Here is a 57433-nt window from a genome sequence, read left to right as displayed (position 1 = left end):
GCGCAGCATCACCAGGGTTTCGGCCCAGGCCTGGCTGCAGAAGCCCAGGTACTCGCTGTCGCCGTTCCAGCCCAGGTGATGGAACTCCAGCACGGTCATCGGCTCGCCTTCGTGCGGCAGGCCGCGCCAGGCGCCGGGGCTGGCCCGGCGTGACAGGTCGAAGCGGATTTCGGTACCGGTCCAGGCCGAGGCCGGGCTTTGTGGCGGGTGGCGGCTGATCACTTCCCAGCGGACGCAGCGCTCGGGGATGATCTCCAGCGGCTTCAGCGCGACGACACCATGGCCGGAACCGGGGTTGTGGCTGATCACGGTGTCGCCGTCGATGACGGATTGCTGGTGCGGTATCCACCAGCGGCTCAGGCCCTCGGCGCTGGCCAGGCCGCTGTAGACGTTGGCCAGCGGGGCATCGATCCAGACTTGCAGGTGGATGCTGGTCATGGCGGCTTCCTGTCGAAGGTTGCCGCCAAGCGTGCCGCAAACCAGGTTGGTTTGCGTGAAGCCCGCGCCAATCAGAATTCCAGGTCCAGCGCGGCGCATAGGTAGTCGACAAACGGGCCGAGTGCGGCCAGGTCCTTGGCCAGGGTCTGGCGCAGGCGCGGGCCGGTCATCACCTCGTCGTCCAGCGAACGCCACAGCACCCAGTTGCGGTGCTTGAGGTCGTCGATGAACTCGAAATCGGCCGGGAAGCCGCGCGGCGGCCGCACCAGCTTTTCGCTGCTCTCGAACTCGTAGCGCTTGCGCGTGGCTGGCGCATGCGCGGCGGCCTTCCAGCTGCCCGGGTTGTCGAGGATGAACTGGCGCAGGCGGCGCTGTACGTCCGGCTCGGGGTGCCAGATGCCAGCACCAACAAAGCTCTCGCCCGGTGCCAGGTGGATGTAATACGACGGCGCCGGCACCTGCTTGCGGCGCTCATGGAACAGACGTGCGCCCTGCCAGGTCTTGTACGGCGCCTTGTCGTGGGAGAAGCGCGAATCACGGTAGATGCGGAACAGCGAGCCACCCACAGTGCGCGGATCGGCCTGGAAATGTGTGCTGACTTCGCTCAGGTCTGGCTGCAGGTCGGTGATCAGGCGCAGGAAGGGCTGGCGTACATGGTCCTCGTACTGCTGCTTGTGCTCGGCAAACCAGGTCTTGTCGTTGTGGCGGGCCAGCCCGCGCAGGAACTTGAAGCTGGCGTCGCTGAAATACTGGGTCATGGTGTGTCCTGCAGGCTGTGGCCCCACTGGTCCAGTGCATCAAGCAGGGCCAGCGAAGCCGGGTTGTCCTTGTGTTCCTCGCGCAATTCGGCAATCTGCGCGACGTATTCCGGCAAGGTCTGCTCGGCCATGCCAGGAATGGTGAAACGTTGCTGACGATATGCGTCCCAACGTGAGTGTGCGGTCGCGTCCAGCGTTTGCGGATGGTTGCGGGCACGGTAGCGGAACAGCAGCTCGGGCAGGCGCGGATCGCGGAAGCGCTGTTCCAGCTCGGCCAATGCTTCCGGCGGTGCAGTGCGCACCTTGCTCAGCAAGCCCTTGTCGCCTTCGGCCAGGAAGCCGTCGTACAGCGATGCATCGGCGTCGATCGGACCGTCATTTACGCGTTCACGCGCGAACACTTGGCGGGCCTTCTCGGCCAGTTGCGGGGCGAGTGCGCGCAGTTTCACGGCCTTGGCTTCAATCACCGCAGGATCGATGGCCAGGCGCTCGAAGTCGGCATCGCGCAGATGATTCCAGGCAACCAGCGCAGGTACCTTGTTGAGGTGTACTTCCTTCAGCGGAATGCGTTGCTGGCCCTCGGGCAGGTCGGCCGCGCGGGTATACAGGCGCGCGGTGATTTCCTCGACCGACAGCTCGAGCAGCGGTTCGATATCACCTTCCAGGTCGAACACGATCACCCGGTTGTTGATGTGCGGATGACGGGCCAGCGGCAGCACCGGTGCGGCGCACAGGCGGCTGGCCGGGTAGCGCATGGAGATGTGCAGCACCGGCTCCATCGCCACCACGTCGAGCAGGCTGCCGACGTAGCGCTTGTCGCGCAGGCGCAGTGCGTAGTCCCACATGCGCGGCTGCGCCTCCCGGAAGCGCCGCGCCATGCCGATGGTGGCGTAGACGTCGGACAGCGCCTCGTGGGCGTCGCCTTCGCGCACGTCATTGGCCAGCGCCAGATGTTCGAGCTTGAACGAGGTGGCGCCGTCTTCGCGCTTGGGCCAGTTGATGCCATCCGGGCGCAGTGCGTGCACAAGCCGCAGCATGTCGAGCAGGTCCCAGCGCGAGTTGCCGCTGCGCCACTCGCGCTCATAGGGATCGTGGAAGTTGCGGAACAGGCCGTAACGCACGAACTCATCATCGAACCGCAGCGTGTTGTAGCCAAGCGTGCAGGTCTGCGGCTTGCTCATCAACTCGTTGATGCGGGCGAAGGCCTCGGCCTCGCTGACACCTTCGGCCAACGCATGCTGCGGGGTTATGCCGGTGATAAGCGTGGCAATCGGCGAGGGCAGCAGGTCGTCGGCCGGCTTGACGTAGAAGCTGACCGGCTCGTCGATGACCTTCAGGTTGGCGTCGGTGCGCACTGCGGCGAACTGGGCGATGCGGGTGCGACGCGGGTCCTGGCCAAAGGTTTCCAGATCGTAGAACAGGAAGCTCTCTGCCATCAGTGTGCTCCTTCCAGTACCGACAGACGGTCGTGGACTACCTGCTCCAACGCGGCCCAGTCGATGTTGTCGAGCGAGTCGTGGCCGACGGTGGCGTCGGCCAGGATGGTCTGCTGCAGGCGGGTACGCTCCAAGGCAACCGCATACGGCGTGTGCAGGAAGGTGACCATCGTGTAATGCGGCACGAAACGGGTTGGCCAGCGCGACTGCAGCGCTTGCTCCAGCTCGCGCTGCAGCAGGTAGCTCGGGTCGGCGACGCGGTCGCGCATTTCCAGGTAGTTGTCCAGGGCCATCTGCTGGATGGCGGCGGCATTGGGTTTGCGCTCGGCTTCAAAAGCGGCGAAGGCTTCTTCGGTGCCGGGATGCTCGGCCAGGCAGCGTGCCAGCACCACGCAGTCTTCGAACGCGCAGTTCATGCCCTGGCCGTGGAACGGCACCATTGCATGCGCAGCGTCGCCGATCAGCACCGCCTTGCCGCGCTGATGCCAGCGCTCCAGGTACAGCGTGCCGAGCAGGCCGGGTGGATGCTGTTCCCAGTCGGCGCGCAGGTCCGGTATCAACGGCAGCGCATCAGCGAAGTCGCGCTGGAACAGGGCTTCCGCTTCGGCACCGTTGCGCACCGTTGCGAAGCTGGGCTCGCCCTCATTGGGCAGGAACAGGGTGACGGTGAAGGTGCCTTCGTCATTGGGCAGGGCGATGCACATGTAGTTGCCGCGTGGCCAGATATGCAGGGCATTGGCTTCGATCTGGAAGCTGCCATCGGCTGCTGGCGGGATCTCCAGTTCCTTGTAGGAGTGATCGAGGAACTCGATGCGCTCGCCCAAGGGCAGCTTGCGGTTCATTGCCGCACGCAGCGCCGAACCTGCGCCATCGGCACCGATCAACGGCGTGTTGAAGTGGATGTCGTGCGGCTGGTCGTCGCGGTCATCGATGAAGCGGGCATAGCCGGCATCGAAGTCCACGGTATGCAGGCGACGGTGGAAATGCACGGTTGCACCGGCTTCTTCGGCCAGCTGCAACAGCGTGGTGTTGAGGTCCTTGCGGTGCACAGACCAGATCACCTCGCTGTCATCGCGGCCGTAGCGCTGCAGATCGGGCGTACCTTCGCGCGGATGCACCATGCGTCCGCGCATCATCACCGCCTTGGCCATCACCTCGTCTTCGACGCCAGCCTGACGCAAGGCATTACGGCCGCGTTCGGCCAGCGCCAGGTTGATCGAGCGACCGGACTCGTAGTCGGCGATGCGCGGGTCGCCACGACGTTCGTAGATGGTGATCTTCCAGCCCTGCCGCGACAGCAGGATGGCGAGCAGGGAGCCGGCCAGGCCGGCGCCGATCAGGGTGAGGCTGCGTGGGGTGGGGGTGTTCAAGTCAAAATAATCCGTTGGTCAGACGCCAGCCCAGGTTTCCACTTCATCGACGAAGCGGTAGACATCGCTGTAGCGGTTGTACAAAGGCGTTGGCGAGATGCGGATGACATCGGGCTCGCGCCAGTCGCCGAGCACGCCCACCGATTGCAGGTACTCGAACAGCGAGCGGCCCTGCGCACGACCACCGGCTACCCGCAGCGACAACTGGCAGCCACGACGCTCGGGTTCGGCCGGGGTGATGATCTGCAGCACATGATCCAGGCGCGCACGCACCATGGTTTCCAGGTAGCCGGTGATCTTCAGCGACTTGGTGCGCAGTGCGTCCATACCCGCCTCGTCATACAGCGCCAGCGATGCTCGCAGTGGAGCCAGCCCTAGCACCGGCGGATTGCTCAGTTGCCAGCCTTCGGCGCCCAGCTCGGGCACGAACTCCGGTGCCATCTGGAAGCGGGTGGCCTGTTCGTGCCCCCACCAGCCGGCGAAGCGCGGCAACGAGGTGTCCTTGGCATGGCGTTCGTGCACGAAGGCACCAGCAACCGCACCCGGACCGGCATTCAAGTACTTGTAGTGGCACCACACCGCGAAATCAGGTGCGACGTCGTGCAGGTTCAACGGCACATTGCCGACCGAGTGGGCGAGATCGAAGCCGATGTTAGCGCCGTGCGCACGAGCGAGGCGGGTGATCGTGTCCAGATCGAAGACCTGGCCGGTGCGGTACTGCACGCCCGGCCACAGTACCAGCGCGACGCGCTTGCCGTGCGCGTTGATGGCCTGCTCGATCGCCTGCATCGAGATGGTGCCGTTGGCTTCGTCTGGCTGTACTTCGATCAGATCGGTGGCCGGATTGAAGCCGTGGAAGCGGATCTGTGCCTCGACCGCATGGCGGTCGGTCGGGAAGGCACCAGCTTCCATCAGGATCGCCGGACGTTCGCTGCTCGGCCGATAGAAGCTGACCATCATCAGGTGCAGGTTCACGCTCAGCGTGTTCATCGCCACCACTTCGTGCGGCAGCGCGCCGACCACGCCTGCCAGCGAATCGCGGACCAGGCGGTGATAGCTCAGCCATTGCGTGGGACCGGTGAAGTGGCCTTCGACGGCGATGCGGCCCCATTGATCCATCACTTCCTGCACCATCGCCTGTGCGCCGCGCGGCTGCAGGCCCAGCGAGTTGCCGACGAAATAGGCTTGATCGGTGCCCTGGTGCTGCGGGATCAGGAACTGACTGCGCAGGTGGCGCAGCGGATCGGCAGCATCAAGTGCGGTGGCGTGAGCGGGTGACAGCGTTTCGTTCATCGGTGCGGACACGTCGAGGATGTACCCGCAGTGTAACCGCGCCCGACCACTCAGGCTTCTGGCGTGACCGGTCTGGGCAGTGGATGCACGGCCCCGCATTGGCTGCAGGTACGGTGTTCGATGGATGCATGGAACCGATCGAAGACCTTGGGTAGATCGGTCTCGATGTTCTTCAGGTGGAAGAACTCTTCGTAAATCCTGTGATTGCATTGCTGGCAGAACCACATGAAGCCATCAAGCTCGTGGTCCAGGCGCTTGCGCTCGACCACCAGGCCGATCGAACCGGGCATGCGCTGCGGCGAATGCGGCACGCGTGGCGGCAGCAGGAAGATCTCGCCGGCCCGGATCGGGATGTCGCGCACCGCGCCATCCTCCTGTATCCGCAGCACCATCTCGCCTTCGAGCTGGAAGAACCATTCCGGGCCCTCATCCCAATGGTAGTCGTTGCGGCTGTTGGGGCCGGCAACCACCATGACGATGAAGTCACCGTTCTCGATCATCTTGTTGCCGACCGGCGGCTTCAGGAGATGGCGGTGTTCTTCGATCCAGCCGAGCAGGTTCAGGGGTAGGGGGAGCATGCGGGGCCTGTTTGGTGAGGGGCTGGGGGTGTTCTGGAGGGGGCTGTTGCGGCTTTGGCTTTGCTCTTGCTCCTGCTATTGCTGTTGCTTTGGCTCTAGCTGTTGCTTTGGCTTTGTTTTGGCTTTGCTCTGGCTTCTGCTCTGTCCCTTCTCCCGCACGCGGGAGAAGGTGCCCGAAGGGCGGATGAGGGCAGGGTTTTGACTTGGCTGGGGCGATAGGCCCTCACCCCCAGCCCCTCTCCCGCAAGCGGGAGAGGGGAGGAAGCCTGCTTCGGCAGGGACTTCCTCTGATCAGTGCCTTTTGCCCTTCCGCGGCACAAACGACAATGCCTTCTCGTACGCCGGCTGCAACTCCTCCGGCGAACCCACATCAATGCCCATCTCGCTGACGCGGCCGTCGCGCAGGCTGTAGACCCAGCCGTGCACCATCAGCTTCTGGCCGCGGGCCCAGGCGTCCTGCACGATGGTCGAGCGGCAGGCGTTGACTACCTGCTCGATCACGTTCAACTCGCACAGGCGCGCGTGGCGCAGCTCCGGGTCGTCGATCTGCGACAGGATGTCGTCGTGCTTCTGCGCGACATCACCGACATGGCGCAGCCAGTTGTCGGCCAGGCCGACGCGCACCTTGTTCAAGGCTGCATGCACGCCGCCGCAGCCGTAATGGCCGACGATCAGGATGTGCTTGATCTTGAGCTGGTCCACCGCGTACTGGATCACGCTCAGGCAGTTCAGGTCGGTGTGCACCACCACGTTGGCGATGTTGCGGTGGACGAAGATCTCGCCTGGCGCCATGCCGATGATCTGGTTGGCCGGTACCCGCGAATCGGAACAGCCGATCCACAGGTACTCGGGACTCTGCTGCTTGGAAAGCTGATGGAAGAATTCGGGATCTTCCTTCTCGATCCGGTCCGCCCATTCACGGTTCTTCTGCAGCAGGTTATGGATGTCTTTCATGGTGAAGCTTCCCTTGCGATCTTGAGGGGGAGGGCGCTGCTGCGCGTTTGCACGGCAGCGTCGCGGGAAACGGGGCGCGGTTCAGGCATCAGGCTGGTCGCCGTGTTCATTGCGATACAGCTGCATCCACTGCGCCAGTTCGCGGGCGTCAGGGGTGTCCAGGGCCTGCAAGGCCTCGATCACCGCCAGCTGGTTTGCCTGCGGGTGGTTCTGGCTCAGTTTCAGTTTGATCTGGATCTGCTGCACGTCCAGGCGGAAGCCTACGATGGCGCGCAGCGATGGAGCGTGATCGTCCAGGCTGGCATCAAACTGCCAATCCTGGCCGACGCTGGCCTCGAAGAAGTTGCTGGTGTCCGATAGCAGCTGTGCCAATGCCACCGTGTCATCGAAGCGGTGCAGTTCGCCGATCAGTTCGGCGGCAGCGTAGTTCCAGGTGGGGACGCGCGCCGCGCTTTCCTTGTCCGGGTACCAACTGGCCGAGACATAGCCCTGCGGGCCGTTGACCAATACCTTGGCGCGGCCGAGCTGGCGGGACTGTTTGTTGGCCTTGGCCCAATGGCCGATCAGTTCGACCTTGTGCCCTTCGCGCCGGTACAACACCGGCACGCGGGTCAGTTCGGGCAGGCCGTCGTCGCCGGTGGTCAGCAGGGTCACGAATGGATCGCGCGCCAGCAGGCGGTCCAGCCAGAGCAGCTCGGTCTCGACGAAGGCGCGCTGGGCGAACACGAAAGGCCGCTTAGACCCGGGTGCCGAGCAGCTGCACCATGCGCTCGCGCAGCGTGTCGTCGTCGCCCTGCGGCGGGCTCACTTCGTGCAGCGAGAAACCACGATGCAACGCGTCTTCTTCGTCCAGGCCGTCAAAGGCCACGAACTCGGCGTCGAACAGTTGTGCACGGGCGGTGTCTTCGCTGTCGTAGCTCAGCGTGTTGCCATCGCTGTCCAGGATTTCAGCAGTGCCGCCTGGACGGACCCGCAGGCGCGCCCAGATCAGGGTGCCGCCGAGCTGTGCCAGCCACCACTGGTCGGGAGTGTTCTCGAAATCAGTCATTTCATTACCTGCGAAAAAAGCCACAACAGCAGTGCCATGCCCAGTCCGCCGAGCATCACCAACAAGGCGATGCGGGCGGGTGTGGCCAACCCGGACAGCGAGCGGTCGGCGATGCCGGTAAAGCCGCGGCCCAGCAGCCAGCGCAGGCACTCTGGTTTGAGAAAGGCGCCGGCACCGAATTCGGTTGCCAGCGCCGGATGCCGGTCGCGGATATGGACCAGCGTCAACGGCCAGAAAATCAGGAAGGCGCTGAGGCCGGCAATGGCCACGCCAACGAAGCAAAGAGCGAAGAACAAGGTCAACGGCACCGCCTCCTGTTACTGGATCAGATGAATCAGTACTCCGCCGAACCCGGTGCGCGCGGGTAGGGGATCGCGTCGCGGATGTTGGACAGGCCGCAGACGTAGACCACCAGGCGCTCGAAGCCCAGGCCGAAACCGGCATGCGGCACCGAACCATAACGACGGAAATCGCGGTACCACTGGTAGTGCTCCGGATCCAGACCGAACTGCGCCATGCGTGCGTCGAGCACGTCCAGGCGCTCTTCGCGCTGGCTGCCGCCGATGATCTCGCCGATGCCCGGGGCCAGCACGTCCATCGCGGCGACGGTCTTGCCGTCGTCGTTCAGGCGCATGTAGAAGGCCTTGAAGTGCTCCGGGTAGTTGGTCACCACGACCGGGCGGCCGACGTGCTCTTCGGTCAACCAGCGTTCGTGCTCGGTCTGCAGGTCCAGGCCCCACTCAACCGGGTAGTCGAACTTCTTGCTGGACTTCTGCAGCAGGCTGATCGCGTCGGTGTACTCGATGCGCTCGAACGGTGCGTTGACGAAGGCTTCCAGGCGGGTGATGGCGTCCTTCTGCACGCGTTCGGCGATAAAGGCCATGTCGTCGGCGCGCTCGTCGAGCACGGCGCGGAACAGGTACTTCAGGAAATCCTCGGCCACGCGTGCGTTTTCGGCCAGGTCGGCGAAGGCGATTTCCGGCTCCACCATCCAGAACTCGGCCAGGTGGCGGGTGGTGTGGCTGTTCTCGGCGCGGAAGGTCGGGCCGAAGGTGTAAACCTTGCTCAGTGCCAGGCAGTAAGCCTCGACGTTGAGCTGGCCGGACACGGTCAGGAAGGTTTCCTTGCCGAAGAAGTCACGGCTGAAGTCGATCTGGCCATCGCTGGTGCGGGGCAGGTTGGCCATGTCCAGCGTGGAGACGCGGAACATCTGGCCGGCACCCTCGGCATCGGAGGTGGTGACGATGGGCGTGCTGATCCAGTAGAAGCCGTTCTCGTGGAAGTAACGGTGCACGGCCTTGGACAGGCAGTCACGGATGCGGGTGACCGCACCGAACAGGTTGGTGCGCGGGCGCAGGTGCGCTACTTCGCGCAGGAACTCCGGCGACATCGGCTTGGGCTGGATCGGGTAGGTCAGCGGGTCTTCGACCCAGCCGACGATTTCGAGGCTCTGCGCCTGGATCTCGAAGCTCTGGCCCTTGCCCTGCGACTTGACCAGGGTGCCGGTGGCGATCACCGAGCAGCTCGGGGTCAGCTTCTTGATGTCCTCGAAATTGGACAGGGCTTCGGTGGCCACGACCTGGATCGGGGCAAAGCCCGAGCCATCGCTGACGTTGACGAAGGCCAGTCCAGCCGAGCCGCGCACCGTGCGGACCCACCCGCGGACTGTGACTTCTCCGCCTTCCGGGAACTTCCCGGCAAGGGCGTGTGCAACGCTGACCACCGTCATGACTTGAATCCTCTGTTGATCGACTCGATCTGTGAATGCGAGATTTTAGCGGTTCAAGACCCGGGCAGGCGAGCATTTATCAGCGCTTGCAGTCCGGCGGACCGCCTCCATCTATAATTGGACCGTAATTCTGCTGGAGTCGCCCCATCATGGCTGTTCATCTGACCCCCATCGCCCATTCCCGCGTGCAGCGCTTTGTCAGCGGCACCCCGGGTGCGCTTGGCCTGCGTTTTGGCGTGACCCGCACCGGTTGTTCGGGCTGGGGCCATGTCACCGACCTGGCCAAGGATGAGCGCGAAGGCGACACCGTATTCGAGCAGGACGGCGTGCGCATCTACGTGGACGCGCAGAGCCTGCCGCTGGTGGATGGCACCGAAATCGACTTCGGCAAGCAGGGCCTGAGCGAGACCTTCACCTTCAAGAATCCCAACGCAGCGGCCGAATGCGGCTGTGGCGAGAGCTTCACTACCGACGACATGCACCGCTAAGAAAATCGGTGGCTGGGCTTTTGTGGGAGCGGCATAAGCCGCGAAGCAGGCCAGGTGTCGGGGCCGGGAAGGTCCGGCGCACGGCGAGCTTTCCCCTGTAGAGCCGAGCCATGCTCGGCTGAAGCATTCCCGGTGCTGCCGGGATTCTGCGTAAGGCCCCTGCCGAGCATGGCTCGGCATTACATTCAGTCGGCTGCCAATTGCGCGGGCGCGTCCTGGCGTCGCTGCAGCATCACCGCAATACCCCACAGCAGCAGACCAACCGCTGCCGTCGCCGCGCCTACATAGCCGGTGGAGGCGTGGCCATAACCTGCGCCAATCGCCATGCCGCCCAGCCACGGCCCGAGCGCGTTTGCCGTATTGAAGGCGGCATGGTTGGAGGCGGCGGCCAGGGTCTGGGCCTCGCCAGCGGCGTCCATCAATCGGGTCTGCAGGGCCACCGCCAACGCGCCCATTGTGCCCACGGCGATGATCGCCGGCACCATTGCCCAGGCCGAGTTCGCGGCCAGCGGGAACAGCATCAGCACCACGATGGACCATGCCAGCAGCACGCCTGCGGCGCGGAACTGCAGCCGGTCGACCAGCTTGCCGCCGGCAACATTGCCGATGATCGCGCCGACGCCGAACAGGCCGACCGCGACCGGCATCCAGCGTTCATTGATGCCAGTGACGTTGACCAAGGTTGGGGCTAGATAGGTGAATACGCAGAACATGCCGGCAAAGCCGATCGCGCCGATGGCCAGTGCCAGCCATACCTGGCTGGTATTGAAGGCGCGCAGTTCACGCATCGGCGAGGTGCGGACCTCGTTCGGATCGGCTGGCAGCTGGCGGGCAACCATCGTCACCGTGGCGAGGGCGAGCAGGCTGACCAGCACGAAGGCGCTGCGCCAGTTGAACTGCTGGCCCAGCCAGGTGGTCAGCGGGTTGCCGAGCAGGATGGCGATGGACAAACCAAGCAGCACCTTGGAGACAGCGGCGCCGCGCTGTTCCGGCGGGCTGATCGAGGCGGCAACCAGCATGGCTACGCCGAAATAGGCGCCGTGCGGCAGGCCGGCGACGAAGCGCGCCAGCAGCATCGTGTGGTAGCTCGGCGCCAGCGCGCTGGCCAGATTGCCAATGGCGTAGAAGCCCATCAGCCACAGCAGCAGGCTGCGGCGGCGCAGGCTGGCGCCGGCAAAGGCCAGCAGCGGCGCGCCGACCACCACGCCGATGGCGTAGGCGCTGATCAGGTGGCCGACCTGGGCTTCGCTGATTGCCAGGCCGCGGCTGATTTCCAGCATCAAGCCCATGCTGGCGAACTCGCTGGTGCCGATGGCGAAGCCGCCCAGTGAGAGTGCGATGAGGATGAAAGTGCGCTGGCGCGGCGTCAGCTGCGCTGCCAGGGAAAGCGTGGAATTCACGTCAGGCGGTCCGGGGAGGGCGTGGAATCGATTACATAGTGTACTGTTGCGACGCAGCATCCGTGGCGGCCGAGGTTTGTCGCGGCGACGGATGCTGTGTTGCACGGGCCGGGGGTAACTTGCCACCAGTTCATTTCCAATGGATAATGCCCGGCTTCCTGCGCTCCAGTGCAGGATCCCTTGCCCCACCGCGAAGCACAGCGGGGGGCTGTCCAGCCCGTCAGGGCTATATCCGAAAGGTATAAAAACATGAGTCGTCATTACGAAGTCGTGTTCCTGGTCCACCCGGATCAGAGCGAACAGGTCCCCGCCATGATCGAGCGCTACAAGGCGCTGGTCGAAGCCGGCAACGGCACCATCCACCGTCTGGAAGATTGGGGCCGCCGCCAGCTGGCTTACCCGATCCAGAACCTGGTGAAGGCTCACTATGTTCTGCTGAACATCGAAGCCGACCAGGCAGTTCTGAACGAACTGACCGAGAGCTTCCGCTTCAACGACGCCGTGCTGCGCAACCTGGTCATCAAGCGTGACGAGGCTGACACCGAGCAGTCGCTGATCATGAAGAGCAAGGACGAGAAGGGTGACAAGCCCGAGCGTGGCGAGCGCCGTCGTCGTGACGACGAAGAAGGTGCATCTTCCAACAATGACGAAGCCGGCGACGACGCCGCTTCTGCTGAATAAGGAGCACTTTCATGTCCAAGTTCTTCCGCCGCCGCAAGTTCTGCAAGTTCACCGCTGAAGGCGTGAAAGAGATCGATTACAAGGATCTCAACACCCTGCGTCAGTACCTGACCGAGAACGGCAAGATCGTTCCGAGCCGCGTGACCGGCACCAAGTCCAAGTACCAGCGCCAGCTGGCCACGGCCGTCAAGCGCGCCCGTTTCCTGGCCCTGATCCCGTACACGGACAACCACGACGTCTAATCCGATTTTTCGGAAGAGCCTGCACGCGCTGCGGGTTCTCGACAGGAAATCCGGCCTTGGCCGGATTTTCCGTACCCACCGTCCTATTCGGACAGCAAGCGTTGCGGTGCCATTGGCGCCGCTAACGAATAACGGAGCTACACCATGAAGCTGATTCTTATCCAGAAAGTGACCAACCTCGGCGGCCTGGGCGACCTGGTTGACGTGAAGCCGGGCTACGGCCGTAACTTCCTCGTGCCGCAGGGCAAGGCCGTTCCGGCCACCGCGACCAACATCGCCGAGTTCGAAGCCAAGCGCGCTGAGTACGAAGCCAAGGCTCTGGCCTCGCACAACGGTGCTGAAGCCCGCGCTGCCAAGTTCGAAGGCGCCAGCGTCACCATCGCTGCGCACGCTTCAACCGAAGGCAAGCTGTACGGTTCGGTTGGCCCGCGTGATATCGCTGAAGCCTTCACCGCTGCCGGCCTGGAGCTGAACAAGAGCGAAGTGATCATGGGCGAAGGCGCTTTCCGCAACGTTGGCGAGTTCGACGTTATCGTCAAGCTGCACGCCGACGTGGAAGCCACCGTCAAGGTCATCGTCGAATCCGACGCTTGATTCTGCCGGACTGGTTGTAAAGAACGGGCGCCGCAAGGCGCCCGTTTCTTTTGGTCGCTTGGTTGGTCTGACCACCGGCGGCCATGGGTATAGCTATACTCGGTTGCCAGTGCCGCGCTTTTCCAGTTGAATTCTCCGGAATATCAATGGCTTGAGTGCGGGAAGGGAACCTCCGGAACCTCATTCCGGGTGTCGGCAGTTGCTGCCGATGTCCGCCAACAGCCCGATTCCATGCGTCTATCCACGATCAAGCTCTCCGGTTTCAAGTCGTTCGTCGATCCCACGACGTTGCACCTGCCGACCAATATGACCGGCGTTGTCGGTCCGAACGGCTGTGGCAAGTCCAACATCATCGATGCGGTGCGCTGGGTGATGGGCGAGAGCTCGGCCAGCCGCCTGCGCGGCGATTCGCTGACCGATGTGATCTTCTCCGGCTCGGCTGGCCGCAAGCCGGTGTCGCAGGCGACGGTGGAGCTGATCTTCGATAACTCCGATCACACGATTTCCGGCGAATACGCCTCGTTCAACGAAATCTCGGTCAAGCGCACGGTCAGCCGTGATGGCAGCAGCAACTATTACTTGAACGGCACCAAGTGCCGCCGCCGCGATATCACCGATCTGTTCCTGGGCACCGGGCTTGGCCCGCGCAGCTACTCGATCATCGAGCAGGGCATGATCAGCCAGATCATCGAGGCGCGCCCGGAAGACCTGCGCGTGTACCTGGAAGAAGCCGCCGGCATCTCCAAGTACAAGGAGCGCCGCAAGGAAACCGAAACCCGCATCCGCCACACCCGCGAGAATCTGGATCGGCTCAACGACCTGCGCGAGGAAATCGGCAAGCAGCTCGAACACCTCAAGCGCCAGGCGCGGCAGGCCGAGCAGTACCAGGCGTTGCAGGAAGAGCGCCGGGTCAAGGATGCGGAATGGAAGGCGCTGGAATACCGCGGCCTCGATGGCCGTCTGGGCGGCCTGCGCGAAGCCCTGTCGCGCGAAGAAACCAAGCTGCAGCAGTTGATCGCCGAACAACGCGAAGCGGAAAGCCGTATTGAAACCGGCCGTGTGCGCCGCGAAGAGGCCGCAGAGAATTTGAACAAGGCACAGGCCGATGTGTACCAGGTGGGCAGCACCCTGGCCCGGCTTGAGCAGCAGATTCACCACCAGCGGGAACTGGCGCAGCGCCTGCACAAGGCGCACGACGAAACCCGTCAGGCGCTGTCCGAACTTGGCCAGCACATCAGCGGCGACGAGGCCAAGCTGCTGGTGTTGCGTGAGTCGGTGGAGAATGCCGAGCCGCAGCTGGAACAGCTGCAGGAAGACAACGAGATCCGCCAGGAAGTACTGCGCGAGGCCGAGGCCAAGCTGGCCGACTGGCAGCAGCGTTGGGAAGCGCATAACCGCAACACCTCCGAAGCAACCCGCTCCGGTGAGGTCGAGCGCACCCGCGTGGACTACCTGGACAAGCAGGTCCTCGAGGCCGACCGTCGCCGCGAAGCATTGCAGGCAGAACGCGCCGGCCTGGATCTGGATGCGCTGGCAGAAGCCTTCGAGCAGCTGCAATTGGAACATGAGACCCAGAAGACCGCGCTGGAGACGCTGAACGAGCAGGTCGAGCTGCGCAAGGAGTCGGTGACGGCATTGCAGGAACAGCAGCGCACCGGTCAGTCCGAATTGGCCGATGTGCGCAAGCAGGCGCAGTCGGCACGCGGCAGATTGTCGTCGCTGGAGACGCTGCAGCAGGCGGCGCTGGGTCAGGAAGAGGGTGCGGCGGCAGCATGGCTGAAGGCGCGTGGCCTGGATACGGCCGCACGCGTTGGCGAGCGCATCAGTGTTGAGGGCGGCTGGGAGAACGCGGTTGAAAGCGCGCTTGGGCAGCTGATCGAAGGCGTGTTGGTGGATGCGCCGGAAGCCTTGGTTGATGCGCTGGCTGAGCTGGGCGAAGGTCGCATCGCACTGGTTGCTGATGCAGGCGGCAAGGCTGACTTCGCGCCGACCTCGCTTGCGGCAAAAGTGCAGGGGCCGCTCGCCATCCGTCGTCTGCTGGCGCATCTGCATGGCGCTGACGACCTGGCGCAGGCGCAGCAGTTGCAACGCACGCTTGGCGACAGCGAATCGGTGATCACCCGCAGCGGTGAGCGACTGGGCCAGGGCTGGGTGCGCATGTCGCGTTCCGGCGCGGCCGAGCAGGGCGCGCTGTTGCGTGAGCGCGAGATCGTCACCTTGCGCGAGCAGATCGAATCCCTGCAGGAACGTGAGGCTGCATTGGAACAGCAGCTGGCTGGTCTGCGTGAGCAATTGCTGGCCGCCGAGCAGCAGCGCGAAGACGTGCAGCGCTCGTTGTATCAAGCGCATCGCGCCGGCTCTGAACTGGCGGGGCAGCTGCAGAGCCAGCAGGGCAAGCTGGAATCCACCCGCACGCGCATTGAACGTATCGAGGCTGAGCTGGCGCAGCTGCTGGAAACGCTGGATGTCAGTCGTGAGCAGGCGAGCGAAGCGCGCCTGCGACTGGATGAGGCGGTGTCCAGCATGGGCGACCTGGAGTCGGCCCGGCATGCGCTGGAAAGCGAGCGCAGGCAGATGAGTGATGCCCGTGATCAGGCCCGTGATGCTGCACGCAATGTGCGCGACAGCATGCATGCGCTGGCCTTGACGCTGGAGTCGCAGCGCACCCAGATCAGTTCGCTCAGCCATGCACTGGAACGCATGGGCACCCAGCGCGGTCAGCTGGATTCACGTCTTGGCGAATTGCACTCGCAGCTGGACGAGGGCGATACACCGGTCCATACGCTCGAGGCCGAGCACCAGAACGCATTGGCTGAGCGCGTACGAGTTGATCGCGTGCTGGCCGAAGCGCGCACATTGCTCGATGGTATCGATCACGAGCTGCGCGGCCTGGAACAGACCCGCCACCAGCGCGACGAGCAGTCACTTGCCCAGCGCGAGCGCATCTCGCAGCGCAAGCTCGATCAGCAGGCCTTGGTGCTTAGCGCCGAGCAGCTGTCGGCCGCGGTGGAGAAGGCCGGCTTCGTGCTGCAGGACGTGATCACTACCTTGCCCGAAGATGCGCGCCTGTCGGACTGGGAATCGACCGTGCACCAGATCGATGGCCGCATGCGTCGCCTGGAACCGGTCAACCTGGCGGCGATTCACGAGTACGGCGAGGCCTCACAGCGCTCGGAATACCTGGAGGCGCAGAACGTCGATCTGAATACCGCGCTGGAAACGTTGGAAGACGTCATCCGCAAGATCGACCGCGAAACCCGCGGTCGTTTCAAGGACACCTTCGACCGGGTCAATTCGGGTGTGCAGGCTTTGTACCCGCGCCTGTTCGGCGGTGGCCATGCCTACCTGGAGCTGACCGGCGAAGACCTGCTCGACACCGGCGTGACCATCATGGCGCGGCCGCCGGGCAAGCGCGTGTCCAATATCTCGCTGCTGTCCGGCGGTGAGAAGGCGATGACCGCGGTGGCGCTGGTGTTTGCGATCTTCCAGCTCAACCCGGCCCCGTTCTGCCTGCTGGACGAGGTGGATGCGCCGCTGGATGAGGCCAACGTCGGTCGTCTGGCCAATATGGTCAAGGAAATGAGCGAGAAGGTGCAGTTCCTGTTCGTCAGCCATAACAAGGCGACGATGGAGGCGGCGCACCAGTTGTCGGGTGTCACCATGCGTGAGCCGGGTGTCAGCCGACTGGTCAGTGTTGATCTGGAAGAGGCTGCCCGATTGGCGGGCGCGGCCTGACGTGCCATCCTTTAACCACCTGAACGATTAATCCGGAGACTGCAGCGCATGTCTGACACGGCACTGTTGCGTATCGGCATTCTGGTTGCCGGCGTTTTGCTGGTAGCGGCCATTTTCTTTTTCAGCCGGCCCAAGCGCCTGGCCCAAGGCAAGCGCAAGGAGCCTGCCAGCGGTGAGCAACCGCGGCGCGAGCCGGTGCTGGGCGGTGCCGATGGCGCTGCTGGTACCGAGGTGGGCGAGGGTGGTGCCGAAGGCGACGGCGTGAGCCAGCCCGAGCTCGGCCTGCCTGACGTGGACGAAGGCAACCTGAGTGAGCTCGGCAAGCGGCCAACCCAGGATTTCGACAAGATCGTCTCGCTGTACGTGGCCGCCCGCTCCGGGCAGGTGCTGCGTGGCGAGGACATCGTGGTGGCGGCGGAGAAGACCGGTCTGGTCTTTGGCTACATGAATGTATTCCACCGTCTTGTGGAAGGACACTCGGAGCGCGGCCCGATCTTCTCGATGGCCAGCATCATGAAGCCGGGCAGTTTCGACATGGCCAACATCCGCGAGATGGAAACCCCGGCCATTGCGTTCTTCCTGACCTTGCCGGCGCCGATGACCGCGCTCGACGCCTGGGAAAAGATGCTGCCGACCGTGCAGCGCATGGGTGAGCTGCTGGATGGCGTGGTGCTGGATGACAGCCGCAATGCGCTGGGTCGCCAGCGCATCGCGCATATCCGCGATGATCTGCGTGCATATGACCGCCAGCATCAGGCGCCGCCGCTGACGAAGTCGCCGCGTTGGTAAAGCCTTAAGAGCTACCCCTCCCCAACCCTCCCCTTCGCTACGCGAAAGGGAGGGGGCAGAGCTTGGCTCCCTCCCTTTGCCGCAGGCAAGGGGAGGGCCAGGGTGGGGTGCTGTTCGCAGCAAGCATCAATCACAAGCACCCCGCTTTTACCGCGCCAACACTCCGCGCGGGTAAAATCGCCGCATGAATCAAAATACCGCCGCCACCCAGCGCATCAGCGAACTCCGCCGTCAGCTGGCCGACGCCTCGCGCGCCTATCACGAGCACGACGAGCAGATCATTCCGGACGCCGACTACGACCGGTTGATGCGCGAGCTGGAAGCGCTCGAAGCTGCACATCCGGAATTGGACAGCGCCGACTCGCCCAGCCATCAGGTCGGTGGCAAGCCGTCATCGCGCTTCCCGGAAGTCGTGCATGCGGTGCCGATGCTGTCACTGGGCAACGCCTTCACCGATGCCGAAGTGCACGACTTCGTGCGCCGCATCGATGAGCGCCTGCATCGCCGTGAGTTGTTCTTCTCCGCAGAGCCCAAGCTTGATGGACTGGCCATCAACCTGCGTTACGAGAACGGCGTGTTCGTGCAGGGTGCGACCCGCGGCGATGGTGCTACCGGCGAAGACGTCAGCGCCAACCTGCGCCAGATCAAGGTCATCCCGCAGCGACTTGACGGCCAAGGCTGGCCTGAAGTGCTGGAAGTGCGTGGCGAGGTCTACATGCCGCGTGCCGATTTCGAACGCTACAACGAGCAGGCGCGCCTGCATGGCGGCAAAGTGCTGGCCAATCCGCGCAATGGCGCGGCCGGCTCGCTGCGCCAGCTTGATCCGAAGATCAGCGCGCAGCGGCCGCTGAGTTTCTACGCCTATGGTCTCGGTGAAGTGTCCGGTGGCGAGCTGCCCGGGACGCATTCGGCAACCCTGGCGCAGCTGGCACAATGGGGTTTCCCGGTCAGCGACCTGTGCAAGGTGGTGCAGGGTGCCGAAGGTCTGTTGGCGTACTACCGCGACATCGGTGAGCGCCGCGACAGCCTGGCCTATGACATCGATGGCGTGGTCTACAAGCTTGACGACCGCGAAGGCCAGCAGGAAATGGGCTTCGTCGCACGCGCACCGCGCTGGGCGATAGCGCATAAATTCCCGGCCCAGGAACAGACCACCACGGTCGAGGCCATCGAAATCCAGATTGGCCGTACCGGCGCAGCAACGCCGGTTGCGCGACTGAAGCCGGTGCATGTGGCAGGCGTCGTGGTAACCAACGCCACCCTGCACAACGCCGACCAGATCGCGCGCCTGGACGTGCGGGTTGGTGACGCGGTCATCGTGCGACGTGCCGGCGACGTGATCCCGGAAGTGGTCAGCGTCATTCTCGATCGCCGCCCCGAAGGCACGACGCCGTGGCAGATGCCACGCGCCTGCCCGGTGTGTGGGTCGGAAATCGTGCGCGAGGAAGGCGAGGCGGCATGGCGCTGCTCGGGCGAGCTGAGCTGCCCGGCACAGCGCAAGGAAGCCATTGCCCACTTCGCCTCGCGCAAGGCGATGGACATCGATGGCCTGGGTGACAAGTACATCGAGGTGTTGGTGGATGCCGGCATCGTGCGCGGCGTCGCCGACCTGTATGCACTCAACCGCGATCAGCTGCTGGTATTGAAGCTGGCGCTGGATGCCGATTCGCCGGAAGCACTCGCCTCGCAGCTTGGCCAGCACCTGCAGCCGGAAGGCAGTGGCGACACGCTCAATCGCATCCTCAAACTGGATGCGGGTGATGCCTCCTGGCGTGCACAGGCGTTGTCGGTGCCGGCCAGCTTTGAGTGGAACACCAGGAAGATCGCCACCAAGTGGGCTGATAACCTGATCGCCGCGATTGCAGCCAGTCGCAACACCACGCTGGAGCGTCTGCTGTTTGCGCTGGGCATCGAACACGTGGGTGAAAGCACCGCCAAGGCCTTGTCGGCGTGGTTTGGTGATCTAGAGTTGATCCGTCACCTGCCGTGGCCGATGTTCAAGCGCGTGCCGGATATCGGTGGTGAAGTTGCCCGCTCGATTGGTCATTTCATGGCGCAGCCGGGCAACCAGCAAGCCATTGACGCGTTGTTGGAGCGTGGCGTGCAGATCAGCGATACGCACGCGCCCAATGCAAAGCTGCGCGCGGATCTGAATCTGGCGACCTTGTTGGCGGACCTTGAGATTCCCAAGGTCACGCCGGTGCGCGCGCGCCAGCTGGCCGAGGCGTTCCGCTCCACGGCGGCGATCCTGGACGAAGAAGCGCACAACTTCATGACCGCTGGTCTGCCGGCGGAAACCGCCAATGCACTGGTTGCATGGTTGAACGTTGATGCCAATGCGCAGCTGTTCAGTGCGGCTGGCGCTGCATTGGACGGTTTGCTGGCGATCACGCCGGAGGCGCAGGAACAGGTCGCTGGCGTTCTTGACGGCAAGACCGCAGTGCTCACCGGCACCTTGACGCAGATGGGGCGCGACGAGGCCAAGGCCCGGCTTGAGGCCTTGGGCGCGAAGGTCGCTGGCAGCGTCTCGAAGAAAACCAGTTTCGTGGTGGCCGGCGCCGAAGCCGGCTCCAAGTTGGACAAGGCAAATGAGCTTGGTGTGGAAGTATGGGACGAGGCGCGTCTGCTTGCCTTCCTCGCCGAGCACGGAGAACAGGCATGAGTGAGATCAAGGCGCGCTTGGCGCAACTGGAAGACTTCCCGCAGTTGATCGCGATGGTTCGCGAGTTCTATGTGGAAGACCAGATTCCCTACATCGCCGAACGGGTCGAGCCCGGTCTGCGGACGCTGCTGGAGCAGCCAAGCTGTGGCGCGGCGTTGCTGTTGCTCGATGGTGACAGCGTGGTCGGCTACATCACCCTGGGTTGGTGCTTCAGCGTCGAGCAGGGCGGTCGTTTCGTACTGCTGGATGAGTTGTATCTCGGTCCGGCCGCGCGGGGTCGCGGTTGGGGGCGACAGGCCTTGGCGCTGGCGCGTGACTGGGCTGCTGGGCAGGGCGCGGCGGTGATCCGGCTGGAAGTGAATCACCACAATGCCAAGGCCAAGTCGTTGTATCTGTCGGCTGGCTACCGCGACGATGAGCGTGACATCCTGACCTTGTCATTGAACGGGCACTCCGGGCGTTTGCACTCGTGATCGAGGCCCTGCGTCAGCGCGCACGCTTGAATGCATTGATCCGCGGTTTTTTTGCCGCGCGCGATGTCTTGGAAGTTGAGACGCCGATCATGTCGGCTGCCGGCAACACCGAGCCGAACATCGAGGGCTTCCATACCCGCTTCAGCGGGCATGTGGATGCTGGGTCGCCGCAGCGCTGGTTGCGCACCTCGCCGGAGTATCCGCTCAAGCGATTGCTGGCTGCCGGTGTGGGCGATTGCTACGAACTGGGCCGGGTGTTCCGCAACGGCGAGGCCGGCGGGCGGCACAATCCCGAGTTCACCATGCTGGAGTGGTACCGGGTTGGTTGGGATCACCACCGGCTGATCGAAGAAACCATTGCGCTGGTGCAGGAAGCATTGGCGCTGGTGCAGCGTCCGCCTGCATCGGTGCGCATCGTCAGCTACCGCGAACTGTTCATGCAGGCGGTGGCGCTGGATCCGTTCCTGGCCGACGAAGTGCAGCTGCGTGCGGGTCTGGGCGAAGTCGGTATCCAGCCCGATGGCCTGACTCGCGATGACTGGCTGGATCTGCTGATGAGCCATCGCATCCAGTCGCAGTTCGCGGTCGATGCCATCACCGTGATCCATGACTGGCCAGCCAGCCAGGCCGCGCTGGCCAGGATCCGTCCAGGCACGCCGCCATTGGCTGAACGCTTTGAGCTTTACCTGGGGCCGGTCGAACTGGCCAACGGCTATCACGAGCTGAACGACGCAGTTGAGCAACGCCAGCGATTCGAGCGCGATCTGGCGATCCGTGCGACGCGCGGAGCTGAACAGCCGCCCTTGGATGAAGCCTTTCTTGCGGCATTGCCGTCGTTGCCTGCCTGCGCCGGTGTTGCGGTTGGCGTGGATCGCTTGCTGATGGCCTTGGCCGGTACGCCGCGCATTGGCGATGTATTGGCGTTTGATTTCGCCCGCGCCTGAAGCTGGTTTGCGCTGGATCATGGATCTGCAGCCTGGGGGCGGTGAAGATAATGCTTTGCTCACAATGACTCAGGCAGTGTGTGATCATCGGAACCCATCATGACCCAACAGGGGAGCGTCTGATGAAGCGGGTCTGCGGCTTGCTGCTATTGCTGGCGCCGACCGTACTGGCAGCCCGGGAATCTGCGCCAACAGCGGCGGACCGGCAGGTTGTGCGCTGCGAATCGGGTGATCAGCTGCGGACGTTCTGCCCGATGGATACCGGTGCTGGTGTGCAACTGGTGCGGCAGCTGTCCAGGCGTGACTGCATCCGTGAGACCAGTTGGGGCGTCGAAGGCAACGCGGTTTGGGTAAGCCGGGGTTGTAGCGCTGAATTCGCGCGGCCGCAGGCTTCCACCCGTACAACACGCCGGGTGGTACGTTGCGAATCGAAGGGACGGACGGAGGTTTGCCCCGTGGTGTTGCGGGGGGCGCCTGTGCGCTTGCTGCGGCAGCAGTCGGTGCTGCCATGCCGCGAAGGGCGCAGCTGGGGATATAGTGGCAAGGAGATCTGGGTCAGTCGCGGTTGTCAGGGCCTGTTCGAGGTTGGCGCCGAGGATGGCTCTGGCTTTGTCGATGTCCCACGCCGGGTTACCTGCGAATCGAAGAGCGAGCTGCGACGCGAATGCGGAGTCAGCGTCATGCGCCGGGTTACCTTGCTCGAGCAGCTGTCCAGAGCTGCCTGCCGGGAAGGTGACAGCTGGGGCTGGGACCACAACGGTATCTGGGTGGACAAGGGCTGCCGCGGCGAGTTCTCCGCCGATTGAACAAAGCTGGCGGGTTCAAGGTTGTTGGTCCGCGCCGGCTGGTGCCGATTACAATATCCGGATGAACGATACCTCCGCCATCGATTACGCCCGTTACGACCATATCCGCCCGATCCGTTGGACCGGCGAAGCCCTGGAGCTGCTGGATCAGCGCAAACTGCCGTTCATCGTCGAGCACGTACTGTGCCATGACAGTGACGCGGTAGCCGAGGCCATTCATGCCTTGACCGTGCGCGGAGCGCCCGCCATTGGTATTGCTGCAGCCTGGGGTGTAGTACTGGCGGCGCGCGAAGTTCAGGCCGATGACGGTGCTGCTGCATTGCAGGCCTTGGCGCCAGCGTTGGATCGACTCAATGCCTCGCGCCCTACCGCCGTCAACCTGGCCTGGGCGCTTGCACGCATGCGCCGCGCTATCGCCGCTGCCGGTTCGGACTGGAAACTGGTCGCCGCGCTGGAAGCGCAGGCAATCGCGGATGAGGATCTCGCCGCCAATCGCCACATGGGCGCCTTGGGCGCAGCGCTGATTGCATCGGGCAGCGGCGTACTGACCCATTGCAACACCGGCTCGCTGGCCACTGCAGGCTTTGGCACCGCCTTGGGGGTTATCCGCGCTGGCGTGGCGCAGGAGCGTATCGCGAAGGTATTTGCCGGGGAGACCCGGCCGTGGTTGCAGGGCGCACGCCTGACCGTGTGGGAGCTGCAGCAGGATGGCATCGACGCGACCCTGATCGCCGACTCGGCGGCTTCGCACCTGATGAAGACCGGCGCGGTGCAGTGGGTGATCGTTGGCGCCGACCGGATCTGCGCCAACGGCGACACCGCCAACAAGATCGGTACCTATCAGCTGGCCATCGCGGCCCGCCATCATGGGGTCAAGTTCATGGTGGTCGCACCGTCCTCCACCGTGGACATGGGCACCGCCCATGGCGACGAGATCGAGATCGAGCAGCGTGACCCGGGCGAACTGTTCGGCGTGGGCGGTGTACGCACCGTAGCCGAAGGCATCGCCGCCTGGAACCCGGTATTCGACGTGACCCCGGGTGAGTTGATCGACGCCATCGTCACCGAGCGCGGCGTGATCCTGAAGCCGGACCTGGCGACGATGTCTGCCGCGTTCTCCAATTAACCGGTAGTGCCGGGCCATGCTCGGCAAGGGCACGCGAATGTAGTGCCGAGCCATGCTCGGCAGGGATGCGTGAAGGTAGTGCCGAGCCATGCTCGGCAAGCGGCTTGTCCGGTAAGGCGGCAGCCGTGCATGGATCGGCTCCACAGGGGAGGGCTCCTGCAAGGGGCGGCGCCAAGGCCCCTGCCGAGCATGGCTCGGCATTACCCTATGGCAGTCCCTAAGTTCCTGATTTCTTCCGGTAAAAGCACCCTAAATGGCGGCGAAAAACCTGCCCTTGTGGTAGACTCCGCAGGTTGATCCGAGTTTCCGGCAGGGTGGCCCTTCAGGGTGCCGCCAACGGACGGGATCGCTACCAGACAACGGAACCCGAATGGCAGAAAACGCCAAGGAAATCATCCAGGTCAACCTGGAAGACGAGATGCGCAAGAGCTACCTCGATTACGCGATGAGCGTGATCGTCGGCCGCGCACTCCCCGATGCCCGCGATGGCCTCAAGCCAGTACATCGCCGCGTCCTTTTCGCGATGAACGAGCTGGGCGCGCACAGCAACAAGGCGTACTTCAAGTCGGCGCGTATCGTCGGTGACGTGATCGGTAAGTACCACCCGCACGGCGACCAGTCGGTCTACGACGCGCTGGTGCGCTTGGCGCAGCCGTTCTCGCTGCGCTACATGCTGGTGGACGGCCAGGGTAACTTCGGTTCGGTCGACGGCGACTCGGCAGCAGCAATGCGTTATACCGAGGCCCGCATGTCGCGCCTGACGCATGAGCTGATGGCCGATATCGACAAGGAAACCGTCGATTTCCAGCCCAACTACGATGAAAAGGAACTGGAGCCGACGGTCATGCCGACCCGGTTCCCGAACCTGCTGGTCAATGGTTCTGCCGGTATCGCGGTGGGCATGGCGACCAACATCCCGCCGCATAACCTCACCGAAGCCATCACTGCCTGCATCGCGCTGATCGACAATCCGTCGATCGACGTTGATGGTCTGATGGAATACATCCCGGGCCCGGATTTCCCCACCGCCGGCATCATCAATGGCACCGCCGGCATCATCGCTGGCTACCGCACTGGCCGTGGCCGTGTGCGTATCCGTGCCAAGGCCGATATCGAAGTGGCCGACAATGGTCGCGAGTCGATCATCGTCACCGAGATTCCGTACCAGGTGAACAAGGCGCGGTTGATCGAAAAGATCGCTGAGCTGGTCAAGGAAAAGAAGCTCGAAGGCATCAGTGAGCTGCGCGATGAGTCCGACAAGGACGGCATGCGCATCTACATCGAAATCAAGCGCGGCGAGTCGGCCGAGGTTGTGCTCAACAACCTGTACCAGCAGACCCAGATGGAGTCGGTGTTTGGCATCAACATGGTTGCGCTGGTTGATGGCCGGCCGAAGCTGTTGAACCTCAAGGAAATGCTGGAGGCGTTCATCCGCCACCGCCGTGAGGTTGTCACCCGCCGCACCATCTTTGAACTGCGCAAGGCGCGTGCGCGTGCGCACGTGCTGGAAGGCCTGACTGTTGCCTTGGCCAACATCGATGAAATGATCGAGTTGATCAAGACCTCGGCCAATCCGGCTGAAGCCAAGGAGCGCATGCTTTCCAAGGTGTGGCAACCAGGTCTGGTTGGCGCTCTGCTGGGCGCTGCCGGCGCCGAGGCATCGCGTCCGGAAGACCTGCCCAAGGGCATTGGCCTGGTCAACGGCAACTACCAGCTCAGCGAAGTCCAGGCGACGCAGATCCTGGAAATGCGCCTGCACCGCCTGACCGGGTTGGAGCAGGACAGGCTGACCGAAGAGTACAAGCAGCTGCTGGAATTCATCGCCGGCCTGATCCGCATCCTGGAAAACCCGGATGTGCTGCTGCAGGTCATCCGCGAAGAGCTGGAGAGCGTGCGTGCTGAGTTCGGCGACGAGCGTCGCAGCGAGATCCGCCACAGCGAAGAAGACCTGGATATCCTGGATCTGATTGCGCCGGAAGACGTGGTGGTGACGCTGTCGCGTGCCGGTTACGTCAAGCGCCAGCCAGTCAGCGCCTACCGAGCGCAGCGTCGCGGTGGCCGCGGCCGCAGTGCCGCAGCGACCAAGGACGAGGATTTCATCGAGCAGCTGTGGCTGGTCAACACGCATGACACGCTGCTGACCTTCACCAGTTCGGGCAAGGTGTTCTGGTTGCCGGTGCACCAGTTGCCGGAGGCCGGTTCCAATGCACGTGGTCGTCCGATCATCAACTGGATCGCGTTGGAGAACGGTGAGCGCGTGCAGGCCGTGTTGCCGGTGCGCGAGTACGACGAGAACCACTTCGTGTTCTTCGCTACCCGCAACGGTACGGTCAAGAAGACTCCGCTGAGCGAGTTCGCGTTCCGTCTGGCGCGCGGCAAGATCGCCATCAACCTGGACGACGGCGACGCGCTGGTTGGCGTTGGCCTGACCGATGGCGAGCGTGACATCGTGTTGTTCGCCTCCAACGGCAAGACCGTGCGCTTCGGTGAAGACAAGGTCCGCTCGATGGGCCGCACCGCCACCGGCGTGCGCGGTATCAAGATGCCCAAGGGTGAGGAAGTGGTCAGCCTGATCGTCGCCGAGAGTGCCGGCGGCGTTGAGGATGAGAATGAGGACGACAACGGCGTCGAGGAAGTTGCAGTGGACGGCGGCGAGATCGTCGACGCTGCAGACGATGCCGGCGTGCAGTACATCCTGACCGCGACCGAAAACGGCTACGGCAAGCGCACCCCGCTGGCGGACTACCCGCGCAAGGGTCGTGGCACCCAGGGTGTGATCGGCATCCAGACCAGCGAGCGCAACGGCAAGTTGGTCAGCGCGGTGCTGTTGGGTACCGGTGACGAGGTGTTGTTGATTTCCGACGGTGGCACCCTGGTGCGTACCCGTGGCTCAGAGATCTCGCGCGTGGGCCGTAACACCCAGGGCGTGACCCTGATCCGTCTGTCCAAGGGCGAGAAGCTGCAGGCGGTTGAACGCCTGGATGCGTCGCTCGATGCCGAGGACGAGGTACTGGAAGAGGACGCTGCAGGCACTGCGGAAGCAGTGGCACCGGCAGCGCCGGAGGCCTGATTCGGGCATTGAGTTTGGAAAAAGCGCCGGCATGCCGGCGTTTTTTTTGTGCTTTTGTCTGGCTCTATCAGCCAGGAGTTTCCCCTCACCCCAACCCCTCTCCCGTTCACGGGAGAGGGGTTGGGGTGAGGAGAAGCTTCTGGCCAGCAGCCTCAAACCCCAAGCCAAATCCGTGCGACTAATGTCGCAGCGACATTCCGTGCCAGCTGTCCGACTCTCTACCGGCAACATCCTTGGAGAGGAAGAGGCCCCAGATGTACCAGGACCTTGGCCGCAACCAGGCCAACTACACCGCGCTGTCGCCGTTGAGCTTCCTGCGCAAGGCGGCAACCGTGCATCCGCAGCGCGTGGCGGTCATCCACGGGGAGCGCCGCCTCGACTGGGCGCAGGTCTACCAGCGTTGTCGTCGGCTGGCTTCGGCCCTGCAGCGCCTGGGTATCGGCAAAGGCGATACGGTTGCCGCGCTGCTGCCCAACACTCCAGCAATGATTGAGCTGCATTACGGGCCGGCGATGCTTGGCGCAGTATTGAACACGCTCAACACCCGGCTTGATGCGCCGACCCTGGCTTTCATGCTCGACCATGGCGAGGCCAAAATCGTATTCAGCGACCGTGAGTTCGCACCGCTGATGGAACGGGCGTTGGCACTGTGCAAGCAGCCGCCACAGGTCATCGACGTCGATGATGCGGAGATCGAAGGCCGCGCGTTCCTTGCTGAGATCGAGTACGAGGCGCTGCTGGCCGCCGGCGACCCTGACTTCGCGTTCGAGCTACCAGCCGATGAGTGGGATGCCATCACTCTCAACTACACCTCCGGTACCACTGGTGATCCCAAGGGCGTGGTTTATCACCATCGCGGCGCGTACTTGAATGCGATTGCGAACATCATCGACTGGGGCATGCCGCAACACCCGGTGTACCTGTGGACGCTGCCGATGTTCCACTGCAACGGCTGGTGTTTCCCGTGGACCATGGCTGCGGTGGCCGGCACCCAGGTCTGCCTGCGCCGGTTTGATCGCAAGCGTGTGCTGGAGTTGATGCGCGAGCATGACGTCAGCCACTACTGCGGCGCGCCGGTGATCCATGCCGCACTCGCCGCTGCGCCGGAGGAAAGCAAGCAGGGCTTGGTCGGTATCAAGGGCCAGGTCGCGGGTGCGGCGCCGCCGGCAGCAGTGCTGGAGGAAATGGAGCGCATGGGCGTTGAGATCACCCACGTCTACGGCCTGACCGAGGTCTATGGCCCGGCGTCGATCTGCCAGCCGCAGGCCGAGTGGGCGCAGCTGCCAATTGCAGAACGTGCCGAGCTCAACAGCCGCCAGGGCGTGGCCTGCCTGCTGCAGGAAGACATGCAGGTACTGGACCCGGAGACCCTGCAGCCGGTGCCATGGGATGGCATCAGCGTTGGCGAGATCATGTTCCGCGGCAATATCACCATGCAGGGCTACCTGAAGAATCCGCGAGCAACGGCTGAGGCGTTTGCCGGCGGTTGGTTCCATACCGGTGATCTGGCGGTGGTGTACGCCAACGGCGCGGTGAAGATCCGCGATCGCTCCAAGGATGTGATCATCTCCGGTGGCGAGAACATCTCCTCGCTGGAGGTGGAATATGTGCTGTGCCGGCATCCTGCGGTATTGGCGGCTGCGGTGGTCGCGCGCCCGGATCCGAAGTGGGGCGAAACGCCTTGCGCCTTTGTCGAGTTGAGGGAAACCTCGCATCTGGAATCGGTCGAGGCGTTGGCGCATTGCCGCCAGCATCTGGCCAGCTTCAAGCTGCCGCGGCGCTTTGTCTTCGGTCCGCTGCCGCGCACGGCGACGGGCAAGGTGCAGAAGTTCAGCCTGCGCGACGTGGCCAGGGAGCTGGTCGGTATCGAGTGATGTTGCTCTCAGGCTAGGGCGGCTCATGTGCCGGGATAGATTGCGCGGCGAGAACTTGCAAGCCGTCCAAAACGCTCCTAGAGTCCAGCGATACTCGCCAATTCAAGGAAGGTCATGCGCTCAAAGATCATGGGTTTCATGTTGCTTGCCGTTGCGGCCACTTCCAGTCCACTGGTCATTGCGGGGGATGCTGAGCCTTTGCAGCTCCCTCCCACCGAAGCCCTGAAGCTCTGGACTCCCAGTGAAGGGGAGTTCAATCCCCGGATGCCGGCAAACCCGGGCAACCTGGCGTTTGCGGAAGAAGTCACCGTGGCCTATACGGTGACCAAACGAGGTCGAACCAAGGATGTGGAAGTGATTGAAGCGAAGCCGGCTGGAGCCAGTTCCCAATGGGCGGTCAATGCGGTCAAGGCAATGCGCTTTGAACCTACCGAGAGCAACTCGGCGCGCCAGCTGGTTCGTAGTCAGTTGTCAACGCGTTGGGGTGGTTAGGCACGCCAGGACTCACATCCAGACGATCAACTAAGCCGGGCGTTGCCCGGCTTTTTGTGTGGTGTGTGTGCCGATGGTGCCGAGCCATGCTCAGCGTGAGCAGCATTGCCGGCAACGTCCAAGCCGAGCATGGCTCGGCTCTACAGGTGCAATTGGCACCGCGTCCCGGACGGTGATTCAGCGTGGCGTGCGCACCATGCGTTCGAGCAGGTGCTCGACGATGTTGGCAGGGTTGGCGGTGCGGCCTACGTGGGTGACCGAGGTCTGCACCACCGAGCTGCGCTTGGCGGTCAGGAAGTGGAAGCGGGCGCGCGGTGGCAGTTGTGCAATCGGCCCGGCGCCTGGCTCACCACGGCAGATCGCGACGATGGCATCCAGCCACGGCTGCACACCAGCCAGATCCAGTTGCGGTGCAAACGCCTGCAACCGTGCGACATCGATCTCGATGGCGGCCTGCAGGTGTCCTGCGCTGGGGCAGGAGACGATCACGCCTACGTTGATGAACTCTTCGCGCTCCACCCGCGGTACGACGCGGATGATGGCGTAATCATAGGTGTGCAGCGTGGGCACGGATGGCCTCCTGTACGAAGGCTTCGCGCAATTGCAGGCGGCGCTTCAAATAGCTGGCGTAAGCAGAACGGTAGGCGGTCGCATCGGCAAAAGCGGGTTCGTTCTGCAGCCAGCTGTCCGGGATCTGCGCGACGATGCCATCGATGACCGCGTCGGTCAGCAAGGGAGCCAGCGCTGCGTCGGCGTCGGCGATGTGGCTGGCGAACGGCAGCAGTACGTGGTCCTTGATCAATACAAAAGGCTTGCCGCACGCCTCGCCGGCATTCTCCCAGTCATGGTGGAAGTACAGCGCCGCGCCGTGATCGATCAGGTAGAGCTTGCGGTGCCAGACCATCAGGTTGGGGTTGCGCGCGGTGCGGTCCACGTTGCTGGTGTACGCATCAAACCAGACGATGCGCGACGCCAGTTCGGCATCGGGTTGCATCGCCGCAGGGTCGTAATTGATCGCGCCGGGCAGGTAGTCGCTGCCGAGGTTGGTACCTTCGCTGGCGCGGATCAGGTCCTGGATCTCCGGGTCCGGCTCGGTACGGGCGAACTCGCGGTCCAGTTCGACCAGGACGATATCCGGCATCGGCAGGCCCAGCGCCTGTGCAAGCCGGCCAACCACCAACTCGGCGATCAGTGCCTTGGGGCCTTGGCCGGCACCGCGGAACTTGATGACGTACATGCCATCGTCGTCGGCTTCGATCACCGCTGGCAGTGAACCGCCTTCGCGCAGCGGGGTGATGTAGCGGGTGGCGTGAACAGTTTTCACGGGAATACGCGGTCAGAAAGAAGGGCAAGCCTAGCGCAAAGACGGTGTGATCGGTGGTTCGCCGGTTGCGCCCGCGCTGGACGCATGCCGTGGATGACACGGCGTAGCTGCGCGATCTGTGGCGTGGGGCCGTGATTCAAAGTGTGCAGTGGTGGATCGGGAGGATACTGTCAGTGCCGTCCTGCGATGGACTGGCAATCACCCGGTTGCGTCCTTCGCGCTTGGCCTGATACACGGCCAGGTCGGCGCGCTCCAAGGCACTTTCCAGATCGTCAGCTGTCGCCACCATGGTGACGCCGAAGCTGGCGCTGATGGTCTGCTTCGCCGGTGAGCAGTGCATCTCGCTGATGCCAGCACGTATGCGTTCGGCGACGCGGGCAGCGGTGGCCGGATCAGCGCAGCGCAACAACAGCACGAATTCCTCGCCGCCGAAGCGCGCGACCAGATCGCCCGGGCGGGTCATCTGCTGTAGCAGCACACCGACCTGCCGCAACACGTTGTCGCCGGCGGCATGGCCCCAGGTGTCATTGACCTGCTTGAAATGATCGACATCGCAGGCAAGCAATGCCCGATGGTTGGCGGGGCCGTGTTGCAGGCGCTGGTTGGCGATTTCGAAGAAGGCGCGGCGGTTGAGCAGCAAGGTGAGCGGATCGTGGTTGCGCTCATGGCGCAGCTCTCCCATCAGTTGCTGGGCGAGCCCGCCCAGCAGCAGGAACAGCAGCCACAGGTTGAGCAGCAGGTTGAAGGCCAGCATCCACAGCCACAGGCCGGAACGCGGCAAGCCGCTGCTGGTGAACCAGCCGGCCAGCAACCAAGCCAACAGCGGGCGCAGGATCGCGTATGCCACCAGTAACAGATAGGTCCTGCGCAGCAGGCGCTCGAAGAGCGTGTCCGGTTGCTTGCGGCCAAACAGCGCCGGCAGTGCCAGGGCGAGCAGCAGCCCCATGCCTAGGTTGAGGAAAACGATGCGTGCGCCCAGCACGTCGCTGAGCCTGGAGAAGCAGAACAATGCGAACAGGGTGATCAGGCTGATGATCAGCGCCGCCGGCACCGGCACTCTGCCGCCGGCTCTGAGCGCGAAACCCTGCGCCGTGGCCCAACTACCCGCACAGTACAAGGCGCCGGTCAGCACCGACCAGGTCGCCAGCCGGGCATTGTCCATCAGGATCTGCGCGGCCAGCGGAAAGGCGGTGCAGATATAGCCGGCCGCCAGCCACAGCAGGTAGCGATGGTCGCGCAATGAACGCCAACCGGCCAGCAGCGCCAATCTCAGCAGCAGGGAGGTGGCGGGGACTACAAGCGGGAAGTACTGTTCAGCGGTGGCGCTCAAGGGTCAAGCCACGTTCTACGATTTGGACAGGCGAGGGTGCGAAGTATATGGGCAGGCAGGCGATATGCGAGGATTGGCGCAGCACGCGCACGGTTTCCGCTTGGTGGTGCAGCGGAGTCGGGACGAAGGCCGTGCTGGGCCTGTTTGCGGCGTTGGCGCTGGCGTCCTGCAGTACCGTGCCATCACCTGCGCCGGGCCCATCGGCAACGCAGGTGCGCGATGAGGTCGTGCGGCGTATTCCGCCGACCGTCGATGATCGCATTGGTTGGGCAGGCGATATCCGCATGGCCTTCGAGGCGCAACGCATCGAAGCGTCGGTCGAGAACATCTGTGCGACCTTGGCGGTGATCGAACAGGAATCTGGCTATCGCGCCAATCCCGAGGTACCCAATCTGCCGCGGATTGCCCGGAGCGAAATTGATCGCCGTGCCGCAGCCGTCCACATTCCCAAGCTACTGGTGGATGCCGGCCTGAAGATGAAAGGCAGCGACGGGCGCAGCTACGGTGAGCAGTTGGCGCGGGCGCGCAGCGAACGGGACCTGAGTGAGTTGTACGAGGAGATCATTGGCCGCGTGCCGATGGGGCAGCGCTTGTTTGCCGGCAAAAATCCCGTGCAGACCGGCGGCGCGATGCAGGTAAGCATTCCGTTTGCGCAGGCCAATGCACAGAACTACCCCTATCCGGTGGCGCGCAGCATCCGCGATGAAGTGTTCACCCGGCGCGGTGGCGTGTACTTCGGTATTGCCCATCTGCTCGACTATCAGACGCCTTATACGCAGAAGGTGCACCGTTTTGCCGATTACAACGCGGGCCGTTACGCCAGCCGCAATGCGGCGTTCCAGAGCGCGGTGAGCAGCCTGACCGGTGTTTCGCTCGCGCTGGATGGTGATCTGCTGGTGCCGGATGCGCCGATCGACAAGCCAGGCCAGACCGAATTGGCGGTGCGCAGGCTGGCGCCGCGACTGGGTATGGATGAGCGTGAGATACGGCGCGCGCTTGCGCAGTCGGATCGGCTGGATTTCAGTGATGGCACGCTGCACTCGCAGGTGTTCGCCATGGCGGATGCACGTGCCGGGAAGGCCGTACCGCGTGCGTTGATTCCCGGCATCCGCCTGGACAGCCCCAAGATCACCCGCGAACTGACCACAGAATGGTTCGCCAACCGGGTAGCCGACCGCTATCGTCAATGCCTGCAAAGGTAGTGCCGAGCCATGCTCGGCAGGGGCGTTAGCGATAGACAGCCTGTGGGAGCGGCGTGAGCCGCGAAGCTGGCACCAATGAAATGATGGGAAAGCTGTGATCTGGCAGATCATCAGCTTCGCGGCTGACGCCGCTCCCACAAAAACAGGATCCGTGGACCAGCTTGATGACCGCCAAGGCCAAGGGCGCAGCGTAGTGCCGAGCCATGCTCGGCAGGGGCTTTACCGATACACAGTCTGTAGGAACGGCGTAAGCCGCGAAGCCAGCACCAATGAAACTGCAGGGACAATGATGATGGGGTGGATCATCAGCATCGCGGCTGACGCCGCTCCTACAACCGCACAATATCGTTTGGCTTGCTTCAGGCCTTGACCGGGCGCCGTGCCAGCGCGCGGGCGCCGGTGATGATCATTCGGATCATCTGCGACATTTCTTCGATCAATTCGGGGTCGCGCTCTTCGGGCAGATCAATCGCGCTGCCGCCCATCGCGAACACCAGCCGGGTGATGGCTTTGGCAGCCAGCGCGGGCTCGTGCAGGGTTGCACCGTCCAGTGCAGCCAGTCGCACCAGGTCGGCTTTCAGCTCTTCCTCGAAGTACCCCAACTCGCGGTCCACCGCATGCTTGAACGCATCCGAGCCGGCCGTGCCTTCACGCAGCAGCACATGCATCAGCCGGTCGTCGGCGCGCAGCTGCTCCATGAAGGTTTCCACCGACAGGCGGATCACGCCGCGGTTGCTGTCGGCTGCGCGCAAGCGCGCCTGACCGATGATGGTGCGCAGCGAACGGCCGGCCAGGTCTATCAGGGCAACCGTCAGTTCATCCATGTCGCGGAACTGGCGATAGAACGAATTCGGGGCGATCCCGGCCTCGCGCGCGACCTCGCGCAGGCTCAGCGTGGACACGCTGCGGTGCGGGCCGATAAGGGCGAGGGCGGCGGCCAGCAGGTCGTCACGCGAGATGGAAGCCTTGCGCGCCGGGTGCAGGTCGTCTTGTGCGGGCAGGGGCTGTTCGCGTGCTGTCATGGGGCTCGGGCCGGTCAGGTGCGTGAATCATAGCCTGTACTGGCAATATACAACTGTATACACAGTCGTATGCTCGGACGTATAGTGCGCCCCATGAGTGCTGTCTACCGCAATACCGCACCGCCACCGATCCCGTGGCTGAGCGAAGGCTTCTTTGATTTCTGGTCCACCCGGGTGCATCCGCTGTGGACGCTGCGGCGGCCATTGGCCCGGCTGGTGGCGCGCCACAAGGCCAGCGCCGACGCCGTCACCCTGGAATTGCAGCCCAATCGCCACTTCCATGGCCTGCAGGCCGGGCAGCACGTCAATCTGGGCGCGGAACTGGATGGCCGCCTGACCACGCGCAGCTACAGCCCTGTCCTGCTTGAAAATGGTCGTCTGGCGATCACGGTCAAGCGTATTGCCGGTGGCAAGCTCAGTCAGTACCTGTCTGAACAGGCGGTCATCGGCGAGGTGTTCGCGCTGGGGCAGGCCTTTGGCGAGATGCTGCTGCCAGCAGTGCCGCCGCCGAAGCTGCTGATGCTGGCTGCAGGCAGTGGTATCACCCCGATGCGCGCCTTGCTGCGGCAGTTGGATGCACAAGGCATGCAGGGCTCCGTGGACCTGGTCTATTGGGTACGTCAGCGCGAGCAGTTGTGCTTCATCGATGAGTTCAATGCCATCGCCGCCCGCCACCCGTCGTTCCGTCTGCATCTGGCGGTGACCGGTGAGGGCGCCGCGCGCGTGGACAGTCATGAGCTCGACTGCCTTGGTGATCTGCGCGCAGCGCATGTGCTGGCCTGCGGCCCGGGCGGTTTTGCCAATGCCGCCCGCGCACGTCTGCAGGACCAGGTGGCGCATTTCGACAGCGAGGCGTTCAGCGTGCCGCAGCTGGCCGAGGTGGAGCAGGGCAGTGTGCAGATCCAGCTGCTGAAGACCGGTCGCACACTCACCGTGCCGCGCGGGCTTGCCTTGCTGCCTGCGCTGGAAGCGGCCGGCATCAAGCCAGCCAGTGGCTGCCGAATGGGCATCTGCAACACCTGTGTCTGCGGCAAGGCCTCGGGCATCACTCGCCACACCGTGACTGGTGATTACACCAGCGAACCTTCCGTGCCGCTCAAACTGTGCGTCAGCAGCGCCAGTACCGATCTGACCCTGGAGCTGTAAGTCATGTCTTCCGTGCACAACCGCGTGCTGTCAGCTGCCGAACTGCAGACCTTCGGTGATGAACTCGACGCCGTAAAAGCCCGCCATCAGGCCTTGCTGGGTGCCAGTGATGCCCGCTACATCCGCCGGATCGTCGCAGCGGTGCGTTGGACCGGTGTCGCCGGACGCGCCCTGTTGTTCCTGGGCGCATTCGTGCACAGCGTGCTGGTACCGGCATGGATTGCCGGCGTGCTGCTGCTCGCGCTGTCCAAGATCCTGGAAAACATGGAGCTGGCGCATAACGTCATCCACGGGCAGTACGACTGGATGGGCGACCCGCAGCTGCAGGGCAAGACCTACGAATGGGATATCGCCGGCACTTCGGAGAACTGGCGCAAGACGCATAACTTCCGCCACCACACCTATACCAACGTGCGCGGGCTGGACGATGACATCGGCTACGGTCTATTGCGGATCTTCCCGGAGCAGCGTTGGCATCCGTTTTTCCTGGCCCAGCCGTTCGTGGCGGTGGTGTTCGCGCTGCTGTTCGAGTGGGGCATCGCGATACAGGATCTGCGCATCGGTCGCGTACTGGTCGGCAAGATGACCCTCAAGCAGCTGTGGCACCAGGCCCGCCCGGTCGGTCGCAAGGCGATGCTGCAGGTCCTGAAGGACTACGTGCTGTTCCCCGCATTGGCCGGCCCGTTCTTCCTGCCGGTGCTGCTTGGCAATGTGGCGGCCAACGTCATCCGCAACGTCTGGACCTATGTGGTGATCTTCTGTGGCCACTTCACCGCCGATGCCGAAACCTTCCCCAAGGAGTGCATCCGCAACGAAGGCCGTGGCCATTGGTACCTGCGCCAGCTGCGCGGCTCGTCCAACCTGACCGGCGGCAAGTGGATGGACGTGATGACCGGCAACCTCAGCCATCAGATCGAACACCACTTCTACCCGGATATCCCCGCCAACCGCTATGCGGCGATGGCGGTGGAGGTAAAGGAGATCTGCGCGCGTTACGGCCAGCACTACAACACCGGTTCGCTGCCGCGCCAGTTCGGCCAGGTGATGTGGCGCATCGTGCGCCATGCCTTCCCGAGCAAGCCGGCACCGGAACGGCCGTTGGTTGCTGAGCCGCGCGCCGAAGTTGGCTGAGTTGCTTGTGCCCCTGGCTGGCACGCGCCGCGGGTCGGACGAAAGCAAGGCTGTCTGGTGTGAGCGCCGATCAGTTTCCTCGTTCGCTCACGGCCTTGGCAGGTGTTCGGGAGATGTGTTCTGTCGGCTGGTCGCGCAAGCCAAACAGTGGCCGCAGTAGCGCGCTGCGGCGGATCAGTTCGTAGGCGCCAAGGCACAAAGCGAACGTCACTGCGATCAGGATGGCCGCCTCGATGCCAGGGCTCAGCTGCAGCGGCTTGAGCTTGTGTGCCAGTACGACAATCACTGTCTGGTGCAGGATGTAGAGCGGGAACACCGCCAGGGTGAGATAACGCAGGATCGGACCGTCGGCCTCGCGCCAACGGTAGGCAAAGCCCAGCAAGGCGCCGATCGCGCACCATTGGTCCACCGCCCAGGCAACCCGGAGCGCAAGGCGAAGCGCCAGCGGCGGCGGTTGCGCGTCGTTGTAGCCGGCGAAGTACCAGGTGTGGATCAGCGCTGCATAGCAGACGCCTGCCAAGGTCAGTGACAGCCAGCGCAGGCGCTGCAGCGACTCCCAGAAGCGGCTGCTGAAGGCGGCGAGATAGCCGATCAGGAACACGCTGCCGTACTGGGCATGGTTGTACCAGTCATCGGTCAGCGCATGGGTCTGCTCGAAGCGGTTGACCAGCAACAGACGCGCGATGGCCAGGACCGCCACCGGGACAATCAACGCGCCCCAGCCGGTCAAGGCCAGACCGGTCCATTGGCGCAGGCGCTGCAATGCCGAGCTGGGCAACAGCCGCCACAACAGCCAGGCCAGGACGGTGTAGCTCCACAGATAGGGCAGGAACCAAAGGTGGTTCCAGGTCGGGACGCGCAGGCAGCCGTCGCTGTCACAGAAACCCTGGTAACCGCTGAGATACTTGCCGTAGAACGCCCAGTAGGACTCGCTGTATCCGCCGGGTAGTTGCTCGACCACCTGGTAGTAGGCCTGTGGTGGCACGATCACCGCCATCCCGAACAGCAACGGCAGCAGCAACTGCCATGAGCGGCGGCGCAGCAGGCCGGCAGGCTGGCGCGCGAACATGAAGGCGGTAGCCACGCCCGAGATCAGGAACAGCAGTGACATCCGCCATGGCGAGGTCAGCAGCATGAGCGGCTCCGGCGCAATGCTCGCGGCCGGGCTTTTGACGTGCCAGTCCCAGCTCACGTAGTACATGCCAACGTGATAGATGACCAACAGGCCAAAGGCGATTACCCGCAGCCAATCCAGATCGTGGCGTCTGTGCATTGCGTGTCCAGCGTATGGAGAAGGGCGTCATTGCAACCCGGGACGCGCTCCCGAGGCGCCGGAAGGGCCGATCTGCGGGGACCTGGAGACGAGTGGCGGCGATCCGGGGACGGGCAGCGACGGCTGCGGCGGCCTCGCCGTCTAGAATGCGCAGATGAATCAAGCTGCGTCATCGACCTCGTTGAATCGCTCCATCCCCTGGCGGCAAAGCATGGAGCTGCTGTTCTGGTTGCTGCTGGTGTTGATCAACTGCAGCGGCAATGCGATCACCACCTGGATGGACGCCAACCGTTCCGGTACGCCTTCCATGGAATGGTGGGAGCCCTGGGTCTGGGAATTCTCCAGTGGACTGGTCTGGCTGCTGTTGCTGGTACCAGCGATTGTCTGGTTCAGCAGGCGCTGGCCACTGCATCTGGACAACTGGCGACGACGCCTGCCCTGGTACCTGCTGGCCAGCGTGCCGATCTCCCTGCTGCACGTGCTGGCGATGTTCGGGCTGAGAATGCTTGCCTATGCACTGGTGGGGGAGCGCTATCAGGTCGGCTCCTGGCTGGACGAGCTGCTGTACGAATACCTCAAGGATGTGCGCACTTACGCCGCCATCCTGTTCTGCATCGATGGCTACCGCTTTCTGCTTCGCCGTCTGCAAGGCGAGGCACAGTTGCTGGCCGAGCCTGATGAAGGGCCGCCGGTGGAGCCCATCGATCATCCGGAGCGGCTGCTGGTGCGTAAGCTGGGCCGCGACTTCCTGATCGCAACGGCCGATATCGAATGGGCGCAGGCCGCCGGCAACTACGTCAACCTGCATCTGCGCGGACACGACTACCCGCTGCGGATCACAATGGCTGCACTGGAGCAGAAACTGGATGCGGCTTGTTTCGTGCGCGTCCATCGCAGCTGGTTGATCAATCTGGGTCATCTGGTGTCGATCGAACCGCTGGAAGGTGGCGAGGCCCTGCTGCATATGGCTGACGGCAAGGAAGTCGCCTGTAGTCGGCGTTACCTGCCGGCGCTGAAGTCAACGTTGGGTCGACACAAGGAAGAGCCTGCCCCGGAGTAAGTCGATCCACGGGCACGGCAGCGCGCAGTGGAAACCGGGCACAATGCAGACAACAGACCCAGATCGAGCAAGCAGGATGCAGAAGTCGGTTGTTGCAGGAGTATTCGCCGCAGTGGCCTCATTTGCCACGTGGGTGACCCACGCGCAGGAAAAGCGACCTTTGCTGGATGCGATGCAGGCGATGATGGAAGGCAACTTCGCTCTGGATGCGACGCTCGGGCGTGCAGACTCGGCGATCGACGGACCGGATTTCGACCAGGCAGGCAATGAATGGAGGATGGTGGTCGCGCGTGGCGAATCCATCGCTTTGCGTCGTTACCTGATTACCGTCAACGAAACCTCGGGTGAAGTTTGCGTGCGCGGGTTGCCTGCCATCGATTGCGTAGCCAAAGGCGACGCAGGGGTTGCGCTGCAGGCCGCACGTGACAAACGGCAGGGACTGGCCGAGGTTGCGCTGTATCCGCCGCCCGATCTGCAAGGTGTGATGAAAGCGGTCTTGCGTCACGAACTAACGTCCGGGGGCTATCTCGCAAGCAATCGCATGCCGGTGTACGTGAGCATCGGATCGCCCAAAGGCGACAGTGCGATCGACCTGTCGCCGGAATCAATCCGCGATCTTGGGGAGATCGGAGTCCAGCTCATGCCCGGCTCGGCATGGCAGCAGCCACCCGAGGGCACGCGTGTGGGGAAAACAATGAGCATGGGTTTGGGTATCCCCACACGACGTGCCGATGGGGATTACGACCTCCAGTTCGGGTTCCATTGTGGCTCCGTATGTGGATCCCAATACGAGGCGGTGCTGCGGCACGACGCATCAGGGTGGCGGGTGCTTTCCTCGGAGATGGGTTTGATCTTCTGACAGAGGCAGGGCGGTCCAGGCTTGAATCTCCGCGGAGGCCGCGATGAACCAGAAAAAGCCAAGGGCCGCCTGCAAACCGAGGTGGGCATTGGACAGCTCGCGAGCATCAACACTTTCTGACACTTCGCCGGAGTCGCAAGCTTGGATAACGTGATCATTTGCCAGCTGAATCCAGTGTCCATAATATCCAGCCGTCCCACGCGGATTGGCGATCATGCGGCTCGTTTCAGTGTTTCTTGCATTGGTCGGTGCTACGGGAGCCCTCGTTCTCGGCTGGCATGTGCTCGGCTACCCGTATTCGTTGGACGAAGCCAGATTTCTGCACAAAGCATCCAGCCAGATCGCTGCCGGAGCCAAAGAGCTGGATCTGGCTGAGTTGATGCCTGGGGATTGGGAGCTTGTCTGTGAGAGCCACGGTTACGATGGTCCCAGGTACCTGAAGCGATACAACAAGGTTTTTGAGCCAGCTTCTCGACGTCAGGATGAGGCCTGGGGGCTGATATTCATCTCGGCCGATGGCTCTTATCGATCCGCGGCTGGCTCGTGTAGTGTGCGGGGCTTACGGTTTGGTTCCAGAGGCTGCCTGGAAAGAACCAAGGCGATATTCGTTCGCGAGCTGGAGAATGGCGAATGCAAGAATTTCATGGGAAGGGCACCCGTCGGAAAGCTATGACGATTCACCCAAGTTGAAGCCGAAACTGGATGCGCGGGCAGTCAGGCACAAGAACGACCGGCCCATCGGCAGGACGGCATGCAAACCGAGGCGGACATTCGCACATCTGCTGTGCGGTCTTGTGATCGGATGACCGGCAGCGGTAACGCATCGCTTGTTGGCCAGGCCCTGCAGTCCTAAAGTTGAATATTGTCCAGAAGGCGCGTAGTTGTCGGCTTTGCTACACGGTGAGGCAGGTAGATGAGATATCAAGGTGCTCGCGCAAAAGTCGACTTGGCATCCTTGGATGCAAAGCGCATTCACATGGTAGTTCGGCGGCTGTTTCGCCGCCGGAACGATTACAGCCAAGCAACTCTCGACGAGTTACCTTCCGAACTTGGTGCGTTTGGGATTTTGACGGTCAAAGACCTGCGACTTCTCATGAAGAAGCACAGACGGTCCCTGTTGGAGGATGAGAACACCAGGTTGAGTCGCAGCGAAGCTTTGTGGCTGAGCCAGGAAGTCGATTCTGCAGGTCTCGACGCTTTCGCAGGGAAATCGTGGTATGCCTTTCCCGGGCTCGTTCGGCAAGCCATGGAGCTGGAATTTGGCGAGGCTGCTGCTGTCTATCTGATGGAGCGGTAGTTTTTTTTGGGGCTACGATGGGAAATCCCTCTAAGGACTGAGGTCATTTCTTTCGCAGATGGAAAAACTATCAGATTGAAATCCGTGCCGAGGGCGATCAGTACATTGTTGGTTTCATGCCCTTGCGGTATTCCGCGGGGGAATTAAGAGGCGCGGAAGCCGAGTGCCTGGTGCAAATGTGCTCATGCCGCATCGAGGACGCGCGCTTTTATATGTAGCGACGGGAGTGAATCGTCTAGGAGTCTCTGGATGGCGCTGGCTCCGCTCTTGGTCGTTTCTCGCCTTCCGTTGCGTTGATCGGTGTCGGTTCGTTGATCGCTTTAGGCTTTTACAGTTGACCAAATTCGGCAGTGCTTGCTTCCGCAAGGCGGCGCTCCGGATGCGGCCCAGGCTTGCCTCCCAGGCTGCCGAAACACGGCACAATGCTCCGGGCAAGGGAAGGCTTGAGTTGTGCTGCCTGGTGGCGGACATGCCGATCAAGCGCGGAGTGATCGATCCGCCAACCCCGTTGCGGCTGTTGATGCGTTTGATCTCCCAACCCTTGGACGGAGTGCTGCGATGAGCCTGGTTATCTGGCGGCGTTGTTGGATGGTTTTCCTGGTGGTGGGCGGGGTAGTGACGCCGGTCGCCGCGCAGCAGGGCAGGGAGGTGACCCAGCCGCCGGTACTGATTGCCATCTCCAAGGACGAGCAGCCGATCCAGCTGCAACGGGCGATCATCGACGGCGAAGTGCAGGCGGGTGTCGCCCAGACCCGGATCGAGCTGGTGTTCCACAACCCCAATCGGCGGGTGATGGAGGGCGAACTACAGTTTCCCTTGGCTGATGGCCAACAGATCAGTGGCTTCGCCCTGGATATTGACGGGCAGCTCCGTGACGCGGTGCCTGTTCCGAAGGAACGTGGGCGGCAGGTGTTCGAGGCGATCACCCGCCAAGGCCAGGACCCGGCGCTGCTTGAGCAGACCGCCGGCAACCAGTTCCGTCTTCGCGTGTATCCCTTGCCTGCTGGCGGCAGCCGCCGGGTGCAGTTGACCATCCGGGAGGCGATGCCCATGTCCAGCGCGGGCTGGCAGTGGCGTTTGCCATTGCAGTTTGCCGCCGGTGCCGGCGAGGTCAGTCTGCGCTTGCGTGCGAGCGGCGCGGACAAGCTTGGGCAGGCGCCGTTCCGGCTGATGGCCGGCGCACTGGATTGGCAGGGCAGCGGTCGCCAGTTGCCGGCGCAGCTGCAATGGCAGCTGCCAGCCAAGCCGCAGGCGGCACTGCAGGCCGCGCGCCACGACGGACAACAGTATCTGTTTGCCCAGCTGCCGGTGGCAGCGCTGGCTGCGCGCCGCATCCCGTCAAAGGTCGGCCTGCTATGGGATGCATCGGGATCGGCGGGGACACGCAACCGGGTGCGCGAGTTCGCGCTGCTCGATCGCTATTTCGCAGCGATGGGCGAGGGTAGTGTCGTGTTGACGGTGCTGCGCGATACGCCTGAAGCGGAGCGGCGTTTCAGCATCCGCAACGGTGACTGGAGCGCGTTGCGGCGCGTGCTGGAGCAGACGCCGAACGATGGTGCCAGCGCGCTGGCATCCTGGAAGCCGGATACAGCGCTCGGCGAATACCTGCTGCTCAGTGATGGCCTGTCCAACTGGGGGGCGTCAGTTTCGCCAGTGTTGGCGACAGATCAGCGCTTGTTCGCAATCAGCAGTGCAGCCGCTGGTGCCGATACGGCGCGCCTGCGTGGCTGGAGCGAGGCGAATGGTGGCAGCCTGGTGCAGCTCGAATCCGACGATGTCGGTGCGGCGGCGAGCCGCCTGCTGGCCGAGCCAACGACGGTGGAAGTGGCGCCCGCGCCGGGTCTGCATGATGTGGTGATCGACCGTCGCAGCCTGGAGCAAGGCTGGCTGTGGCTGTATGCGCGTGCCGATACGGTGCAGAACAAGGTGCAGGTGCGGATCAATGGCGGCCAGTGGCAGACACTGAGCGTCGCGCCTGACAACGCTGATGCGGGTCTGATGGCCGGGTTGTGGGCGCAGGCGCGCCTGCAGCAACTGGCTGCGGACCCGCGTGGTAATCGCGAGGCGATGCAATTGCTGTCGCAGCAGTTTGGCATGGTCAGCGAAGGCAGCTCGCTGCTGGTGCTGGACACGATCGATGACTATCTGCGTTATGCGATCCGACCGCCGGCTGCACTGCGTGCTGAATATGACCGCAGATATGCCCGTCAGCTTGCTGATCGCGAGGCTGCGCGGAAAACCCATCTCGATGATGTGGCCGAGCAATGGAAACAGCGTCAGGGATGGTGGGACAAGCGTTGGCCGAAAGATGCACCGCCGAAGGTGGCGCAGGCTGCGCAGTCGGAGAGGTCTCGTTCGCAGGACGCGCCGGCACCGGCAATGGCGTCGCCCATGCCGGCACCGCCAGTTCCCCCTGCTCCGCCCGCGTACGTCGAGGCCGAATCATCGTCATTGGACAGGGTAGTGGTTACCGGCAGCGCTGCTGCTACGCGGCAGTATCCTGCCGTCGATATGCCGGTCAATTCCGGCGAGGTCCAGATCAAGCTCGGCGCCTGGGAGTCGGACTCGCCGATCGCGCAGCGCCTGCGCAAGGCACCTGCCGCCGAGTTGTATGCGTGGTACCTGGACGAGCGCGAGGCCAATGCCAGCAGCAGCGCGTTCTTTCTGGATGTGGCCGATCTGCTGCTTGCTGCTGGACAGCGTGAGCTTGCGCTGCGGGTATTGTCCAACCTGGCTGAGCTGGAACTGGACAACAGGCATCTGCTGCGCGTGTTGGGCTATCGCTTGATGCAGGCCGATGCGCCCGCGCTTGCGGTGCCGGTATTCGAGCAGGTGCTGGTGATGGCTGAGGATGAGCCGCAGAGCTTTCGCGATCTGGGTCTGGCGCTGGAGGCGGCAGGGCGCCCGCAGCAGGCGGTTGATCCGCTCTACCAGGTGGTGCAGCGGCCATGGGATGGTCGCTTCGACGGCGTTGCGTTGATCGCGCTGGATGAGCTGACGAATCTGCTTGCCCGTGGTGGTCCGGCGCTGGATGCGACGCAGGTTGATGCGCGGCTGCGCAAGGCGATGCCACTGGACCTGCGCGTGGTGCTGGCCTGGGATGCGGACAACAGTGACATGGATCTGTGGGTGACCGATCCCAATGGCGAACGCGCCTACTACGGCAATCGTCTGACCTATCAAGGCGGGCAGATGTCGCAGGACTTCACCGGTGGTTATGGTCCAGAGCAGTTCTCGCTGCGTGATGCCAAACCGGGCATCTACAAGGTGGAGGCAAACTATTTCGGCAGCCGCCAGCAGTTGGTCACCGGTGCGACCACCTTGATGCTCAGGTTGAGTACGCATTGGGGGCTGCCGCAGCAAAAGGACAAAGCGGTAACCCTGCGTTTGCAGGATGCCACCGACACCGTGCTGGTCGGCGAGTTCGAGGTGCGCTGAGCCGCTTGCTCGCAATCTGCGGCGTGTTTGTGGGAGCGGCGTAAGCCGCGAAGCAGACACTGCTCCGGTGTGAGGATTTGGCGGCACCAGCTTTGCGGCTTATGCCGCTCCCACAAAAAAGGCCGATGCCAGAGTGCTGGCATCGGCCTTTCGGTGCCGTTTGCTTACTTGCGACGTGCCAGCAGGCGGTAGCTGCCGGTGGCGTTTGGATCGAAGCTGTGCGCGAACACGATGTAGCGGCCGGCTTCCAGGTCGATTTCCAGGTTCGGATCGAGGCTGGATTCGCTGTCATCCTGCTGGGCGACTTCTTCGCCGTTGCGCATCAGCGTGATCATGCCATCCAGGCTGGACGAGCCTGCGGTCATGCTGATCACGTACTTGCCCTTGCGCGGGATCTCCAGGGTGTACATGTCACGGTTGCCAGCACGCAGCTGGCCCTGTACTTCGCGACCGATCTTCAGCTCGGGACGAATCGGGCCATCGGGCGCAGCCGCAGTGGCGGTAGCCAGCTGGAATACACCGCCACGGCTGTTCACCGAGCGCACCGAGACGTTGTACTCGCCAGCATCCAGCACCTGGCTGATGCGCGAATTGACACCGCCGCCACCATCGTCATCACTCAGGGTGATGTCGCCGCCCTGGATGGTCAGCATGGTGTCCAGCTCCTTGCCACTGGCATCGAGCTGCACACGACGTCGTTCCGGCAGGTTCAGCACGAAGCTGCGGGTGTCGTCGGCACCGATGAAGCCGCTGACGGTGCCTTCAAGCGGCAGGTTGGTGCCGTCGTTGAAGACCAGGCCTTCGGGGAAATCCGACTGCTCGACGCCCAGGTAGAACGCACCGGAAGCTTCGCCCAGGCCACCTGCGGTCAGCGTGTAGCGGCCCGGTTGCAGGGGAGCGACCAGGCGCGAGTTGAGGTTGCTGCCGCCGTCATCGTCTTCCAGGTTGAGGCCGTTGCCGCTCAGTTCGAGACGGGCATCGAACTCGCTGGATTCGAGGTTTATGGTGTACAGGCCAGGCTTGTCGACCTGCAGGACGAAGGTCTTGTCGCCGTTGCTCAGCCAATCGGTGACCCGGCGGCCAGCGGTCAGCGGCTTGCCGTCATAGGCGACGATGGGTTCGGCCGACAGCTGGAACGGGCCGAAGGCGCGGGCATCGGCGCCGCTGACGGCGACCAGGTACTGACCAGCCTTGTCGGCGCGCATGCTCAGCGTGGCATTGCCTTCGTCACTGCCATCGGTGCGGGATACCAGTACGTCGCGGTTGAACACGGCCAGCGAGCCTTTGAGCGCGCCGTTGAGCTTCAGCGATACCGCCTGGCCGGCGCCCATCTGCAGCGAGAACAGCTGGCTGCGGGTGCCGTCACTGTAATTGATCTGGCTGGAAGAGGTGATTTCGCCGGATACATCGCCGTCAACGGCGAGTGGGCGGGCCGGGCCGGCGGCATGCGCGGGGGCGTGCACGGCGGCGGCAATGGCAAGGGACAGCAGTCCGGCTGCAAGTCGCTTCACTTTAACTCCTTGATATTGGAAGCAGGGGTAAAAAGCAGCCACGCTGCTTGCGGGGGCAGGCAGCGTGGCGTTGGCCCACTACGCCAGTTGGCGGAATGGGCGGTGTGGCTTAGTTGATTACCGCAGCGGCCGCATCGGCAGCGGCGCTGGCAGCCTCTTCGGCAGCATCCTTGCGGTTGCTGTTCGGTGCGGCGACATCACCACCCAGGTCGGTGGTTTCCAGCTCGAACACGCCCTGCTGGCTGCCCAGGCTGGTGACCGCAACGATGTAACGGCCGGCGCGCAGGTTCAGGGTCAGCTGGGCGTTGGTGCCGTTGCCGCCGTCGTCGTTCTCTTCGTCGACGCCCGGGCCGGTGATGTGCAGCACCGAATCGAAGCCATCGGCGATCGCGTCGAACTGGATGTGCTTGGGGGCGTCCAGATTCAGCACGAAGGTGCGGCGGCCACGCGAATCCATCATCGATTGAGCGGTCTGGCCTATGGTCAGCGCAGTGCCGTCACGGGTAACCAGGCCATTCTCGGTCGGGGTCAGCTTGACGTTGAGCTTGAACGAGCCGGTGTTGCCGTTCACCGAGGAGGCAGCGACGGTGTACTCGCCGGGCTCCAGGTAGGTGCGGATGCGGGCGTTGAGGTTGCCGCCGTTGTCATCGTCTTCCAGCTCGACGTTGCGGCCGTTCAGGCGCAGGTAGGAGTCGAATGCGCTGGACTCCAGGGTGATGGCATACAGCCCGGCCTTGTCGACCTTGAGCTTGTATTCCTGCTTGTCACCCATCAGCCAGTCGGTGATCTCGCTTTCGGCGCCCAGCGGCTTGCCGTCATACGGCACGACCTTGGCGCTCTTGAGCTTGAACGGGCCAAACGCGTCGGCGCTGGCGCTGTTGACTGCGACCAGGTAGGTGCCGTCCTTGGGGGCACGGAAGGCCAGGTTGACCGAGCTGGAGGAGTCGCCTTCGCTCGTGCCCGAGGAAGAGGCATTGGCGATCATGTTCTGGCCGTCGAACACCGCCAGCTGACCGCTGAGCGAGCCACCCAGCTCCAGGGAGACGGCTTCGCCGTTCTTCATGGTGATCTTGTAGCCCTGGTGACGGCTGCCGTCGTTGTAGTTCAGGGTGCTGGACGAGGTGATTTCACCAGACACCGTTTCCCCGACGGTCAGGTTCGAGGCCTTGTCGCCGCCGGTGGGGGCAAGGCCGCCCAGCTTCTGGCAGGCAGCAAGTGCCAAGGTCAAGGTGATGGCTGCAAACAGGCGAGCGTGTCTGGCGTTCAAGCTTAGGTCCTTCATGGTCAGAAATGTCTCCTTTTCCCGTCTTCGCGGGTCAGGGGGCGATTCTAACGTTAAGTTGTGTCTATTCAGCGAGAACGTCTTCACGCCCCAAAGGCCCAATTCAGGAGCCGGCTGGATGCTAGAATTGACAGCTTGTCTGCCTCACTAGACCGACCATGATCGAACTCAATCCCATCCGCCAGCGAATCACCGATCTCACCGATCGCGTGCTATCGCTCAGGGGGTATCTTTGACTACGACGTCAAGAAAGAACGTCTCGAAGAAGTAACCCGCGAACTCGAAAACCCGGACATCTGGAACAACCCCGAGTACGCCCAGACCCTGGGCCGTGAACGCTCGATGCTGGACAAGACCGTCACCGGCATCGCCGATGTACTGGACGGCCTGTCCGAAGCCACCGAATTGCTTGAGCTTGCCGAAAGCGAGCAGGACGAGGACACGGCGCTGGCCGTGGTGGCCGACCTGGACAAGTTCCAGTCGCACATCGAGAAGCTCGAATTCCAGCGCATGTTCTCCGGTGAAATGGACAGCTGCAACGCGTTCGTCGACATCCAGGCCGGTGCCGGTGGTACCGAAGCCCAGGACTGGGCGGAAATGATGCTGCGCATGTACCTGCGCTGGTGCGAATCGCGAGGCTGGAAGACCGAGCTGATGGAAGTGTCTGGTGGCGACGTCGCCGGCATCAAGTCGGCGACCTTCCGCGTCGAAGGCGAGTTCGCCTACGGTTGGCTGAAGACCGAGATCGGCGTGCACCGCCTGGTGCGCAAGTCGCCGTTCGACTCGGACAACCGCCGCCACACCAGCTTCACCTCGGTGTTCGTGTCGCCGGAAGTCGATGACAACATCGAGATCGACATCAACCCGGCCGACCTGCGCACCGACGTGTACCGCTCTTCCGGTGCCGGCGGCCAGCACGTCAACAAGACCGAGTCGGCGGTGCGTATCACCCACATCCCGACCAACACCGTGGTTGCCTGCCAGACCGGCCGCAGCCAGCACCAGAACCGCGACACCGCGATGAAGATGCTGGCCGCCAAGCTGTACGAACTGGAAGTGCAGAAGCGCAACACCGAGCGTGATGCGCTGGAAGCGACCAAGTCGGACATCGGCTGGGGCAGCCAGATCCGCAACTACGTGCTCGACCAGAGCCGTATCAAGGACCTGCGCACCGGCGTTGAACGCACCGATACGCAGAAGGTGCTGGACGGCGACCTGGATGAATTCATCGAGGCCAGCCTCAAGTCGGGCCTGGAAGCCGGCGCCAAACGCAGCGACGCGTGATCCGGAATGGCCCTGCGCGGGCCATTCCGTTGTTGTACGGTGCGGTTTCACCAGGCGGTGGCCGCACCTTGGTTAACTCCCCCAAATAGAAATCAAAGCCATGACCGAACAGACCCCTGAAACGCAGCAGCTCCCCGTCGACGAGAACAGCCTCATCGCCGAGCGCCGCGCGAAACTCACGGCGCTGCGCGGGCAGGGCATCGCCTACCCGAACGACTTCCGCCGCGAAGACTTCGCCGGCACGCTGCAGGCCGATTACGCCGATGCCGAGGCTTGGACCAGCGAAGCGCTGGAAGCCACTGGCCGCACGGTGAAGATGGCTGGCCGCTTGATGGCCAAGCGCATCATGGGCAAGGCCAGCTTCGCCCAGATCCAGGACGAAAGCGGCCGCATCCAGCTGTTCCTGCAGGCCACCGCGCTGGGCGACATCTACGCCGCCTTCAAGGGTTGGGACGTGGGTGACATCATCGCCGTCGAGGGCGGCCTGACCCGTACCAAGACCGGCGAGCTGTCGGTCAAGGCGACCAGCATCCGCCTGTTGACCAAGTCGCTGCGCCCGCTGCCGGACAAGTGGCATGGCCTGGCCGACGTCGAGCAGCGCTATCGCCAGCGTTACGTCGACCTGATCGTCACCCCGGAATCGCGCGACGTCTTCATCAAGCGCTCCAAGATCATCCGCGCCATGCGCGCATGGCTGGACAACCGCGACTTCCTCGAAGTCGAAACGCCGATGATGCATTACATCCCCGGTGGCGCCACGGCCAAGCCGTTCACCACCCACCACAATGCGCTGGACCTGGACCTCTACCTGCGCGTTGCGCCGGAGTTGTACTTGAAGCGTCTGGTGGTTGGTGGCCTTGAGCGCGTCTACGAAATCAATCGCAACTTCCGCAACGAAGGCGTCAGCACCCGCCACAATCCGGAATTCACCATGATGGAGCTGTACGAGGCCTACGCCACGTACAACGAAGTGATGGACCTGACCGAAGGCGTGATCCGTGACGTCGCGCAGAGCGTGCTCGGCACCGCCGTCGTCGAATGGGATGGCGCGCAGATCGACCTGGCCCCGGCGTTCCGCCGCTGGCGCATGGACGAGGCCGTGCGTCACCACAACCCGGAAATCTCGGCCGCCGACTGTACTGATCGTGATGCGCTGCTGCGTCATTGCGAACGCCTGAAGATCCGCGTCAAGCCGAGCTACGGTTGGGGCAAGCTGCTGCTGGAGATCTTCGAGGCCACGGTCGAGCACACCTTGATCCAGCCGACCTTCATCACCGATCACCCGGTCGAGGTCTCGCCGCTGGCCCGCGCCAGCGACAACGACGCCGGTTACACCGACCGCTTCGAGCTCTTCGTCAACGGCAAGGAACTGGCCAACGGCTTCTCCGAGTTGAACGACCCGGAAGACCAGGCTGCACGTTTCCAGGCCCAGGTCGAAGCCAAGGACGGTGGTGACGATGAAGCCATGCATTACGACGCCGACTACATCCGTGCGCTGGAGTACGGCATGGCACCGACCGGCGGCCTGGGTATCGGCATCGATCGCCTGGTGATGATGCTGACCGGCCGCGCCTCGATCCGCGACGTGCTGCTGTTCCCGTACATGCGCCCGGAAGCCTGATTCAGCGCGATCCAGCTGTAACCGAAAGACCAAAGGCCTTCCCGTAACCGGGAAGGCCTTTTTTGTTTCTGAAATGTAGTGCCGAGCCATGCTCGGCAGAGGCTTTACCAGCGAAAGCTGCCCTCACCCCAACCCCTCTCCCGCACGCGGGAGAGGGGCTAAAGCGCCGCAAATCCGCTTCCCGCGCATGTAGTGCCGAGCCATGCTCGGCAAGGGGCATTCCCAATAGCGCGTCAGCCCAGCAAAGCCCGCACCCCAAAATTGATCAACATACCGCCAGCCAACAACCAGCCAAACAACAACAAAGCCAACAACATCGGCTTGGCACCGGCCTGACGCAGTGCCGAAGCATGCGTGGTCAGGCCCAGTGCCGCCATCGCCATCGCCAGCAGCACGGTGTCCAGGTCGACCAGCACCTTGACCACATCAGCAGGCAACAGCTGCAGCGAGTTGAAACCAACCATCGCGATGAAGCCAAACGCGAACCACGGAATGGTGATCTTCGAGCGCTCACCAGTGGCGCTGTTCTGACCGCGGGCAAGCAAGGCAGACAGGCCAACCAGGAATGGCGCCAACATCATCACCCGCACCATCTTGGTGATGACGGCAGCATCGGCGGCGGGCTCACTGACCGCACGGCCAGCAGCCACCACTTGCGCAACTTCATGCACGGTAGAGCCGGTAAACACGCCGAACGCGGTTTCATCCAGCGGCATCCAGCCCGCCGACACACCCCACTGGTACAGCAGCGGGTACAGGAACATCGCGATCGTGCCGAACACCACCACCGTGGCCACGGCGACGGCGACCTGTTCGGCGCGGCCCTTGATCACCGGTTCCGCCGCCATCACCGCGGCAGCACCACAGATCGAACTGCCGGCGCCGATCAGCAGGGCCGAGTTGCGGTCCATGCCCAGCAACCTGGTGCCCAGCCACCAGGCGAGGCCGAAGGTCGAGCACAACACCAGCGCATCGATCGCCACGCCAGCAATGCCAACCTGGCCGATATCCTGCAAGGTCAGTCGCAGGCCATAGAGAATGATGCCGACGCGCAGCAAGGTGGCTTTGGAGAAGCCAACGCCAGCGTCCGCGCGCGTCGCCAGGCTGCGATAAACCGTATTGCCCAGCACGATACCGATGACGATGGCCAGGGTCAGCGCGCTGATGCCGTGATTCTGCATCCACGGCAAGGTGCCCAGCCAGATCGACAGGCCGGCGACGGCGGCCGTCAGCAGCAGGCCGGGGAGGCGGGAGAGGGGCACTGAGGTCAGCCCATGGGTCGAGGTGTTCATAACGTTGGGTTATTAGAAGATGGCCCATGCTGCACCCACGGTTATTACCTGTAAAACGGATAATATTGGTTGAATCAACCGATTTTCGAGATAGGTTATGCATCTATCCCTGCGCCAGTTGCAGATCTTTTCCGGCATTGCCGAAGCCGGTACCACGACGGCAGCGGGCGAGTTGCTGGGCTTGTCGCAATCGGCGGTCAGTGCTGCGCTGGTCGAACTGGAGAGCCTGCTCGGGTTGGCCTTGTTTGACCGGATTGGCCGCAGATTGGTGCTGAACGGCCATGGCCGGGCGTTGCTGCCACAGGCGCGGGCCCTGCTCGCGGGGATGACCGATATCGAGCGGCGGTTCCGTGCCGACAGCCAGACCGGCGCCGCCGTGCGTTGGCAGGTCGGCGCCAGCACCACCATCGGCAACTACCTGATGCCGGCACGTATCGCCGACCTGCAGGCCTCCAATCCACATGCCCATGTCGAGTTGGTGATCGGCAATACCCGCGAGGTCACCACCGCCGTGCAGCGGCTGGAAGTGGATGTCGGCTTGATCGAAGGGCCAAGCCACGAACCGGGGCTGGAAGTGGCGCACTGGCAGCAGGACGAACTGGTGGTGGTGTTTGGCGAACGACACCCGCTTGCCACGCGGTTCAGCAAGGGAGCCGACCTGGCAACACTGCGGCAGGCGCGTTGGCTGCTGCGCGAACCGGGTTCAGGCACTCGTGAGGCCGCCGAGCAGGCCTTGTTGCCGCATCTGCATGGATTTGCCGAGGTGTTGCAGCTCGGTGGTACCGAGGCGATCAAGCAGGGTGCGGTCGCCGGGCTGGGCCTGGCCTGCCTGTCGCGGCATGCCGTTGCCGATCTGGTGACGCTGGGCAAGCTGCGGGTGTTGGCGACGCCCTTGCCGCCATTGCAGCGTCAGTTGTGGGTTGTACGCCATCCCGGCAAGCGGATTCCGTCCAGCCTGCGCCAGTTGCTGGGCCTGCCGGCGGAAGTGTTTAGCGACGATTGAGCGCGGTCGGCCGCCAGAGCCCGTACAATACGCCCATGCCTTTGATTACCTTGCAGAACGTCGACTACAGCGTCGGCGGCCCGTTGTTGCTGGAAAAAGCCGAACTGTCGATCGAGACTGGCGAGCGTATCGCCCTGATCGGCCGCAACGGCGCCGGCAAATCCACTCTCATGAAGCTGATGGCTGGCGAGCTCAAGCCCGATGACGGCGAGGTGCGCGTGCAGCAGGGCGTGCGCGTCACCCGGCTCGAGCAGGAAGTGCCGCACGGCGCAGCCGGCAGCGTGTTCGATGTGGTCGCCGATGGCCTTGGCGAGCTTGGCCACTGGTTGGCCGAGTTCCACCGCCTGAGCCACGCCGAGGTCTTCGATGGCGAGGCCATGGGCAATGTGCAGGCCAAGATCGACGCCGCCGATGGCTGGGGCCTGGACCAGCGCGTCGAGGAAACCCTGACCAAGCTCGATCTGGATGGCGACGCCGAATTCGGCCGTCTGTCCGGCGGCATGAAGCGCCGTGTGCTGCTGGCGCGTGCGTTGGTCGCCGGCCCGGACGTGCTGCTGCTCGACGAGCCGACCAACCACCTGGACATCGAAGCCATCGATTGGCTGGAAACCTTCCTCAAGGGCTGGAACGGCTGCGTGGTGTTCGTCACCCATGACCGCCGCTTCCTGCGTGCCCTGGCCACGCGCATCGTCGAGATCGATCGCGGCCAGGTGACCAGCTGGCCGGGCGACTGGGACAACTACGAGCGCCGTCGCGAAGAACGCCTCAACGCGCAGGCGCAGGAAAACGCCCGCTTCGACAAGCTGCTGGCGCAGGAAGAAGTCTGGATCCGCCAGGGCATCAAGGCACGCCGTACCCGCGACGAAGGCCGCGTGCGCCGGCTCAAGGCGATGCGCAACGAGCGCAGCCAGCGCCGTGAGCTCGGTGGCAACGTCAAGCTGGAAGCGGCCGGTGCCGAGAACTCCGGCAAGAAGGTCATCGACATCAAGAACATCTCCTTCTCGTTCGGTGAGCGGGTGATGGTCAAGGATTTCGAAACCACCATCCTGCGCGGTGACCGTATCGGCCTGATCGGCCCCAACGGCAGCGGCAAGACCACCTTGCTGAAGCTGCTGCTGGGCGAACTGCAGCCGGACAGCGGCGAAGTGCGCCAGGGCACCAACCTGCAGATCGCCTATTTCGACCAGTACCGCGCCACCTTGCGCGAGGACTGGAGCGCGATCGAGAACGTGGCCGAAGGCGCCGACTTCATCGATCTCAACGGCAAGCGCAAGCATGTGCATGCCTACCTGCAGGACTTCCTGTTCACCCCGGAACGCGCGCGTGCGCCGATCACCCGCCTGTCCGGTGGCGAGCGCAACCGTCTGCTGCTGGCCAAGCTGTTCGCGCAGCCGTCCAATCTGCTGGTGATGGACGAGCCGACCAACGATCTGGATGTGGAAACCCTGGAGCTGCTGGAAGAGCTGCTGGCCGACTACACCGGTACCCTGCTGCTGGTCAGCCACGACCGTGACTTCCTCGACAACGTGGTGACCTCCACGCTGGTGCTGGAAGGCGAGGGCAAAGTGGGCGATTACATCGGTGGCTACAGCGACTCGCTGCGCCAGCGCCCGGCACCTGCGCAGACTGCAATGGCCGTGGCCAAGGCATCGGCGACGGCAGCTCCTGTTGCTGCACCTGCAGCGCCGGTTGCCGATGCCGCGCCCAAGCGCAAACTGAGCTTCAAGGACGCGCGCGAGCTGGAGCAGCTGCCGGCCAAGATCGAACAGCTGGAGCTTGATGTGGAAGGCTTGACCTCGGCGATGAACGATCCCTCGTTCTATACCCGATCCAGCGCCGAAGTCACCGCGCACACGCAGCAGCTGACCAAGGTGCAGGCCGAGCTGGATGCCGCCTATGCACGTTGGCAGGAACTGGACGCCTGAACAGGTTCTGACGGGCCACGTCCTGCTTCACCTGCCGTCCTCGTCGAGGACGGCAGGATGGTGTCCATGGATGCTGCGAGGTGACGATGAAACGGCCGTTCGACGTTGCACGTATCGATCATGTGGTATTCCGGGTCCGCGACCTGGAGCGCAGCATTGCGTTCTATTCAACCGTGCTTGGCTGCGAGGTGGTACGTCGACGCGACCATCTTGGCCTGGTGCATCTGCGCGCCGGTGCGTCGATGATCGACTTGATCAGTCTGGATGGCATGTTGGGTGCGCGCGGTGGTGCCGGGCCGGGACCGGAGGCGCGCAATGTTGATCATCTGTGCCTGCGGATCGAGCCTTTCGATGAGGCCAGCTTGGCGGCATATCTTTCCTTGCATGGCGCAACGCCGGTGGCGGCAGCCGAAGTGAATTTCGGCGCTGAAGGGGATGGGCTGTCGCTGTACTTCAAGGACCCCGATGGCAACATCATCGAGCTGAAGGGGCCGGTTTCGCCGCACTTGGACTGATGCTCTGCTCCCTCCCTTGCACCGAAGGTGCAGGGGAGGGTTGGGGAGGGGGTTCTTCGCTTTGCCCCAGCCGTCGCGCATTCGGCAAGGATCAAAAGCACCCCTCCCAACCCTCCCCTTCGCTGCGCGAAAGGGAGGGCTCAGTTGCTCGGCACTACGCTCCCTCCCTTGCGCCGAAGGCGCAGGGGAGGGCTGGGGAGGGGTGCTTCTCGCTGTAGGTTTGCAGTCGCGCATTCGGCAAGGATCAAAAGCGCCCCTCCCAACGCTCCCCTTCGCTGCGCGAAAGGGAGGGCTCGGCTGCTCGGCACTACGCTCCCTCCCTTGCACCGAAGGTGCAGGGGAGGGTTGGGGAGGGGTGCTCTTCGCCATGAACCCAGCACTTGCTGCGCAACCATGCTCCGCGCATGCTCATGCCATTCAACAAGAGCCGCAGCCATGCACCGTAGACTCACTATGCTCCTGCTGCTCGCAACAGCCTTCGCCTTGCCCGCACACGCCGAAGTCAAAGACGCCACAGCAGCGGGCTTCACCGTCGAGAACGCCGTCCTGATTCCAGCATCACCCGAGCGCGTCTGGCAGGCGATGACCGCCGACATCGATCACTGGTGGCCGAAGGACCACAGTTGGTGGGGCAAGGCGGCAACGCTCTCCATCGATGCCCGCGCCGGTGGCTGTTTCTGTGAAGTTGCCGGCGCGCAGCAGGCGCAGCATCTGCAGGTCGTGTTTGTCGATCCGCAGAAAACCCTGCGCATGACCGGCGGACTTGGACCGATGCAGGGCATGGGCCTGCATGGCGTCGCCGAATGGACCTTGCAGGCAGAAGGTACGTCTACCCGGGTGACGTGGCGCTACCGGGCTGGCGGCTATAGCCCAGACGACCTCAGCGCCTTGGCACCGGTCGTAGACAAGGTCCAGGCGCAGCAATTGGAGGGCCTGGCACGCTGGCTGCAGGCCCCCCGCTGAGGATCATTCTTCCTCGTCGGCAGTTGCTTCTTCGCCACCGCCCGGCAGTTCCAGGAAAGCCCAGAACGCCACCTTGTCCTCGGCCCAGCTGGCGGAGGCTTCGGACAGCACATCCAGCAAGGTATCGAAGTCCGCCGGGCTGCCCTGGCGCAGGTCGTTGGCATCGCTGAACAGCAATGCATAGCCGTTGGCCGGCAACCAGGACAGGTCACGCAGGCCATCGGACAGGGCATCCCAGTTGCGGCTCCAGCCTGCGGGGAAGTCGAGTTGCGTACCAAGTCGCATCAGCAAGGTGCGCTTGTCGGCGCAGCCTTCCAGGTCGATGCGGCACACACGCAGCCCGGCATCGCGTGCAACCGCCGCCAAACCACCAAGGTCGCCATCGCCGACACCGTACACGCCGGCCTGACTGACGTCCTCCAAGCCCATATCGAAACCGCTGTCACTCATGGCGCACTCCTGGCGGGGACTTCGAAGCTGCGGAAGCTCTCGTAATGGTCATCGGTGTAATACCAGGCATCTGGCGGGTCGCCGCCTGTGACGATGCGCTTGGCACCACGATGACTCAGCCCGGGTGTATCCACGGTGTATTCGCGGTAATAGCCGCGCGGCCGCTGCGGCAGCTGGCGCTCGCGGTTGCCGAAGGTGCTGCCGTCCTGGCGATGCGGGTACGGTCCGCCGCGCTGGATCAAGTCGATGGTCGCGCGCGCTTCTGCCGGAAGGAAAGCCGGGAGCGGATCTTTGCTGCGCTCGTCGCTACGTCCGTCTTGGCTGGTCTGGGCCGCTACAGTCAAATCCTGCGACAGCGACGGCGCGAACTGCGGTGGTGCAGGTTGCTGCAGCACGCGCATGCCCCACAGTCCGCCGATCAGCAGGACAATCGCGACGACCAGAAGTAAGGGCTTGCGCATGGGCAGTAGGAAGATTCCGGGACAGGCGACGATTATCACGCCATGACAGCGGGTTTGTTGAACAGATGGTTCAGTAGGCTGGCTTCACGCAACGGTAACAACGATCGCGCAGATCGCCCCTGCGGTGTCCATCGCCCAAGCGCGGGACAAAGTTTCCTCTACAACACCCTTGGTAAGTTGCTGCATCGTCCCTACCATTGATAGCGCACCGTCTGGTTTTTCGACCAGACACAGAAACCGGCTATCCAAAGGAGATCCCTCATGGCTTACACCCTGCCCAAGCTGCCTTACGCCTACGACGCCCTGGAACCGCATATCGATGCGGCCACGATGGAGATCCACCACAGCAAGCACCACCAGACCTACATCAACAACGTCAATGCTGCGCTGGAAGGCACCGAATACGCCGATCTGCCGGTTGATGAGCTGGTGAAGAAGACCAAGTCGCTGCCGGAAAACCTGCAGGGCCCGGTGCGCAACAACGGTGGCGGCCATGCCAACCATTCGCTGTTCTGGACCGTGATGTCGCCCAATGGCGGCGGCCAGCCGGTCGGTGACGTGGGCAAGGCCATCGAATCGCAGCTGGGCGGCTTCGAGAAGTTCAAGGAAGCCTTCACCAAGGCCGCGCTGACCCGTTTCGGCAGCGGCTGGGCGTGGCTGAGCGTTACCCCGGACAAGAAGGTTGTCGTCGAGTCCTCGGCCAACCAGGACAGCCCGCTGATGGACGGCAATACCCCGATCCTGGCGCTGGACGTGTGGGAACACGCCTATTACCTGAAGTACCAGAACCGTCGCCCGGAATACATTGGCGCGTTCTTCAACGTGGTCGACTGGAACGAGGTCGAGCGTCGTTACCAGGAAGCGATTGCCTGAAAGCGGTGACCTGAGGCGGTCGCCCCATGTCGGGGCGGTCGCCAGTACGAAGGCCGGGCATAGCTCGGCCTTTGTCGTTGATGGCGCCGCGAACCCGATGTTGTGGGAGCGGCGTCAGCCGCGAAGCTGGTGCGTCATCAGGTTGCCTGTTTGGCCGCAGCCGGAGCAATTCCAGCTTCGCGGCTGACGCC

52 protein-coding genes (1 of these 52 cut by a window edge) are annotated in these 57433 nt (G+C 63.5%); 30 read left to right on the top strand and 22 right to left on the bottom strand.

The window, feature by feature from the left end:
* The 11 genes from QMX78_RS02175 to asnS all read right to left on the bottom strand — a co-directional run.
* A protein-coding gene (locus QMX78_RS02175) for a hypothetical protein (protein ID WP_282266114.1) crosses the window boundary here: on the bottom strand, positions 1-438 show its 5' portion. It extends 36 nt beyond the left edge of the window; only the first 438 of its 474 coding nucleotides appear in the window; the start codon lies at positions 436-438; the stop codon falls past the left edge of the window.
* A 71-nt stretch (positions 439-509) separates the two neighbouring features.
* Positions 510-1196 carry a DUF2461 domain-containing protein gene (locus QMX78_RS02170; RefSeq protein WP_282266112.1) on the bottom strand — a complete coding sequence of 229 codons (687 nt, stop codon included), beginning with the start codon at positions 1194-1196 and terminating at the stop codon, positions 510-512.
* Complete coding sequence (gene sbcB / locus QMX78_RS02165; RefSeq protein ID WP_282266107.1) at positions 1193-2632, bottom strand: exodeoxyribonuclease I; 1440 nt, start codon at positions 2630-2632, stop codon at positions 1193-1195. Before sbcB ends, QMX78_RS02170 begins: the two co-directional genes overlap by 4 nt.
* Positions 2632-4002, bottom strand: coding sequence for an NAD(P)/FAD-dependent oxidoreductase (locus QMX78_RS02160; protein ID WP_282266105.1), 1371 nt, complete (start codon positions 4000-4002; stop codon positions 2632-2634). The genes sbcB and QMX78_RS02160 overlap by 1 nt, the downstream gene beginning before the upstream one ends.
* Before the next feature lie 18 nt (positions 4003-4020).
* A complete protein-coding gene (gene kynU, locus QMX78_RS02155; protein WP_282266103.1) occupies positions 4021-5295 on the bottom strand; it encodes a kynureninase in 1275 nt (424 codons plus the stop codon).
* A 50-nt stretch (positions 5296-5345) separates the two neighbouring features.
* Positions 5346-5873, bottom strand: coding sequence for a 3-hydroxyanthranilate 3,4-dioxygenase (locus QMX78_RS02150; protein ID WP_282266101.1), 528 nt, complete (start codon positions 5871-5873; stop codon positions 5346-5348).
* Between the two features lie 291 nt (positions 5874-6164).
* Positions 6165-6827, bottom strand: coding sequence for a carbonate dehydratase (gene can, locus QMX78_RS02145; protein WP_282266099.1), 663 nt, complete (start codon positions 6825-6827; stop codon positions 6165-6167).
* An 81-nt stretch (positions 6828-6908) separates the two neighbouring features.
* Positions 6909-7553 carry an FMN-binding negative transcriptional regulator gene (locus QMX78_RS02140; RefSeq protein ID WP_282266097.1) on the bottom strand — a complete coding sequence of 215 codons (645 nt, stop codon included), beginning with the start codon at positions 7551-7553 and terminating at the stop codon, positions 6909-6911.
* Between the two features lie 10 nt (positions 7554-7563).
* On the bottom strand, positions 7564-7875 hold the full coding sequence (locus QMX78_RS02135) for a hypothetical protein (protein WP_282266095.1): 312 nt from the start codon (positions 7873-7875) through the stop codon (positions 7564-7566).
* Positions 7872-8177, bottom strand: a complete 306-nt coding sequence (locus QMX78_RS02130) for a hypothetical protein (RefSeq protein ID WP_282266093.1) — start codon at positions 8175-8177, stop codon at positions 7872-7874. Before QMX78_RS02130 ends, QMX78_RS02135 begins: the two co-directional genes overlap by 4 nt.
* Before the next feature lie 32 nt (positions 8178-8209).
* Complete coding sequence (gene asnS, locus QMX78_RS02125) at positions 8210-9604, bottom strand: asparagine--tRNA ligase (RefSeq protein ID WP_282266091.1); 1395 nt, start codon at positions 9602-9604, stop codon at positions 8210-8212.
* A gap of 149 nt (positions 9605-9753) precedes the next feature.
* On the opposite strand from asnS, the gene QMX78_RS02120 reads away from it, so the two are divergent.
* Complete coding sequence (locus tag QMX78_RS02120; RefSeq protein WP_282266089.1) at positions 9754-10092, top strand: iron-sulfur cluster assembly accessory protein; 339 nt, start codon at positions 9754-9756, stop codon at positions 10090-10092.
* Between the two features lie 185 nt (positions 10093-10277).
* On the opposite strand, the gene QMX78_RS02115 is transcribed toward QMX78_RS02120, so the two are convergent.
* Complete coding sequence (locus QMX78_RS02115) at positions 10278-11492, bottom strand: MFS transporter (RefSeq protein WP_282266086.1); 1215 nt, start codon at positions 11490-11492, stop codon at positions 10278-10280.
* A gap of 249 nt (positions 11493-11741) precedes the next feature.
* Here QMX78_RS02115 and rpsF point away from each other — a divergent pair, with 249 nt between their 5' ends.
* From rpsF to QMX78_RS02050, 13 genes are all read left to right on the top strand, one after another.
* Positions 11742-12173, top strand: a complete 432-nt coding sequence (rpsF, locus tag QMX78_RS02110; protein ID WP_282266085.1) for a 30S ribosomal protein S6 — start codon at positions 11742-11744, stop codon at positions 12171-12173.
* Positions 12174-12184: 11 nt separating this feature from the next.
* Positions 12185-12415: a 30S ribosomal protein S18 gene (gene rpsR, locus QMX78_RS02105; protein WP_002804494.1), complete on the top strand. Its 231-nt coding sequence runs from the start codon at positions 12185-12187 to the stop codon at positions 12413-12415.
* A 144-nt stretch (positions 12416-12559) separates the two neighbouring features.
* Entirely contained in the window at positions 12560-13009 is a 450-nt protein-coding gene (rplI, locus tag QMX78_RS02100) for a 50S ribosomal protein L9 (RefSeq protein ID WP_282266083.1), read from the top strand.
* Positions 13010-13240: 231 nt separating this feature from the next.
* Positions 13241-16744, top strand: a complete 3504-nt coding sequence (gene smc / locus QMX78_RS02095) for a chromosome segregation protein SMC (RefSeq protein WP_282266081.1) — start codon at positions 13241-13243, stop codon at positions 16742-16744.
* Positions 16745-16792: 48 nt separating this feature from the next.
* Positions 16793-17533 (top strand): cell division protein ZipA, encoded by a 741-nt coding sequence (zipA, locus tag QMX78_RS02090; RefSeq protein WP_282266079.1) that lies wholly within the window; start codon positions 16793-16795, stop codon positions 17531-17533.
* A gap of 184 nt (positions 17534-17717) precedes the next feature.
* Entirely contained in the window at positions 17718-20195 is a 2478-nt protein-coding gene (gene ligA / locus QMX78_RS02085) for an NAD-dependent DNA ligase LigA (protein ID WP_282266077.1), read from the top strand.
* A complete protein-coding gene (locus QMX78_RS02080; protein WP_282266076.1) occupies positions 20192-20668 on the top strand; it encodes a GNAT family N-acetyltransferase in 477 nt (158 codons plus the stop codon). Before ligA ends, QMX78_RS02080 begins: the two co-directional genes overlap by 4 nt.
* A complete protein-coding gene (gene epmA, locus QMX78_RS02075) occupies positions 20665-21612 on the top strand; it encodes an EF-P lysine aminoacylase EpmA (protein ID WP_282266074.1) in 948 nt (315 codons plus the stop codon). Before QMX78_RS02080 ends, epmA begins: the two co-directional genes overlap by 4 nt.
* Positions 21613-21734: 122 nt before the next feature.
* Positions 21735-22418, top strand: a complete 684-nt coding sequence (locus tag QMX78_RS02070) for a DUF3011 domain-containing protein (RefSeq protein WP_282266071.1) — start codon at positions 21735-21737, stop codon at positions 22416-22418.
* A gap of 61 nt (positions 22419-22479) precedes the next feature.
* Positions 22480-23544, top strand: a complete 1065-nt coding sequence (gene mtnA, locus QMX78_RS02065; RefSeq protein WP_282266069.1) for an S-methyl-5-thioribose-1-phosphate isomerase — start codon at positions 22480-22482, stop codon at positions 23542-23544.
* Positions 23545-23914: 370 nt separating this feature from the next.
* A complete protein-coding gene (gene gyrA, locus QMX78_RS02060; protein WP_282266067.1) occupies positions 23915-26614 on the top strand; it encodes a DNA gyrase subunit A in 2700 nt (899 codons plus the stop codon).
* Positions 26615-26868: 254 nt separating this feature from the next.
* The gene (locus QMX78_RS02055) at positions 26869-28488 is read left to right on the top strand and encodes an acyl-CoA synthetase (protein WP_282266064.1); all 1620 of its coding nucleotides are present in this window, start codon (positions 26869-26871) and stop codon (positions 28486-28488) included.
* 114 nt (positions 28489-28602) lie between these two features.
* Positions 28603-28980, top strand: coding sequence for an energy transducer TonB (locus QMX78_RS02050; protein WP_282266061.1), 378 nt, complete (start codon positions 28603-28605; stop codon positions 28978-28980).
* Positions 28981-29157: 177 nt separating this feature from the next.
* Here QMX78_RS02050 and QMX78_RS02045 read toward each other — a convergent pair whose 3' ends face one another.
* The 3 genes from QMX78_RS02045 to QMX78_RS02035 form a co-directional block, all read right to left on the bottom strand.
* The gene (locus tag QMX78_RS02045; RefSeq protein ID WP_282266058.1) at positions 29158-29550 is read right to left on the bottom strand and encodes a DUF3037 domain-containing protein; all 393 of its coding nucleotides are present in this window, start codon (positions 29548-29550) and stop codon (positions 29158-29160) included.
* Positions 29528-30304, bottom strand: a complete 777-nt coding sequence (locus QMX78_RS02040; protein WP_282266056.1) for a HipA family kinase — start codon at positions 30302-30304, stop codon at positions 29528-29530. The genes QMX78_RS02045 and QMX78_RS02040 overlap by 23 nt, the downstream gene beginning before the upstream one ends.
* 136 nt (positions 30305-30440) lie before the next feature.
* Positions 30441-31634 (bottom strand): GGDEF domain-containing protein, encoded by a 1194-nt coding sequence (locus QMX78_RS02035; RefSeq protein WP_282266055.1) that lies wholly within the window; start codon positions 31632-31634, stop codon positions 30441-30443.
* Positions 31635-31765: 131 nt separating this feature from the next.
* Between QMX78_RS02035 and QMX78_RS02030 the strand changes: the two genes are divergently transcribed.
* Positions 31766-32836, top strand: coding sequence for a DUF1615 domain-containing protein (locus QMX78_RS02030; protein ID WP_282266053.1), 1071 nt, complete (start codon positions 31766-31768; stop codon positions 32834-32836).
* Between the two features lie 359 nt (positions 32837-33195).
* Here the strand turns inward: QMX78_RS02030 and fabR are convergent, their stop codons facing one another.
* Positions 33196-33858: an HTH-type transcriptional repressor FabR gene (gene fabR, locus QMX78_RS02025; protein WP_282266051.1), complete on the bottom strand. Its 663-nt coding sequence runs from the start codon at positions 33856-33858 to the stop codon at positions 33196-33198.
* Between the two features lie 93 nt (positions 33859-33951).
* Here fabR and QMX78_RS02020 point away from each other — a divergent pair, with 93 nt between their 5' ends.
* A complete protein-coding gene (locus QMX78_RS02020) occupies positions 33952-35004 on the top strand; it encodes a ferredoxin reductase (protein ID WP_343239150.1) in 1053 nt (350 codons plus the stop codon).
* A 3-nt stretch (positions 35005-35007) separates the two neighbouring features.
* Entirely contained in the window at positions 35008-36135 is a 1128-nt protein-coding gene (locus QMX78_RS02015) for an acyl-CoA desaturase (RefSeq protein WP_282266049.1), read from the top strand.
* A 70-nt stretch (positions 36136-36205) separates the two neighbouring features.
* On the opposite strand, the gene QMX78_RS02010 is transcribed toward QMX78_RS02015, so the two are convergent.
* Positions 36206-37408 carry an acyltransferase family protein gene (locus QMX78_RS02010; RefSeq protein ID WP_282266048.1) on the bottom strand — a complete coding sequence of 401 codons (1203 nt, stop codon included), beginning with the start codon at positions 37406-37408 and terminating at the stop codon, positions 36206-36208.
* A 154-nt stretch (positions 37409-37562) separates the two neighbouring features.
* Between QMX78_RS02010 and QMX78_RS02005 the strand changes: the two genes are divergently transcribed.
* The 6 genes from QMX78_RS02005 to QMX78_RS01980 all read left to right on the top strand — a co-directional run bounded on the left by QMX78_RS02005 (position 37563) and on the right by QMX78_RS01980 (position 44062).
* Positions 37563-38468, top strand: a complete 906-nt coding sequence (locus QMX78_RS02005; RefSeq protein ID WP_282266040.1) for a LytTR family DNA-binding domain-containing protein — start codon at positions 37563-37565, stop codon at positions 38466-38468.
* A 76-nt stretch (positions 38469-38544) separates the two neighbouring features.
* A complete protein-coding gene (locus QMX78_RS02000) occupies positions 38545-39327 on the top strand; it encodes a hypothetical protein (protein ID WP_282266038.1) in 783 nt (260 codons plus the stop codon).
* A 214-nt stretch (positions 39328-39541) separates the two neighbouring features.
* Complete coding sequence (locus tag QMX78_RS01995) at positions 39542-40000, top strand: hypothetical protein (RefSeq protein ID WP_282266036.1); 459 nt, start codon at positions 39542-39544, stop codon at positions 39998-40000.
* A gap of 240 nt (positions 40001-40240) precedes the next feature.
* Complete coding sequence (locus QMX78_RS01990) at positions 40241-40624, top strand: hypothetical protein (protein ID WP_282266034.1); 384 nt, start codon at positions 40241-40243, stop codon at positions 40622-40624.
* 334 nt (positions 40625-40958) lie between these two features.
* Positions 40959-41186 carry a hypothetical protein gene (locus tag QMX78_RS01985; RefSeq protein ID WP_282266032.1) on the top strand — a complete coding sequence of 76 codons (228 nt, stop codon included), beginning with the start codon at positions 40959-40961 and terminating at the stop codon, positions 41184-41186.
* Entirely contained in the window at positions 41183-44062 is a 2880-nt protein-coding gene (locus tag QMX78_RS01980) for a VIT domain-containing protein (protein WP_282266030.1), read from the top strand. Before QMX78_RS01985 ends, QMX78_RS01980 begins: the two co-directional genes overlap by 4 nt.
* Before the next feature lie 164 nt (positions 44063-44226).
* On the opposite strand, the gene QMX78_RS01975 is transcribed toward QMX78_RS01980, so the two are convergent.
* Positions 44227-45573: an ABC transporter substrate-binding protein gene (locus QMX78_RS01975; protein WP_282266029.1), complete on the bottom strand. Its 1347-nt coding sequence runs from the start codon at positions 45571-45573 to the stop codon at positions 44227-44229.
* 109 nt (positions 45574-45682) lie between these two features.
* Complete coding sequence (locus QMX78_RS01970) at positions 45683-46855, bottom strand: PPC domain-containing protein (RefSeq protein WP_282266027.1); 1173 nt, start codon at positions 46853-46855, stop codon at positions 45683-45685.
* Between the two features lie 158 nt (positions 46856-47013).
* Between QMX78_RS01970 and prfB the strand changes: the two genes are divergently transcribed.
* Positions 47014-48139 (top strand): peptide chain release factor 2 gene (prfB, locus tag QMX78_RS01965; RefSeq protein ID WP_282266025.1). Its coding sequence is split into 2 segments (ribosomal slippage): positions 47014-47088 and positions 47090-48139, totalling 1125 coding nucleotides; the frame shifts between segments, so codons are not numbered across the junction.
* A gap of 100 nt (positions 48140-48239) precedes the next feature.
* Positions 48240-49760, top strand: a complete 1521-nt coding sequence (gene lysS, locus QMX78_RS01960) for a lysine--tRNA ligase (RefSeq protein WP_282266020.1) — start codon at positions 48240-48242, stop codon at positions 49758-49760.
* A gap of 233 nt (positions 49761-49993) precedes the next feature.
* Here lysS and QMX78_RS01955 read toward each other — a convergent pair whose 3' ends face one another.
* Positions 49994-51052 (bottom strand): YeiH family protein, encoded by a 1059-nt coding sequence (locus QMX78_RS01955; protein ID WP_282266017.1) that lies wholly within the window; start codon positions 51050-51052, stop codon positions 49994-49996.
* A gap of 97 nt (positions 51053-51149) precedes the next feature.
* Here QMX78_RS01955 and QMX78_RS01950 point away from each other — a divergent pair, with 97 nt between their 5' ends.
* From QMX78_RS01950 to QMX78_RS01935, 4 genes are all read left to right on the top strand, one after another.
* Complete coding sequence (locus tag QMX78_RS01950) at positions 51150-52055, top strand: LysR family transcriptional regulator (protein WP_282266015.1); 906 nt, start codon at positions 51150-51152, stop codon at positions 52053-52055.
* A 35-nt stretch (positions 52056-52090) separates the two neighbouring features.
* Positions 52091-53980 carry an ATP-binding cassette domain-containing protein gene (locus QMX78_RS01945; RefSeq protein WP_282266013.1) on the top strand — a complete coding sequence of 630 codons (1890 nt, stop codon included), beginning with the start codon at positions 52091-52093 and terminating at the stop codon, positions 53978-53980.
* A gap of 86 nt (positions 53981-54066) precedes the next feature.
* Entirely contained in the window at positions 54067-54495 is a 429-nt protein-coding gene (locus QMX78_RS01940) for a VOC family protein (protein WP_282266011.1), read from the top strand.
* A gap of 453 nt (positions 54496-54948) precedes the next feature.
* The gene (locus tag QMX78_RS01935) at positions 54949-55458 is read left to right on the top strand and encodes an SRPBCC domain-containing protein (RefSeq protein ID WP_282266009.1); all 510 of its coding nucleotides are present in this window, start codon (positions 54949-54951) and stop codon (positions 55456-55458) included.
* Between the two features lie 3 nt (positions 55459-55461).
* Here QMX78_RS01935 and QMX78_RS01930 read toward each other — a convergent pair whose 3' ends face one another.
* Complete coding sequence (locus QMX78_RS01930; protein ID WP_282266007.1) at positions 55462-55908, bottom strand: barstar family protein; 447 nt, start codon at positions 55906-55908, stop codon at positions 55462-55464.
* Positions 55905-56369, bottom strand: coding sequence for a ribonuclease domain-containing protein (locus tag QMX78_RS01925; RefSeq protein ID WP_282266005.1), 465 nt, complete (start codon positions 56367-56369; stop codon positions 55905-55907). Before QMX78_RS01925 ends, QMX78_RS01930 begins: the two co-directional genes overlap by 4 nt.
* Positions 56370-56630: 261 nt before the next feature.
* Between QMX78_RS01925 and QMX78_RS01920 the strand changes: the two genes are divergently transcribed.
* The gene (locus QMX78_RS01920) at positions 56631-57242 is read left to right on the top strand and encodes a superoxide dismutase (RefSeq protein WP_282266004.1); all 612 of its coding nucleotides are present in this window, start codon (positions 56631-56633) and stop codon (positions 57240-57242) included.
* The last annotated feature ends 191 nt before the right edge of the window (positions 57243-57433 follow it).

This window comes from Stenotrophomonas sp. PS02298, assembly GCF_029959445.1.
In the GTDB taxonomy this organism is placed as follows: domain Bacteria; phylum Pseudomonadota; class Gammaproteobacteria; order Xanthomonadales; family Xanthomonadaceae; genus Stenotrophomonas.
The sequence above is the reverse complement of the archived record's forward strand: the minus strand, read 5'-3'. Positions and strand labels throughout refer to the sequence as shown.

Excerpts from the sequence above, each read along its gene's own strand:
- QMX78_RS02170 (WP_282266112.1), bottom strand. The coding sequence starts at position 1,196 with ATGACCCAGTATTTCAGCGACGCCAGCTTCAAGTTCCTGCGCGGGCTG.
- sbcB (WP_282266107.1), bottom strand. The coding sequence starts at position 2,632 with ATGGCAGAGAGCTTCCTGTTCTACGATCTGGAAACCTTTGGCCAGGAC.
- kynU (WP_282266103.1), bottom strand. The coding sequence starts at position 5,295 with ATGAACGAAACGCTGTCACCCGCTCACGCCACCGCACTTGATGCTGCC.
- QMX78_RS02150 (WP_282266101.1), bottom strand. The coding sequence starts at position 5,873 with ATGCTCCCCCTACCCCTGAACCTGCTCGGCTGGATCGAAGAACACCGC.
- can (WP_282266099.1), bottom strand. The coding sequence starts at position 6,827 with ATGAAAGACATCCATAACCTGCTGCAGAAGAACCGTGAATGGGCGGAC.
- QMX78_RS02135 (WP_282266095.1), bottom strand. The coding sequence starts at position 7,875 with ATGACTGATTTCGAGAACACTCCCGACCAGTGGTGGCTGGCACAGCTC.
- asnS (WP_282266091.1), bottom strand. The coding sequence starts at position 9,604 with ATGACGGTGGTCAGCGTTGCACACGCCCTTGCCGGGAAGTTCCCGGAA.
- QMX78_RS02120 (WP_282266089.1), top strand. The coding sequence starts at position 9,754 with ATGGCTGTTCATCTGACCCCCATCGCCCATTCCCGCGTGCAGCGCTTT.
- rpsF (WP_282266085.1), top strand. The coding sequence starts at position 11,742 with ATGAGTCGTCATTACGAAGTCGTGTTCCTGGTCCACCCGGATCAGAGC.
- rpsR (WP_002804494.1), top strand. The coding sequence starts at position 12,185 with ATGTCCAAGTTCTTCCGCCGCCGCAAGTTCTGCAAGTTCACCGCTGAA.
- rplI (WP_282266083.1), top strand. The coding sequence starts at position 12,560 with ATGAAGCTGATTCTTATCCAGAAAGTGACCAACCTCGGCGGCCTGGGC.
- smc (WP_282266081.1), top strand. The coding sequence starts at position 13,241 with ATGCGTCTATCCACGATCAAGCTCTCCGGTTTCAAGTCGTTCGTCGAT.
- zipA (WP_282266079.1), top strand. The coding sequence starts at position 16,793 with ATGTCTGACACGGCACTGTTGCGTATCGGCATTCTGGTTGCCGGCGTT.
- ligA (WP_282266077.1), top strand. The coding sequence starts at position 17,718 with ATGAATCAAAATACCGCCGCCACCCAGCGCATCAGCGAACTCCGCCGT.
- QMX78_RS02080 (WP_282266076.1), top strand. The coding sequence starts at position 20,192 with ATGAGTGAGATCAAGGCGCGCTTGGCGCAACTGGAAGACTTCCCGCAG.
- QMX78_RS02070 (WP_282266071.1), top strand. The coding sequence starts at position 21,735 with ATGAAGCGGGTCTGCGGCTTGCTGCTATTGCTGGCGCCGACCGTACTG.
- mtnA (WP_282266069.1), top strand. The coding sequence starts at position 22,480 with ATGAACGATACCTCCGCCATCGATTACGCCCGTTACGACCATATCCGC.
- gyrA (WP_282266067.1), top strand. The coding sequence starts at position 23,915 with ATGGCAGAAAACGCCAAGGAAATCATCCAGGTCAACCTGGAAGACGAG.
- QMX78_RS02055 (WP_282266064.1), top strand. The coding sequence starts at position 26,869 with ATGTACCAGGACCTTGGCCGCAACCAGGCCAACTACACCGCGCTGTCG.
- QMX78_RS02050 (WP_282266061.1), top strand. The coding sequence starts at position 28,603 with ATGCGCTCAAAGATCATGGGTTTCATGTTGCTTGCCGTTGCGGCCACT.
- fabR (WP_282266051.1), bottom strand. The coding sequence starts at position 33,858 with ATGACAGCACGCGAACAGCCCCTGCCCGCACAAGACGACCTGCACCCG.
- QMX78_RS02020 (WP_343239150.1), top strand. The coding sequence starts at position 33,952 with ATGAGTGCTGTCTACCGCAATACCGCACCGCCACCGATCCCGTGGCTG.
- QMX78_RS02015 (WP_282266049.1), top strand. The coding sequence starts at position 35,008 with ATGTCTTCCGTGCACAACCGCGTGCTGTCAGCTGCCGAACTGCAGACC.
- QMX78_RS02010 (WP_282266048.1), bottom strand. The coding sequence starts at position 37,408 with ATGCACAGACGCCACGATCTGGATTGGCTGCGGGTAATCGCCTTTGGC.
- QMX78_RS02005 (WP_282266040.1), top strand. The coding sequence starts at position 37,563 with ATGAATCAAGCTGCGTCATCGACCTCGTTGAATCGCTCCATCCCCTGG.
- QMX78_RS02000 (WP_282266038.1), top strand. The coding sequence starts at position 38,545 with ATGCAGAAGTCGGTTGTTGCAGGAGTATTCGCCGCAGTGGCCTCATTT.
- QMX78_RS01995 (WP_282266036.1), top strand. The coding sequence starts at position 39,542 with ATGCGGCTCGTTTCAGTGTTTCTTGCATTGGTCGGTGCTACGGGAGCC.
- QMX78_RS01990 (WP_282266034.1), top strand. The coding sequence starts at position 40,241 with ATGAGATATCAAGGTGCTCGCGCAAAAGTCGACTTGGCATCCTTGGAT.
- QMX78_RS01980 (WP_282266030.1), top strand. The coding sequence starts at position 41,183 with ATGAGCCTGGTTATCTGGCGGCGTTGTTGGATGGTTTTCCTGGTGGTG.
- QMX78_RS01970 (WP_282266027.1), bottom strand. The coding sequence starts at position 46,855 with ATGAAGGACCTAAGCTTGAACGCCAGACACGCTCGCCTGTTTGCAGCC.
- lysS (WP_282266020.1), top strand. The coding sequence starts at position 48,240 with ATGACCGAACAGACCCCTGAAACGCAGCAGCTCCCCGTCGACGAGAAC.
- QMX78_RS01955 (WP_282266017.1), bottom strand. The coding sequence starts at position 51,052 with ATGAACACCTCGACCCATGGGCTGACCTCAGTGCCCCTCTCCCGCCTC.
- QMX78_RS01950 (WP_282266015.1), top strand. The coding sequence starts at position 51,150 with ATGCATCTATCCCTGCGCCAGTTGCAGATCTTTTCCGGCATTGCCGAA.
- QMX78_RS01945 (WP_282266013.1), top strand. The coding sequence starts at position 52,091 with ATGCCTTTGATTACCTTGCAGAACGTCGACTACAGCGTCGGCGGCCCG.
- QMX78_RS01940 (WP_282266011.1), top strand. The coding sequence starts at position 54,067 with ATGAAACGGCCGTTCGACGTTGCACGTATCGATCATGTGGTATTCCGG.
- QMX78_RS01935 (WP_282266009.1), top strand. The coding sequence starts at position 54,949 with ATGCTCCTGCTGCTCGCAACAGCCTTCGCCTTGCCCGCACACGCCGAA.
- QMX78_RS01930 (WP_282266007.1), bottom strand. The coding sequence starts at position 55,908 with ATGAGTGACAGCGGTTTCGATATGGGCTTGGAGGACGTCAGTCAGGCC.
- QMX78_RS01925 (WP_282266005.1), bottom strand. The coding sequence starts at position 56,369 with ATGCGCAAGCCCTTACTTCTGGTCGTCGCGATTGTCCTGCTGATCGGC.
- QMX78_RS01920 (WP_282266004.1), top strand. The coding sequence starts at position 56,631 with ATGGCTTACACCCTGCCCAAGCTGCCTTACGCCTACGACGCCCTGGAA.